Annotated in this window: 52 protein-coding genes and 1 tRNA gene (1 of these 53 cut by a window edge); 32 read left to right on the top strand and 21 right to left on the bottom strand. The window is 60.1% G+C overall.

The window, feature by feature from the left end:
• On the bottom strand, window positions 1–386 hold the 5' portion of the coding sequence (gene rbfA / locus LRK71_RS03790; RefSeq protein WP_232401208.1) for a 30S ribosome-binding factor RbfA. The gene continues 10 nt to the left of window position 1, outside the view; 386 of the gene's 396 nt are visible here — the first part of the coding sequence; the start codon lies at window positions 384–386; its stop codon lies off the left edge, out of view.
• Between the two features lie 103 nt (window positions 387–489).
• On the opposite strand from rbfA, the gene dapB reads away from it, so the two are divergent.
• Window positions 490–1299, top strand: a complete 810-nt coding sequence (gene dapB, locus LRK71_RS03785) for a 4-hydroxy-tetrahydrodipicolinate reductase (RefSeq protein ID WP_232401207.1) — start codon at window positions 490–492, stop codon at window positions 1297–1299.
• A 122-nt stretch (window positions 1300–1421) separates the two neighbouring features.
• Here the strand turns inward: dapB and LRK71_RS03780 are convergent, their stop codons facing one another.
• Window positions 1422–1649 carry a DUF1674 domain-containing protein gene (locus LRK71_RS03780; RefSeq protein ID WP_232401206.1) on the bottom strand — a complete coding sequence of 76 codons (228 nt, stop codon included), beginning with the start codon at window positions 1647–1649 and terminating at the stop codon, window positions 1422–1424.
• Between the two features lie 115 nt (window positions 1650–1764).
• Between LRK71_RS03780 and LRK71_RS03775 the strand changes: the two genes are divergently transcribed.
• The 7 genes from LRK71_RS03775 to LRK71_RS03745 all read left to right on the top strand — a co-directional run bounded on the left by LRK71_RS03775 (window position 1765) and on the right by LRK71_RS03745 (window position 10672).
• Entirely contained in the window at window positions 1765–3027 is a 1263-nt protein-coding gene (locus LRK71_RS03775) for an RsmB/NOP family class I SAM-dependent RNA methyltransferase (RefSeq protein WP_232401205.1), read from the top strand.
• 103 nt (window positions 3028–3130) lie between these two features.
• Window positions 3131–4885, top strand: a complete 1755-nt coding sequence (locus LRK71_RS03770) for a heparinase II/III family protein (protein WP_232401204.1) — start codon at window positions 3131–3133, stop codon at window positions 4883–4885.
• A gap of 34 nt (window positions 4886–4919) precedes the next feature.
• Entirely contained in the window at window positions 4920–6509 is a 1590-nt protein-coding gene (gene purH / locus LRK71_RS03765; protein WP_232401203.1) for a bifunctional phosphoribosylaminoimidazolecarboxamide formyltransferase/IMP cyclohydrolase, read from the top strand.
• An 18-nt stretch (window positions 6510–6527) separates the two neighbouring features.
• Window positions 6528–7013, top strand: coding sequence for a signal peptidase II (gene lspA / locus LRK71_RS03760; RefSeq protein ID WP_232401202.1), 486 nt, complete (start codon window positions 6528–6530; stop codon window positions 7011–7013).
• A gap of 55 nt (window positions 7014–7068) precedes the next feature.
• A complete protein-coding gene (locus tag LRK71_RS03755) occupies window positions 7069–7590 on the top strand; it encodes a DUF3035 domain-containing protein (protein ID WP_232401201.1) in 522 nt (173 codons plus the stop codon).
• Window positions 7591–7952: 362 nt separating this feature from the next.
• Window positions 7953–9341, top strand: coding sequence for a M16 family metallopeptidase (locus LRK71_RS03750; protein WP_232401200.1), 1389 nt, complete (start codon window positions 7953–7955; stop codon window positions 9339–9341).
• Window positions 9341–10672 (top strand): M16 family metallopeptidase, encoded by a 1332-nt coding sequence (locus tag LRK71_RS03745; protein ID WP_232401198.1) that lies wholly within the window; start codon window positions 9341–9343, stop codon window positions 10670–10672. The genes LRK71_RS03750 and LRK71_RS03745 overlap by 1 nt, the downstream gene beginning before the upstream one ends.
• 90 nt (window positions 10673–10762) lie before the next feature.
• On the opposite strand, the gene LRK71_RS03740 is transcribed toward LRK71_RS03745, so the two are convergent.
• The 3 genes from LRK71_RS03740 to deoC are packed head-to-tail and all read right to left on the bottom strand — an operon-like array spanning window position 10763 to window position 14350.
• Complete coding sequence (locus LRK71_RS03740; protein WP_232401197.1) at window positions 10763–13102, bottom strand: aldehyde dehydrogenase family protein; 2340 nt, start codon at window positions 13100–13102, stop codon at window positions 10763–10765.
• Window positions 13099–13356 (bottom strand): DUF1272 domain-containing protein, encoded by a 258-nt coding sequence (locus LRK71_RS03735; protein WP_232401196.1) that lies wholly within the window; start codon window positions 13354–13356, stop codon window positions 13099–13101. Before LRK71_RS03735 ends, LRK71_RS03740 begins: the two co-directional genes overlap by 4 nt.
• A 4-nt stretch (window positions 13357–13360) precedes the next feature.
• A complete protein-coding gene (gene deoC, locus LRK71_RS03730) occupies window positions 13361–14350 on the bottom strand; it encodes a deoxyribose-phosphate aldolase (RefSeq protein ID WP_232401195.1) in 990 nt (329 codons plus the stop codon).
• A 233-nt stretch (window positions 14351–14583) separates the two neighbouring features.
• On the opposite strand from deoC, the gene LRK71_RS03725 reads away from it, so the two are divergent.
• The 8 genes from LRK71_RS03725 to LRK71_RS03690 all read left to right on the top strand — a co-directional run bounded on the left by LRK71_RS03725 (window position 14584) and on the right by LRK71_RS03690 (window position 23450).
• Window positions 14584–15516, top strand: coding sequence for a metal ABC transporter solute-binding protein, Zn/Mn family (locus LRK71_RS03725; RefSeq protein ID WP_232401956.1), 933 nt, complete (start codon window positions 14584–14586; stop codon window positions 15514–15516).
• 1 nt (window position 15517) lies between these two features.
• Window positions 15518–16336, top strand: a complete 819-nt coding sequence (locus tag LRK71_RS03720; protein ID WP_232401194.1) for a metal ABC transporter ATP-binding protein — start codon at window positions 15518–15520, stop codon at window positions 16334–16336.
• A gap of 11 nt (window positions 16337–16347) precedes the next feature.
• Complete coding sequence (locus tag LRK71_RS03715; protein ID WP_232401193.1) at window positions 16348–17553, top strand: metal ABC transporter permease; 1206 nt, start codon at window positions 16348–16350, stop codon at window positions 17551–17553.
• On the top strand, window positions 17550–18479 hold the full coding sequence (locus LRK71_RS03710; RefSeq protein WP_232401192.1) for a metal ABC transporter permease: 930 nt from the start codon (window positions 17550–17552) through the stop codon (window positions 18477–18479). The genes LRK71_RS03715 and LRK71_RS03710 overlap by 4 nt, the downstream gene beginning before the upstream one ends.
• Window positions 18480–18600: 121 nt before the next feature.
• Window positions 18601–20523, top strand: a complete 1923-nt coding sequence (gene mutL / locus LRK71_RS03705; RefSeq protein ID WP_232401191.1) for a DNA mismatch repair endonuclease MutL — start codon at window positions 18601–18603, stop codon at window positions 20521–20523.
• On the top strand, window positions 20523–21737 hold the full coding sequence (locus LRK71_RS03700) for a DNA recombination protein RmuC (RefSeq protein ID WP_232401189.1): 1215 nt from the start codon (window positions 20523–20525) through the stop codon (window positions 21735–21737). The genes mutL and LRK71_RS03700 overlap by 1 nt, the downstream gene beginning before the upstream one ends.
• On the top strand, window positions 21734–23032 hold the full coding sequence (locus tag LRK71_RS03695) for an adenylate/guanylate cyclase domain-containing protein (protein WP_232401187.1): 1299 nt from the start codon (window positions 21734–21736) through the stop codon (window positions 23030–23032). Before LRK71_RS03700 ends, LRK71_RS03695 begins: the two co-directional genes overlap by 4 nt.
• Before the next feature lie 94 nt (window positions 23033–23126).
• Window positions 23127–23450 carry a DUF3775 domain-containing protein gene (locus tag LRK71_RS03690; RefSeq protein ID WP_232401185.1) on the top strand — a complete coding sequence of 108 codons (324 nt, stop codon included), beginning with the start codon at window positions 23127–23129 and terminating at the stop codon, window positions 23448–23450.
• A gap of 322 nt (window positions 23451–23772) precedes the next feature.
• On the opposite strand, the gene LRK71_RS03685 is transcribed toward LRK71_RS03690, so the two are convergent.
• The 5 genes from LRK71_RS03685 to LRK71_RS03665 are packed head-to-tail and all read right to left on the bottom strand — an operon-like array spanning window position 23773 to window position 27546.
• Window positions 23773–24915, bottom strand: a complete 1143-nt coding sequence (locus LRK71_RS03685) for a saccharopine dehydrogenase family protein (RefSeq protein WP_232401183.1) — start codon at window positions 24913–24915, stop codon at window positions 23773–23775.
• Between the two features lie 12 nt (window positions 24916–24927).
• Window positions 24928–25176, bottom strand: a complete 249-nt coding sequence (locus LRK71_RS03680) for a SemiSWEET family sugar transporter (protein WP_232401181.1) — start codon at window positions 25174–25176, stop codon at window positions 24928–24930.
• Entirely contained in the window at window positions 25176–26228 is a 1053-nt protein-coding gene (locus tag LRK71_RS03675) for a saccharopine dehydrogenase (protein ID WP_232401179.1), read from the bottom strand. The genes LRK71_RS03680 and LRK71_RS03675 overlap by 1 nt, the downstream gene beginning before the upstream one ends.
• Before the next feature lie 10 nt (window positions 26229–26238).
• A complete protein-coding gene (locus tag LRK71_RS03670; RefSeq protein WP_232401178.1) occupies window positions 26239–26853 on the bottom strand; it encodes a glutathione S-transferase family protein in 615 nt (204 codons plus the stop codon).
• A 42-nt stretch (window positions 26854–26895) separates the two neighbouring features.
• Complete coding sequence (locus tag LRK71_RS03665) at window positions 26896–27546, bottom strand: histidine phosphatase family protein (RefSeq protein ID WP_232401177.1); 651 nt, start codon at window positions 27544–27546, stop codon at window positions 26896–26898.
• Between the two features lie 292 nt (window positions 27547–27838).
• Between LRK71_RS03665 and LRK71_RS03660 the strand changes: the two genes are divergently transcribed.
• Window positions 27839–29032, top strand: coding sequence for a hydantoinase/carbamoylase family amidase (locus tag LRK71_RS03660; RefSeq protein WP_232401176.1), 1194 nt, complete (start codon window positions 27839–27841; stop codon window positions 29030–29032).
• Between the two features lie 39 nt (window positions 29033–29071).
• Here LRK71_RS03660 and LRK71_RS03655 read toward each other — a convergent pair whose 3' ends face one another.
• The 3 genes from LRK71_RS03655 to LRK71_RS03645 all read right to left on the bottom strand — a co-directional run bounded on the left by LRK71_RS03655 (window position 29072) and on the right by LRK71_RS03645 (window position 31990).
• Window positions 29072–29299, bottom strand: a complete 228-nt coding sequence (locus tag LRK71_RS03655) for a WGR domain-containing protein (protein WP_232401175.1) — start codon at window positions 29297–29299, stop codon at window positions 29072–29074.
• Between the two features lie 88 nt (window positions 29300–29387).
• Window positions 29388–30092 (bottom strand): response regulator transcription factor, encoded by a 705-nt coding sequence (locus LRK71_RS03650; protein WP_232401174.1) that lies wholly within the window; start codon window positions 30090–30092, stop codon window positions 29388–29390.
• Window positions 30089–31990 (bottom strand): hybrid sensor histidine kinase/response regulator, encoded by a 1902-nt coding sequence (locus LRK71_RS03645; protein ID WP_232401173.1) that lies wholly within the window; start codon window positions 31988–31990, stop codon window positions 30089–30091. The genes LRK71_RS03650 and LRK71_RS03645 overlap by 4 nt, the downstream gene beginning before the upstream one ends.
• A 230-nt stretch (window positions 31991–32220) precedes the next feature.
• Between LRK71_RS03645 and LRK71_RS03640 the strand changes: the two genes are divergently transcribed.
• Window positions 32221–34188, top strand: coding sequence for an AMP-binding protein (locus LRK71_RS03640; RefSeq protein ID WP_232401954.1), 1968 nt, complete (start codon window positions 32221–32223; stop codon window positions 34186–34188).
• A gap of 53 nt (window positions 34189–34241) precedes the next feature.
• Here LRK71_RS03640 and LRK71_RS03635 read toward each other — a convergent pair whose 3' ends face one another.
• Window positions 34242–34427: a hypothetical protein gene (locus LRK71_RS03635; protein WP_232401172.1), complete on the bottom strand. Its 186-nt coding sequence runs from the start codon at window positions 34425–34427 to the stop codon at window positions 34242–34244.
• A gap of 88 nt (window positions 34428–34515) precedes the next feature.
• Here LRK71_RS03635 and LRK71_RS03630 point away from each other — a divergent pair, with 88 nt between their 5' ends.
• From LRK71_RS03630 to LRK71_RS03595, 8 genes are all read left to right on the top strand, one after another.
• The gene (locus LRK71_RS03630; RefSeq protein ID WP_232401171.1) at window positions 34516–35334 is read left to right on the top strand and encodes an ABC transporter ATP-binding protein; all 819 of its coding nucleotides are present in this window, start codon (window positions 34516–34518) and stop codon (window positions 35332–35334) included.
• Window positions 35335–35363: 29 nt separating this feature from the next.
• Window positions 35364–36359 (top strand): branched-chain amino acid ABC transporter permease, encoded by a 996-nt coding sequence (locus LRK71_RS03625; protein WP_232401170.1) that lies wholly within the window; start codon window positions 35364–35366, stop codon window positions 36357–36359.
• A gap of 111 nt (window positions 36360–36470) precedes the next feature.
• Window positions 36471–36725: a hypothetical protein gene (locus tag LRK71_RS03620; RefSeq protein WP_232401169.1), complete on the top strand. Its 255-nt coding sequence runs from the start codon at window positions 36471–36473 to the stop codon at window positions 36723–36725.
• 3 nt (window positions 36726–36728) lie between these two features.
• Window positions 36729–37805 carry a branched-chain amino acid ABC transporter permease gene (locus LRK71_RS03615; RefSeq protein ID WP_232401167.1) on the top strand — a complete coding sequence of 359 codons (1077 nt, stop codon included), beginning with the start codon at window positions 36729–36731 and terminating at the stop codon, window positions 37803–37805.
• A 98-nt stretch (window positions 37806–37903) separates the two neighbouring features.
• Window positions 37904–39187 carry an ABC transporter substrate-binding protein gene (locus LRK71_RS03610; protein ID WP_232401166.1) on the top strand — a complete coding sequence of 428 codons (1284 nt, stop codon included), beginning with the start codon at window positions 37904–37906 and terminating at the stop codon, window positions 39185–39187.
• Between the two features lie 131 nt (window positions 39188–39318).
• The gene (locus LRK71_RS03605; RefSeq protein ID WP_232401165.1) at window positions 39319–40155 is read left to right on the top strand and encodes an ABC transporter ATP-binding protein; all 837 of its coding nucleotides are present in this window, start codon (window positions 39319–39321) and stop codon (window positions 40153–40155) included.
• Window positions 40156–40173: 18 nt separating this feature from the next.
• Window positions 40174–41391, top strand: coding sequence for a phenylacetate--CoA ligase family protein (locus LRK71_RS03600; RefSeq protein WP_232401164.1), 1218 nt, complete (start codon window positions 40174–40176; stop codon window positions 41389–41391).
• Window positions 41392–41574: 183 nt separating this feature from the next.
• A complete protein-coding gene (locus LRK71_RS03595) occupies window positions 41575–43254 on the top strand; it encodes an ABC transporter permease (RefSeq protein ID WP_232401163.1) in 1680 nt (559 codons plus the stop codon).
• 21 nt (window positions 43255–43275) lie between these two features.
• Here the strand turns inward: LRK71_RS03595 and LRK71_RS03590 are convergent, their stop codons facing one another.
• From LRK71_RS03590 to LRK71_RS03575, 4 genes are all read right to left on the bottom strand, one after another.
• A complete protein-coding gene (locus LRK71_RS03590; RefSeq protein ID WP_232401162.1) occupies window positions 43276–43818 on the bottom strand; it encodes a GNAT family N-acetyltransferase in 543 nt (180 codons plus the stop codon).
• 129 nt (window positions 43819–43947) lie between these two features.
• Window positions 43948–44964 (bottom strand): Fe(3+) ABC transporter substrate-binding protein, encoded by a 1017-nt coding sequence (locus tag LRK71_RS03585; protein ID WP_232401161.1) that lies wholly within the window; start codon window positions 44962–44964, stop codon window positions 43948–43950.
• Window positions 44965–45239: 275 nt separating this feature from the next.
• Window positions 45240–45365, bottom strand: coding sequence for a type B 50S ribosomal protein L36 (gene ykgO, locus LRK71_RS03580; protein WP_008205324.1), 126 nt, complete (start codon window positions 45363–45365; stop codon window positions 45240–45242).
• An 80-nt stretch (window positions 45366–45445) separates the two neighbouring features.
• Window positions 45446–45520, bottom strand: a tRNA-Val gene (locus tag LRK71_RS03575).
• A gap of 156 nt (window positions 45521–45676) precedes the next feature.
• Between LRK71_RS03575 and LRK71_RS03570 the strand changes: the two genes are divergently transcribed.
• Window positions 45677–46543: an N-formylglutamate amidohydrolase gene (locus LRK71_RS03570; RefSeq protein ID WP_232401160.1), complete on the top strand. Its 867-nt coding sequence runs from the start codon at window positions 45677–45679 to the stop codon at window positions 46541–46543.
• A gap of 107 nt (window positions 46544–46650) precedes the next feature.
• Here the strand turns inward: LRK71_RS03570 and LRK71_RS03565 are convergent, their stop codons facing one another.
• The gene (locus tag LRK71_RS03565) at window positions 46651–47904 is read right to left on the bottom strand and encodes a DNA polymerase IV (protein ID WP_232401159.1); all 1254 of its coding nucleotides are present in this window, start codon (window positions 47902–47904) and stop codon (window positions 46651–46653) included.
• A gap of 97 nt (window positions 47905–48001) precedes the next feature.
• Between LRK71_RS03565 and LRK71_RS03560 the strand changes: the two genes are divergently transcribed.
• Window positions 48002–48409, top strand: coding sequence for an NUDIX hydrolase (locus LRK71_RS03560; RefSeq protein ID WP_232401158.1), 408 nt, complete (start codon window positions 48002–48004; stop codon window positions 48407–48409).
• A gap of 415 nt (window positions 48410–48824) precedes the next feature.
• Here the strand turns inward: LRK71_RS03560 and pyrF are convergent, their stop codons facing one another.
• On the bottom strand, window positions 48825–49532 hold the full coding sequence (gene pyrF, locus LRK71_RS03555) for an orotidine-5'-phosphate decarboxylase (RefSeq protein WP_232401157.1): 708 nt from the start codon (window positions 49530–49532) through the stop codon (window positions 48825–48827).
• 250 nt (window positions 49533–49782) lie between these two features.
• Here pyrF and clpB point away from each other — a divergent pair, with 250 nt between their 5' ends.
• The gene (gene clpB / locus LRK71_RS03550; RefSeq protein ID WP_232401156.1) at window positions 49783–52401 is read left to right on the top strand and encodes an ATP-dependent chaperone ClpB; all 2619 of its coding nucleotides are present in this window, start codon (window positions 49783–49785) and stop codon (window positions 52399–52401) included.
• A gap of 228 nt (window positions 52402–52629) precedes the next feature.
• Here the strand turns inward: clpB and LRK71_RS03545 are convergent, their stop codons facing one another.
• Window positions 52630–53076: a DUF302 domain-containing protein gene (locus tag LRK71_RS03545; RefSeq protein ID WP_232401155.1), complete on the bottom strand. Its 447-nt coding sequence runs from the start codon at window positions 53074–53076 to the stop codon at window positions 52630–52632.
• Between the two features lie 119 nt (window positions 53077–53195).
• On the opposite strand from LRK71_RS03545, the gene LRK71_RS03540 reads away from it, so the two are divergent.
• The 3 genes from LRK71_RS03540 to msrQ all read left to right on the top strand — a co-directional run bounded on the left by LRK71_RS03540 (window position 53196) and on the right by msrQ (window position 56320).
• On the top strand, window positions 53196–54686 hold the full coding sequence (locus LRK71_RS03540; protein ID WP_232401154.1) for an FMN-binding glutamate synthase family protein: 1491 nt from the start codon (window positions 53196–53198) through the stop codon (window positions 54684–54686).
• A 73-nt stretch (window positions 54687–54759) separates the two neighbouring features.
• Window positions 54760–55671: a protein-methionine-sulfoxide reductase catalytic subunit MsrP gene (gene msrP, locus LRK71_RS03535; protein ID WP_232401153.1), complete on the top strand. Its 912-nt coding sequence runs from the start codon at window positions 54760–54762 to the stop codon at window positions 55669–55671.
• A 49-nt stretch (window positions 55672–55720) separates the two neighbouring features.
• Complete coding sequence (msrQ, locus tag LRK71_RS03530; RefSeq protein WP_232401151.1) at window positions 55721–56320, top strand: protein-methionine-sulfoxide reductase heme-binding subunit MsrQ; 600 nt, start codon at window positions 55721–55723, stop codon at window positions 56318–56320.
• Window positions 56321–56629: the final 309 nt, after the last annotated feature.

Genomic DNA, 56629 nt, shown 5'->3' with positions numbered 1-56629 from the left:
AGATCGCGGCGCACCGCGTCCTGTTCCAGCATCTTGCGGGTGGCATCCATCTGATCATAGGTCAGATCCAGCTGAAAGCGCAGGTCGGGGGTGTATTTCATCCCCAGCTTCTTACCTGCCAGGGTGCGTAGCTCCCACTTGTTGCGGGCCAGCAGTTTTAGCAGGTCCTCTTGCCCCTTGCCGCCCAGCGGCAGCACATAGGCCGTCGCGATGCGCAGATCGGGGGTGACGCGGACCTCACCGACGGTCACGGACATGCGGTTCAGCTCGGGGTCGTGCAGTTCCCCACGCATCAGCACTTCGGACAGGGTCCGGCGGATCAGCTCGCCGACGCGCAGCTGCCGTTGGGAGGGGGCGCGCCCCTCAGGAGATTTGTTCTTTGCCATATCTTCGATCTAAGCCGAAACCAGCCCTTTGCCAAGTCATCGCCAAGCAGGTAGGAGAAAACCAGCAAAAACATCGACCCATTCAGCAATGAGGACCACAGCAATGACCAAAACACCGGGGATCGTGATCACGGGGGCCTCTGGCCGCATGGGGCAGATGTTGATCAAGACGGTGCTGGACAGCGACAAGGCGCGGCTGGTCGGCGTGGTGGAACGCAGCGGTCATCCCTGGGTCGGACAGGATCTTGGCCTGGCGATGGGTGGCAGTGCAATCGGCGTGATGGTCAGCGATGATCCGCAGGCGGTGTTTGCGCAGGCGCAGGCGGTGATTGATTTCACTTCCCCCGAGGCCACATTGGCCTTTTCCAAAATGGCGGCCAAGGCGGGCGTGGTGCATGTGATTGGCACCACGGGCATGTCCGAGGCGCAGATCGCGGCGTTGAAAACTGCTGCGGCTGAGACGGTTCTGGTTCGGGCCGGCAATATGAGCCTGGGCGTCAACTTGCTGGTGCAGTTGACCAAAAAGGTTGCCGCCGCGCTGGATGAAGATTTCGATATCGAGGTGATCGAGGCGCATCACCATCACAAGGTGGATGCTCCCTCAGGCACCGCGCTGATGCTGGGTGAAGCCGCCGCCGAGGGGCGCGGTGTTGTGCTGGCGGATGTGTCTGATTCGGGGCGTGATGGCATCACCGGGGCACGTAAACGTGGTGACATCGGCTTTAGCGCGATTCGCGGCGGCGATATCGTGGGGGAGCATGACGTGCTTTTTGCTGCCGCCGGGGAACGCATCGTGCTGCGCCATATGGCGACGGATCGGGCAATTTTTGCCCGCGGCGCGCTGAAGGCGGCGCTCTGGGGGCAGGGGCAGGCGCCGGGGGAATATGACATGCTGGCCGTGCTTGGGCTGTAAGCCGCATCAGTCGGCCATCCAAGGGCCTGTCGCGATCATTGGCATTGGCGCGACTGGCTCTCACTTCCTGTTTAACAAGTTCCAGGCGCGCAAAGCCGGTCCCGACATTTGCGCCGCATGCGCTAAAAATCGATAGCGATGCCTTTTTTCTCCCAGTCGCCATAGCGGGCGGGGTCTAGCCCGTCACGTCCGCCCAGTTCAACGGGCGGTTTTGCCTTGGCCTCGGCTTCCTTGCGGCGCTGTGCGGCTTCGGCCAGGGCGCGCTGGGCGGCAGGGGGTAGGGTTGGCTGTGTGCTCGCTGGATCCTGTGGGGCAGGGCTTTGTTGCGGGGGCTGGGTCTCGTCGCTCATCGCGGGTTCCTTTATGCTGCGGCCATGGTATACGCCCCTCCTTGGTGGGGACAAGCCACCCGGCGTGCTGATGCTATGGCCAGCAGTGCGCGCCCCCATGCGAAGGAGAGCAGCAATGTCCGATGGAACCCAGGCCCGCCGTACGGTGATCTACCTTCTGGATCAGGTTCTGGGCGAGGGCCGGTTGTTGGCGGAATGCTATGCCGCTGGCGCGCTGGAGCGGCTGACGCCGGAAGATCGCGCCCGCACCCAGCGCCTGACCCTGCAGACCCTGCGCAGCCTGGAGCGCGCCGATCGCGTGCTGCAAAAGCATTTGAAAAAATCGACGCCGCTGACCGTGCATAATGCGCTGCGGCTGGGCACGGTTGAACTGTGCCACGGGGCGGCCGCGCATGGGGTGGTCAATGACATGGTGGCGATCATCTCCAAGCACCGCCGCCATGGCCAGCTGAAAGGGCTGGTCAATGCGGTGCTGCGCAAAGTGGCAGATCAGGGCCCGGCAGAATGGGCCAAACTGCGGGTGCCGCGCCTGCCGAAATGGCTGCGCAGCCCGCTGGCGCAGGCCTGGGGTAGTGCTGCCATGCTTGAAATTGAAGCGGCCCACTATGCCGGCGCGCCGTTGGATATCACCGGCAAACCGGGTGCGGATCTGTCGCCGCTGGGCGGAGAGCGTCTGGCGACGGGGTCGCAGCGTCTGGCCGAGGCCGGGCGGGTTTCGGCGCTGCCGGGGTATGAGGCCGGGGATTGGTGGGTGCAGGATGCCGCTGCCGCGTTGCCCGCCCAGATCCTGCAGGCACAAAAGGGCGAGCGGGTGCTTGATCTTTGTGCGGCGCCGGGCGGCAAGACCATGCAGATGGCCGCCAGCGGTGCTCAGGTGACGGCGGTGGATAGCTCTGCCGTGCGGATGGAGCGCCTGCGTGAAAACCTTGCCCGTACCGGGCTGGCTGCCGATCTGGTGGTTGGCGACGCCTTGGAACAGGCGGGGCAGTTTGACGCGGTATTGCTGGATGCGCCCTGTTCTGCTACCGGCACTATTCGCCGCCACCCCGATCTGCCACATGCCAAGGATGGCGCGGCCTTTGGTGCCCTGATAGAGCTGCAGGCGCAGATGCTCGCCCATGCCTGGAGCCTGGTCAAACCCGGTGGGCGTCTGGTCTTTTGCACCTGTTCGCTGCTGCCGGATGAAGGCGAATGTCAGGTCGAAGAGGCGTTGGAGATCTTTCCGGATATGTCCGTTGACAGCAGCGTGCTGGCGCCGCTGGGGATTGATCCGGCCTGGATCACTGAAGAAGGCGGCCTGCGTCTGCGCCCGGATTACTGGCGGGATCAGGGTGGCATGGATGGATTTTACATGGCGCTTTTGCGCAAATCTGCCTGATCGATACCCCACCTGCGCATTCTTCGGTGACTTGAGACAGCAACACCGCTAGTCTTTTGCCAAAACGCCAGCACTTCAAAGCAAAAGGCGTGAGGCAGAGAGCATGTCCAGATACGATAGAGTGGCGGGTCGTGGGACCCGGATCATGAATAGGTTATATGCCTGGCGCGCCCGCAAGCAGCCAGCCGCCAGCGGGTTTGTGTCACACCCCGAGCCGCGCACCATTGGCAGCTTTGCCCGCGGGCGGCAGCTGGTGGCGGGCAACCTGCTCTTTGCCGGGTTTCTGGTCGAATCGGACACCACTGGACTCTGGGATGTGACGGCCCCCGATGCCGCCTTCGAGGCGGAGCGTCAGGGCTTTTCCTGGCTTGATGATCTGGCAGCGGTGGGGGATATCCGGGCGCGGCAGAAGGCCCAGAAATGGGTCTGGGGCTGGATCGAAACCCATGGCGCAGCGGCGGGGTTAGGCGGGGCCCTGTCCTGGTCTCCAGATCTGACCGGGCGGCGGGTGATTCGCTGGATCAACCACGCTTTATTTTTGCTCAGCAGTAAGGACCGGGCCGAGAGCGAGGCATTTTATCAGTCTCTGTCACAGCAGACCTGGTTCCTGTCGCGGCGCTGGCAGGGGGCCTCTCCGGGGTTGCCCCGATTTGAGGCGCTCACCGGGCTGATCTATGCCGGGCTGGCGCTGCAGGGGCGCGAAGAGCTGGCCGATCCGGCCATCCGTGCCCTGGCGCAGGAATGTGAAAGCCAGATCGACGCGGAAGGCGGTGTGCCAACCCGCAACCCCGAAGAGCTGCTGGAGGTCTTCACCCTGCTGACCTGGGCTGCCGCCGCCTTGCATGAGGCTGGGCGCACGGTGCCTGCGGCGCAGATCAAGGCGATAGAACGGATTGCCCCGGCGCTGCGTACCCTGCGCCATGCAGATGGCGGGCTGGCGCGGTTTCACGGCGGCGGTCGCGGGATAGAGGGCTGGCTGGATCACGCGCTGGCTGCCGCCCATGTTTCTGGTAAGCACCTTGATGGGCTGGCGATGGGCTATGCCCGGCTTGCGGCTCGGCGCACATCGGTGGTGATCGACGCGGCTGTTCCGCCCCAGGGGGCGGCTTCCGGCAATGGCCATGCCTCTACCCTGGCGTTTGAGCTGACCTCGGGGCGGCGCCCCCTTGTGGTGAACTGCGGCTCGGGAGAGACCTTTGGCCTGGAATGGCGTCGCGCCGGGCGGGCCACCCCGTCGCATTCCACCCTTTGCCTGGCGGGGCATTCCAGTGCGCGTCTGGCCCCGGCTGACCGCACCACTGGGCAAGAGCTTTTGGTCGAGGGGCCAACCGAGGTTCAGATCGCGCTGGAGGAAGACACCGCAGCCAACCGCTTTCAGGGCGGCCATGACGGTTATCTGCGTGACTTTGGCCTGACCCATGCGCGCACCCTGGAATTGTCGGATGATGGCCGCAGCCTGTCGGGCGAAGATCTCTTGGTGGCCATCGAAGAGCCTGCCAAACGGGTTTTCTCCAAAATGCTGGATCGCTCTGGCACCCAGGGTATTGGCTTTGAGTTGCGCCTACACCTGCACCCAGATGTGGATTCGGCGCTTGATCTGGGGGGGGCTGCGGTTTCTATGGCGCTGAAAAGCGGTGAGATCTGGGTCTTCCGCCATGATGGAAACTGTGAATTGACGCTGGAACCCAGTGTTTATCTGGAAAAAACACGATTAAAGCCGCGTGCAGCCAAGCAGATCGTTTTATCTGGCCGCGCAATCGAGTATGCGACACGCGTCCGGTGGACGCTGAGCAAGGCGCAAGAGACCGCTATTGCTGTGCGTGACCTGAATCGGGATGAGCCCGAGATTTTTGACTGAGCCTAGACTTGAGCCTGAAAAGGACCGCCCTGCCATGACCGACCAGACCCCTATTCGCCGCGCCCTGCTTTCCGTATCCGATAAGACGGGTCTTATCGACCTGGGCAAGGCGCTGAGCGCACGCGGCGTTGAGCTTTTGTCCACCGGCGGTTCCGCCAAAACCCTGCGTGAGGCCGGGCTAGAGGTCAAGGATGTGGCTGATATCACAGGCTTTCCTGAAATGATGGATGGTCGGGTGAAGACACTTCACCCGATGGTACACGGCGGTCTTTTGGCGCTGCGTGACAATGCCGATCACATCAAGGCGATGGAAGAGCATGGTATTGGCCCAATCGACCTTTTGGTGGTGAACCTTTACCCGTTTGAGGAAACCGTGGCCAAGGGTGCCGATTATGACACCTGCATCGAAAACATCGACATTGGCGGCCCGGCGATGATTCGCGCCGCCGCCAAGAATCACGGTGATGTCACCGTGGTTGTGGATGTCGCCGATTATGAGGCGCTGTTGGCCAATATGGATCAGAACGGTGGCGCCACCGCGCCTGATTTCCGCCGCAAGCTGGCCCAGATCGCCTATGCCCGCACCGCCGCCTATGATGCTGCCGTGTCCACCTGGCTGGCTGGCGCGCTGGAGCTGGAAGCGCCGCGCCGCCGCGCCTTTGCCGGCGAGCTGAAGCAGACCCTGCGCTATGGCGAGAACAGCCACCAGAAAGCGGCCTTTTACACCGATGGCACCGATCGCCCCGGTGTTGCCACGGCGCAGCAACTGCAGGGCAAGGAACTGTCCTACAACAATATCAACGACACTGATGCCGCCTATGAACTGGTGGCGGAATTCGATCCGGCTGAAACAGCTGCGGTGGCGATCATCAAGCACGCCAACCCCTGTGGCGTTGCCAAGGGGGCGAGCTTGGTTGAAGCCTATCAAAAGGCCTTTGATTGTGACCGCACCTCTGCCTTTGGTGGTATTGTGGCGCTGAACCAGCCGTTGGATGCGGAAACAGCCACCAAGATTGTCGAGATCTTCACTGAGGTGGTGATTGCGCCCGGCGCCTCGGATGAGGCCAAGGCGATCTTTGCCGCCAAGAAAAACCTGCGCCTGCTGCTGACCGATGGTCTGCCAGACACCCGCGCGGCCCAAACCGCCTACAAACAGGTTGGCGGCGGTGTTCTGGTGCAGGACAAAGACGTGGGCTACGTTGGCATGGATGATCTGAAAGTGGTGACTGAAAAAGCCCCCACCGAAGAGCAAATGCAGGACCTTCTCTTTGCCTGGAAGGTTGCCAAACACGTGAAATCCAACGCTATTGTCTATGTCAAAGGCAATGCCACCGTTGGTGTTGGCGCCGGCCAGATGAGCCGCCTGGATAGTGCCAATGTGGCGGCCTCCAAGGCGCAGCGCATGGCCGATGAACTGGGGCTTGATGCGAGCCTGGCCAAGGGATCGGCCGTGGCATCTGATGCGTTCTTCCCCTTTGCCGATGGTCTGCTGGAAGCCGCAGCAGCAGGTGCAACCTGCGTGATCCAACCGGGTGGTTCCATGCGTGACGACGAGGTGATCGCCGCTGCTAACGCGCAGGGCATCGCCATGGTCTTTACCGGCATGCGCCACTTCCGCCACTAATCAAAACACGAGAAAAAAATGGCAGCAGCACGTTTGATTTTTTGGGGCGCCTTTTGGGCCTTTCTGGTGGACCAGGCCAGTAAATATCTGGTCATCCACTGGATGGGCCTGTCCCGACGTCTGAGCATAGATGTGCTGCCGCCGCTGCTGAATTTTCGCTATGGCGAAAACACTGGCATCAATTTTGGCCTGTTTGATAGCGATGTCGATACGGCCCGCTGGGTGTTGATTGGCTTGTCGCTGGTGATTTGTCTGGCGCTTGTGCTCTGGGTTGGGCGGGGCCGCGACAAGGGCGCGCTGATGCAGGTTTCAGCCGGGCTGGTGATTGGCGGGGCCCTTGGCAATGTCGCGGATCGCCTGCTCTATGGCTATGTGCTCGATTTTCTCAATATGTCCTGCTGTGGGGTCAATAACCCCTATGTGTTCAATCTGGCAGACGTGTTCATTTTTGCCGGGGCGGCTGGTTTGATCCTGTTTGAGGGGCGCAGCAAAAAGCCTGCGTGACCTCCCCTGGGAAATAGGCTAAAACCGCGTTGAAACTGGCGGGAGTATTGGGGAAATGCGAATTCCTCTGGCAATTATCGGTCTGATCTGTGCCGTGGCTGTAACGGGCTGCGGACAAAAATCGTTGCGCGATATTCGCAGCACCGGCCCCGGACCAGATGAATTTCTGGTGCTGCCGCCCAAACCGCTGAGCGCGCCGACTGACTATGCTGCGTTGCCGCAGCCAACGCCGGGTGGCACCAATCGCACGGATACCAACCCGCAGGCCGATGCCGTGGCGGCCCTGGGAGGCAAGCCCTCGGCGCTGGTGCCGGGATCGGGGATTCCAGCCAGCGATGCCGGCCTTGTCACCGCGTCTAGCCGGTATGGCGTGTCGCCGAATGTGCGTCAGGCCCTGGCCGCAGAAGATGCCGCTTTCCTCAAACGCAGACGGCGCGGCGGGCGCATCAAGATCGCGCCGGTTGATCGCTACGAACAGATCTATGCCAAAGAGACGCTTGATCCCTTTGCCGCCAATGAGGCCTTTCGCCGGGCCGGGGCTGCGACCCCCTCTGCGCCACCTGTGAGTGAAGAATAACAGCCTCAGCCCGGTCGCTGGTCTTGCTGCCTGCCGCCGCTTTTGGCTGGTACGATCGGTTGCGGTGGCTGTACTGCCAGCGATCACCTTTACGATAGTGATACTTGCGCTTACGCCTCAAGGGGGTAGGTTAAGCGCGGATGAGCGGGTTGCTTTATTCCAACCATGATACCCGTCAGATGGCAGGCCAGATCCAGCTCTGCTAGATCGAAGCCTGATCCGGGACCACAGGCAGTTTGCCCGGTTCATCTGACTGGCACCATGGTTGCAGCGATCCATTTGCCCCACTGTTTACATCAACGCCCGATATAAGCCCGCGCTGCGGTCTGCAGCCCTGGCTTCGATAATGAGGAGAATGCCAAATGATCCCAAGGATTACCTTGGCGGTGACCATGCTGAGCATCAGCCTTACAGGCAGCATGATCGGGGCCGGCAGCGGCGCTCTGGCTGAAACGCCCGCGACGGTTACAGAGGTCGAAGACCCTATCACAAGTTTTACGTTGGACAATGGCATGCAGGTTGTCGTGGTCGAAGACCACCGGGTGCCGGTGGTGCAGCACATGGTCTGGTACCGGGCGGGCTCTGCCGATGAACCTATTGGCCAGTCCGGGGTTGCGCATTTTCTGGAACATTTGCTGTTCAAGGGCACAGATACCCTTGCCGCCGGCGAACTTTCGGCGACAGTAGCGGCCAATGGTGGGCGCGACAATGCCTTTACCAGCTATGATTATACCGCCTATTATCAGCGGGTTGCTTCGGATCGGCTGGAGCTGATGATGCAGATGGAAAGCGACCGGATGGTCAATCTGCGCCTTGCCGAAGAGGATATCGTCACCGAACGCGAAGTGATCCTGGAAGAGCGCAACCAGCGCACGGACAACAGCCCCCGCGCTTTGTTTGGTGAACAGCTGAAGGCCGCACAATATCTGAACCATCGCTACGGGCAGCCAGTGATCGGCTGGCGTCACGAGATGGAAGAGCTGGACATGGCCGATGCGCTATCCTTTTACGGCACCTATTATGCGCCCAATAATGCCATTCTGGTGGTGTCGGGCGATGTGGACCCGGAAGAGGTGAAATCCTTGGCCGAGACCTATTATGGCGTGATCCCGGCAAATCCGGATCTGCCGCAGGTTCGGGCGCGCAGCAAAGAGCCGCCGCAAAATGCGGAGCGGCGCCTGATCTACCGTGACCCACGCGTCGCCCAGCCCTATGTCCAGCGCTCTTATCTGGCGCCGGAACGCGATGCGGCTGCGCAGGAAAAGGCCGCCGCGCTGTATCTTCTGGCAGAGCTGTTGGGCGGGGGGACTACATCATATCTGGCCAATGCGCTGCAGTTTGATCAGCAGGTTGCTGTCTACACGGGTGCGTTTTACTCAGGCGTTTCTCTGGATGCGACCAGCTTTGATTTTCTGGTGGTGCCAGCCGAAGGCGTCGCCCTGCAAGAGGCCGAGGATGCATTGGATGCCACCCTGGCTGAATTCATGGCCAAGGGCGTGGACCTGGAACAGCTAGAGCGGATCAAGCTGCAACTGCGGGCCTCGGAAATCTATGCGCGCGACAATGTCGATGGCATCGCCACTCGCTATGGCCGGGCGCTGACCTCGGGGCTGACGATTGAGGATGTGCAGGATTGGCCGAAGATTTTGCAATCGATAACCGCGGATGAAATCATCGCCGCTGCGCAGGATTTGCTGCGTCCCGAGGCCTCGGTGACGGGGTGGATGATGCGGCAGGAGGAGGGCAAGTGATGCGCCTTACAGTGATAAAGACGGCTCTGTTTTTCTGGGCCGGGATCGCGGCGCTGGCGCTACCGGCGCAGGCGGAAATCAAGATCGAAGAAGTCACATCACCCGGTGGCATCACTGCCTGGCTGGTCGAGGACCATTCGATCCCCTTTACCGCGCTAGAGTTGCGCTTTCGCGGCGGCACCTCGCTGGATGCACCGGGCAAACGGGGGGCGACCTATCTGATGGCCGGCCTTCTGGAGGAAGGCTCTGGTGAGATGCGGGCGCAGGACTATACCCGCGCGGTTGAAAATCTGGCGGCCAGTTTCGGCTATGATGCCGACCGTGACAGCCTGTCGATCTCGGCCCGCTTTCTGAGCGAAAATCGCGATGCGGCAATTACCCTGCTGCAGCAAACCCTACAGCAGCCCCGCTTTGATCAGGATGCCTTGGACCGGGTTCGGGCACAGGTGCTGGCCGGGCTTCGATCGGATCTGAAGGATCCCAATAAGATTGCCAGCCAGGCCTTTGCCGCCCTGGCCTATGGCGACCACCCCTATGGCAGTTCCGGCAAGGGCAGTATCGAGAGCGTCTCGGAATTGACGCGGCAGGATATCTTTGCTGCGCATGATGCGATCTTTGCCAAAGACCGGCTCTATGTCAGTGCGGTGGGGGACATCACCCCAGAGGATCTGGGGCTGCTGCTGGACCAGCTGTTGGGCGATCTGCCCGCCGCCGGGGCGGCGCTGCCGGGGCCAGCAGAGGTGACCATTCCGGGGGGTGTCAGCATCGTTGATTACGACACACCGCAATCGGTGGCGCTGTTTGGCCATCAGGGGATTGAACGCGATGATCCCAGGTTCTTTGCCGCCTATATCATGAACCAAATTCTGGGTGGCGGGTCGTTTGACAGCCGCCTGATGAAAGAGGTGCGGGCAAAACGTGGGCTGACCTATGGCGTCTATTCCTATCTGGTGCCGCAGGATCTGGCGGCGACCTACATGGGGCAGCTGGGATCGGCCAACAGCAAGATGGCCGAAGCGGTCGAGGTGATTCAGGCTGAATGGCAGGGCCTTGCCAGCGACGGGGTCACCGAGAAAGAGCTGCAAGACGCCAAGACCTATCTGACCGGGGCCTATCCGCTGCGCTTTGATGGCAATGGCCAGATTGCATCGATCCTGGTGGGGATGCAAATGGATGACCTGCCGATCGACTACGTGCAGACCCGCAATGACAAGATCAACGCGGTGACACTAGAGGAAATCAACCGCGTTGCCGCAGAGGTTCTGCGCCCGCAAGAGCTGCATTTCGTCGTGGTGGGCCGCCCAGTGGGGTTGGCCGAGACAATCAACTGATCCCGTCTGGCGCAGATTTTTTCTGGCGGATGCAACAAGAAAGGCCGGGGAATTCCCCCGGCCTTTTTCTGTGTCCTGACCTGTCTGGCCTTATTCGCCGTAGGGCACCCAGATGTTTTTTACCTCAGTGGATTCCCGCAGCATGGTGCGACTGTGGTCCTGGCTCCAGTCAATCGCGCTTTGCGGTATCCAGGTCCGTTTCAGGTTCAGCGCCGAGGCCTGCTCAATCGTGCTGTCCAGATCTGCCGAGGCAAAGCTCCAGACCGCATCGACATTCATATGCGCAGCCAGTGGTTCGGCCAGCGCTTCGGCGTCGCCGGTCAGGATATTGACCACCCCTGCTGGTACATCGGAGGTTTCCAGCACCTGAAAGAAATCGGTCGCAGCCAGTGGAAACGGGGCTGAAGCGGCCAGCACCACCCGGTTGCCCATGGCCAGCGCCGGTGCCATCAGCGACACCAGCCCCAGCAGCGGTGCCTCATCCGGGCAGAGCGCGCCGATCACGCCAACCGGTTCTTTCATCGCCAGGGCCACGGCGCGCATTGGCACGCCGTGTACCTGGCCATCATACTTGTCGGCCCAGGCGGCGGCGGTGAACAGGCGTTCGACCGTGGTTTCGACCTCTTTCACGCCGGTCTTCTTGCCGGTCATGGCGTCAATGCGATTGGCAAATTCGGTGGCGCGTGCGGACAGATTTTCGCCGATATAGTACAGGATCTGCGCCCGAAGATGGCCGGTGGTCTTGGACCAGGCCTTGGCAGAGGCCGCGGCTTCGACGGCATTGCGGATGTCTTTGCGCCCGGCCTGTCCCACATGGCCGATCAGCTTGCCATTGGGGGCGTAGATGGCTTTGGAATAGCCGCTGTCAGGACGGGCCTGTTTGCCGCCGATATACATCTTGGCGGTGCGGTCCACCGGATCGGTGTTGCCGCCTGGCTGTTTACCTTCAAAGGCGGCAAGGGATTTGCGCGCCTTGGGTTTGTCCTTGGGGCGGGTATAGGCGCTCAGACCTTCCCAGCCGCCTTCCCGGCCAAAGCCGCTTTCGCGGACCCCGCCAAAGCCGGCGGCGGCGTCAAACATATTGGTGCCATTGATCCAGACCACCCCGGCGACCAGCTTGGGGGCAAGATCCAGCGCCAGATTGATGTTTTCGCTCCAGACGGTGGCGGCTAGCCCATAGCGGCTGTTGTTGGCCAGTTCTACTGCCTCGGCCGGGGTGCGAAAGGTACAAGAAACCAGCACTGGGCCAAAGATTTCTTCCTGCATCAGGGGATCCGATGGCGCGAGCCCCTGGATCAGCGTTGGCGGGAAAAAGCAGCCCTCGCTTGGCAGGGGCAGGGCGGGTTGATAGGTCTCGCCGGCCTGATTGGCCGCGACCAGGGCGGTGATGGTTTGCAGTTGTACCGGGTCAACCACAGCACCGATGTCGATGGATTTATCCAGCGGGCTGCCCAGGCGTAGCTTGTCCATACGTGCCTTGAGCCGGGTGTAGAACTGATCGGCAATGCCTTCCTGCACCAAGAGGCGCGATCCGGCACAGCAGACCTGGCCCTGGTTGAACCAGATGGCATCCACCAGCCCTTCGACCGCAGAGTCCAGATCGGCATCGTCAAACACGATGTAGGGTGATTTTCCGCCCAGTTCGAGCGTCAGCGCCTTGCCAGTGCCGGCGGTGGCTTCGCGGATGCGCCGCCCAACCGAGGTCGACCCGGTAAAGGCGATCTTGTCCACATCCGCAGCCACGATCATTTCGCCCACAGCTCCATCGCCGGTGACGATGTTGACCACGCCTTTGGGCAGCCCGGCCTGCTGGCAGATATCGGCAAACAGCAGCGCGGTAAGCGAGGTATATTCCGCCGGTTTCAGCACCACGGTATTCCCCATAGCGAGCGCCGGCGCGACCTTCCAGGCCAGCATCAACAGTGGGAAATTCCAGGGGATGATCTGGCCACAGACCCCAAGCGCCTGGGCTCCCGGCAGCTCCGCTTCCATCAGTTGGGCCATGCCCGCGTGATAGTAGAAGTGGCGCTGCGCCAGCGGGATGTCGATATCGCGGCTTTCGCGGATCGGCTTGCCGTTGTCCATGGTTTCCAGCACCGCAAACAGGCGCGCGTGTTTCTGCAAAAGCCGGGCAATGGCATAAAGAAACCGCGCCCGTCCCGGCCCGCCAAGTTTTTCCCAACCGGGCTGGGCGCTGCGCGCCGCAGAGGTGGCGGCATCGACATCGGCCTGGCTGGCCTGGCTGAGGGTCGCCAGAACCTCGCTGGTGGCGGGGTTGCGGCTGTCAAAGCCATCGCCGGGCGCGGTAAAGCTGCCATTGATGAAATGGCCAAAGCGGTCGCCTTGGTCAACCAGCCAGGCCAAGGCCTCGGCGGCGCTTTCGGGGGCAGGGCCATAATCCATGGTCTCAAAAATCTCTTTGATGCTCATTGTATCGGTTCCTTGGCCGTGCAGCCTTGGGGTTTCAGCACCCGTTGGGTGGAGGCAGGATGGCGCAGCAGTGCCGCTGCGGGACGAAGGGGGCGCGGCACCAGATTGCCACCGCAGTTGGGGCAGATGCCTTTGAGGGTGTTGTCGGCACAATCGGCGCAGAAGGTGCATTCAAAGGTACAGATTCGGGCCTCTGGGCTGTGCGGTGGCAGATCGCGATCGCAACATTCACAATTTGGTCTCAACTCAAGCATCTGATCAGGCCAGCGCATGGCGGTAGTCGGCCGAATAGGCACCGGTGACATGGTGTTCCAATTGGCGCTCGATGTCGTTCAACAGCGATGACGCGCCAAAGCGGAACAGCCCTGGCTGCAGCCAGTGATTCCCCAGCTCTTCCTTGATCAGGGACAGATAGACCAGCGCGTCCTTTGCCTTGGAGATACCGCCGGCCGGCTTATAGCCAACCCGGAAACCGGTGCGGTGGTAATAGTCGCGGATGGCGCGGATCATCACCAGGCTGACGGGCAGGGTGGCGTTGACGCTTTCCTTGCCGGTCGAGGTCTTGATGAAATCGGCCCCCGCCATCATGCAGATCAGCGAGGCCCGTGCCACGTTGCGCAGCGACCCCAGCTCTCCGGTGGCCAGGATCGCCTTCACATGGGCCTCGCCGCAGGCCATGCGAAAGGCCTGCATTTCATCATAGAGCGCCTGCCAGTTCCCCGACAAAACGTGGCGGCGTGAAATCACGATGTCGATTTCGCGGGCACCTGCCTTGACGCTTTCGCTGATCTCGGCAAGGCGCAAGTGAAAGGGCGATAGCCCGGCGGGAAACCCGGTGGACACGGCGGCGACGGGAATGCCACTGCCCTCCAGCGCGGTCACTGCGGCCGGGATCATGTCATGGTAGACGCAGATCGCGCCGGTGGTGATCGGCCCCATGTTCAGCGCCTGCAACAGATCGGGACGCAGCGGTTGGCGGGCCTTGGCGCAGAGACGGCGCACCCGGTCGTCGGTGTCATCCCCGGACAGGGTGGTCAGGTCGATGCAGGTGATCGCTTTCAGTAACCAGGCAGCCTGATAGTCCTTTTTCACGCTGCGTCGTGCGGGCAACGTGGCGCAGCGGCGTTCAATTGCAGATGTATTGGCCTGCAAGCTGGTGACCCAATCAAGGTCAAGCGCCATACCGGGGTTGCGCGGTTCCTGGGCCAGGGCCAGCGGGTTCGTGTGTTCCAAGGTTTGGCTTTCCATTCCGGGGATCCTCAACAGAGTTCCGCGCAAAAGTCGCACGGGTGCGGCATCTTGGCAAGCAAACCGGGATTTGGCTGGTGGTATTTTGGCCTTTTGAACAAGATCGACATCTTTTTTTGAGAATAAGTCGCAATTGCGTTGACTGTATTGAGAATCATTCGCATATTCACATCAAATCTATCTAGAGGAGGCGAGAGCCCGTGCGTTTGAGAAATTTTGCCCTGTTGGGCCTGATGATGCTTCTTGCTCTGCCACTGGTGACTGGTCGGGCCCTGGCGGAAGCGCCACTGAAAGTTGTGGCGACGACCGGTATGATTGCCGATGCGGCACGCCAGATTGGCGGCGCCGAGGTGGAGGTCAAGGCGCTAATGGGGCCGGGTGTTGACCCCCATGCCTATCGCCAGACCCGTAGCGATATTGTTGCCATGACTCGCGCCGATCTGGTGCTCTGGCACGGGCTGTATCTTGAGGCGCAGATGCAGGAGTTCTTTCACGACCTGACCCGCAAGCGCCCGGTGGTGGCGGTGGCCGAGGGGCTGCCCAAGGATCTTTTGCGCAGCCATGACGACTATGCCGACAAATATGACCCGCATGTCTGGATGTCTCCGGCCCTGTGGAAGCTGGTGGTGGAAGAGGTGCGCGCGGCCCTGACAACGGCCCGTCCACAATCGGCCGAGCTGTTTGCCGCCAATGCCCAGGCGCATCTGGCTGAACTGGATCGCCTGATCGCCTATGGCACCGAAGCGCTGGCCAGGGTGCCGGAAAACAAGCGTATCTTGCTGACGGCCCATGATGCCTTTGGTTATTTTGGCCGTGACTACGGGTTTGAGGTTCAGGGCATTCAGGGCATTTCCACCCAGTCAGAGGCCGGGCTGAACCGTATTGGCGAACTGGTTGATCTGCTGGTTGCCCGCGACATCAAGGCGGTCTTTGTCGAAAGTTCGGTCTCGGACCGGTCTGTGCGCGCCCTGATCGAAGGCGCGGCGGCCCAAGGCCACGCGGTCAGCATTGGCGGCGAGCTGTTCTCGGATGCGATGGGGGCAGATGGCAGCTATGAAGGGACCTATCTAGGAATGCTTGATCACAATATCACCACCATCGCCACTGCCTTGGGGGCCGAGATCCCGGCGCGCGGCATGGCTGGCAAACTGTCGGCGGGGCTGTAATATGTCATTGGATGCAGCAAATAGCCCAGTTGAAAATCGCGTGGTTGCCGGGCTGGACCAGGACGCCAAAATCGCCCAAAGCCCACTGGCTGTGCGGGGACTCACCGTCAGCTATGGTGAAAAGCCAGCGGTGTTTTCTGTTGATATGACGGTAGAGCCAGGGCAGATGACCGCCATCATTGGCCCCAATGGGGCGGGGAAATCCACCCTGTTGAAAGCCGCGCTTGGCATTGTGGCACCGATTTCGGGCCGTGTGACGATCTTTGGCCGACCATTGGCCGAACAGCGTGCCCGCATCGCCTATGTGCCGCAGCGCGCCAGCGTGGACTGGGACTTCCCGACACGGGTGATTGATGTGGTTCTGATGGGGCTCTATCGTGAGCTGGGCCTGTTGGGCTGGATAAAGGGCAATCATCGGGCCAGAGCGCTGGATTGTCTGTCCCGTGTTGGCATGGCGGATTTTGCAACCCGCCAGATTGGCCAGCTGTCCGGCGGCCAGCAACAGCGGGTGTTTCTGGCGCGCGCCCTGGCGCAGGGCGCTGATCTTTACCTGTTGGATGAACCCTTTGCTGGGGTAGATGCAGCAACGGAAAAGGCTATTATTTCCGTGCTGAAATCCCTGCGGGCCGCTGGCAAGACCGTGGTTGTGGTACACCACGATCTAGCCACGGTGGCGGAGTATTTTGACAATGTCTTCTTGATCAATACCCGCCGCGTCGCCGAAGGCCCGGTTGCTGAGGCCTTCAGCGAAGAAAGCTTGCAGGTGGCCTATGGCGGCCGTCTGGCGGCGACGCAGATTGACCAGCTGGCGCGGGCCTAAAGGAACAGATCATGCTATTGGACGCATTTACCCTGCAGCTTGGCTATAACGCCACGTTGGTGGCCATCGGGGCGGCCCTCTTGGGGACGGCAGCCGGGATCACCGGCACTTTCTTGTTTCTGCGCAAACGGGCGCTGGTTTCCGACGCGGTGAGCCATGCCACCCTGCCCGGAGTCTGCATTGCCTTTTTGCTGATGGCCTTGGCGGGCGGCGATGGGCGCAATCTGGCGGGGCTGTTGCTGGGGTCCGCCGTTTCTGCCGGTATCGGCCTATGGTGCATGAACTGGCTGACCCGCAATACCCGCCTGGCAGAAGATGCGGCCATTGGTGCCGTTCTCTCGGTGTTTTTTGGTTTTGGCATTGTTCTGCTGACCGTGATCCAGACGCTGGGGGTGGGCCAAAAGGCCGGACTGGAAGGCTTCCTGCTCGGCTCTACCGCTGGGATGCTTTATAGTGACGCGCTGGTGATCGCCGCAGGGGGGGCGGTGACGCTGCTCTTGGTGCTGCTGACCCGTCGGCCCATGACGCTGGTGGCTTTTGACCCGGAATATGCCGCCGCTCGTGGCCTGCCGGTAGAGCGAATCGACCTGCTGATGATGGGGCTAGTTATGGCGGTGACCGTTGTCGGGCTAAAGATCGTCGGGCTAATCTTGATCGTGGCGCTGTTGATCATTCCTGCCGTCACCGCGCGGTTCTGGTCCGAGCGATCCGATCACGTGGTGCTGCTGGCGGGGCTGTTTGGCGGTATTGCGGCCTATATCGGCGCGGCGCTTTCGGCCTCGGCCCCGAATTTGCCAACTGGCCCGATCATCGTTTTGGTGAGCTTTGCACTCTTTGCGCTCTCATTGTTTTTGGCACCCAACCGCGGCGTGCTGGCGGCGGTGCTGCGCCATATGCGGTTCCAGCGCCGGGTGCATCTGCGCCAGGGCCTGCTGGCGTTGGCCCAGGGGCAGGCCATTTACGAGAGCCTGACCCTGCGGTTGCTGCGCCGGGCTGGGCTGCTGCGGGCGGATGGGGTGGCCACGGCCAAGGGCCAGGCCCGCGCGGCCAAGGCGCTGCGCGACGAGAGACGCTGGGAAGTGGTGCGCGGTGACGTCACGCAAGAGGCCGCAGCGGCGCTCTATGATGGGCTGCGCGATATTGAAACCGTGCTGACCGTGGATCAAATTCAAGAAATCGACCGCCGAATTGGTGGCCCACGCGAGGTGCTGTCATGAGCGGCGAAGAATTTGTCCCCCTGTCCCTGACGCCGATGCTGATTGGTGTGTTTGCCGCCGTGGCCTGCGCGCTGCCGGGGAATTTCCTGTTGCTGCGCCGTCAGGCCCTGATTGGCGATGCCATCAGCCATGTGGTGCTGCCTGGCATCGTGGTCGCCTTTCTACTGACCGGCATGATCTCTGCCTGGCCGATGATGCTGGGCGCGGCGGGTGCTGCGGTGGTTGCAGTGGTGCTGATCGAAGCCATTCGCCGTCTGGGCCGGATTGAACCGGGTGCCGCCATGGGAGTTGTCTTTACCACCATGTTTGCCCTTGGGGTTTTGTTGCTGGAACAGAGTGATACCTCGGCGGTGCATCTGGATGTGGAACATGCGCTTTATGGCAACCTGGAAAGCCTGATTTGGCTGGACGCCACGGGCTGGGGGTCGCTGCTGGATCCGCAGGCGCTGCGCTATCTTCCGATAGAGCTGCCACGGATGGCGCTTACCCTGGTTGGTGTCTGCCTGTTCATCGCACTGTTCTGGCGGGCGCTGAAGATTTCCACCTTTGATGAAGGCTTTGCCCGTACCATGGGCATTCGCACCAATCTGTTGGGACTGGGCCTGGTGATCACCGCAGCAGTTGCGGCGGTTGCGGCCTTTGATGCGGTGGGGTCTATCATTGTCATTGCCATGTTTATCTGTCCGGCGGCCTCGGCACGGATGATGACCAATCGGCTAGAAGCCCAGATCGGCTGGAGCGTGGGGTTTGCGGTGCTGGCGGCGGTGCTCGGTTATGTTCTGGCGGGCTATGGCCCGCTGTGGCTGGGCGGACAGGACGCGGTCAGCGCCGCCGGAATGATCGCCACAGTCTCGGGGGGGGGCCTTGCAGTGGCCGCTAAATGTGGCCCCTGTCGCAGCCGCGCAGGGGCCCCAGCCGGGGTGTGAATGATGCCGTAGGCAGGGGAAAAATCCCCGCAGCCTGCGGCGGGAAATTTTGTTCCCCTCTTGTTCGAAATTTACTACACAAGCGGTGGCAGAATCGCGTGAAGCTGCTAAATTTAGCGGTATGAGCACGCAGAACCCCCATATCAGCGATCCCCAACGCCCCACCATTCGCCAGCTGGACGACAGCGCAATCAACCGTATTGCTGCCGGCGAGGTGGTGGAACGTCCTGCCTCGGCGGTGAAGGAACTGGTTGAAAATGCCATTGATGCCGGGGCGCGGCGGATCACCATAGATATTGCCGATGGCGGCAAGACCCTGATCCGGGTGACGGATGATGGCTGCGGCATGACGCCCGAGGATTTGCCGCTGGCGCTGTCGCGCCATGCCACCTCGAAAATCGATGGATCAGATCTACTGAATATCCACACCTTTGGCTTTCGCGGCGAGGCGCTGCCCAGTTTGGGCGCGGTGGGGCGATTGACCATCACCAGCCGGGCGGCAGGGCATGAGGCGGCGCAGATCAAGGTCTCTGGTGGCAAGATGGAACCGGTGCGCCCGGCGGCGCTGCGCGCGGGCACCATCGTCGAGCTGGCCGATCTGTTTTATGCCACGCCGGCGCGGCTGAAGTTCATGCGCACCGATCGCGCCGAATCTCAGGCGATCAGCGATGTGATCAAGCGCCTGGCCATGGCGGAACCCTCGGTGGGCTTTACCCTGCGCGATGTCTCGGGCGGCGGTACAGGCCGCGTTACCTTTCGCGCCGACCCCCTGACAGGGGATCTGTTTGATGCGCTGCACGGGCGGCTGACCTCGGTGCTGGGGCGTGAATTTGGCGAAAATGCGCTGCGTATTGATGCCACCCGTGATGGCATCCGCCTGTTTGGCTATGCGGCGCTGCCGACCTATTCGCGCGGTGCTGCGGTGGCACAGTTTCTGTTTGTGAACAGCCGACCGGTGAAGGACAAGATGCTGACGGGCGCGCTGCGGGGGGCCTATTTTGATTTCCTCAGCCGGGATCGCCACCCGGCGGCGGCCCTGTTCATTGATTGCGATCCGACCCTGGTGGATGTGAACGTCCACCCCGCCAAATCCGAGGTGCGGTTTCGCGACCCCGGTCTGGCGCGCGGGTTGATCGTATCTGCCCTGCGGCATGCCCTGGCAGAGGCGGGGCATCGGGCCTCGACCACTGTGGCCGGTGCGACCCTGGGGGCGATGCGCCCAGAAGCGCCAACCGCCACAGGTGCGGCGCGGATCTATCAGATGGACCGGCCTTCCATGGGGGCGCGCGGCGCGTCCTATGCGGGGCAGAGCCCAGATTTCAGCGCTGCGTTTCCCCCGGCGCCACCGCCGCCCGCCGCCCAGGGCTTTGCCGAGCTGCAGGGAGATTACAGCGGCCGCGTGACCGAGGAGGCCCCGGGGCCGATGTCGGATGCGCCCGAGGGCAGCGCGCCCGGCGCCGTGCATCTGCCGCTGGGGGCGGCACGCGGGCAGGTGCATGAGAACTACATCATCGCCCAGACCGAGGACGGTATGGTCATCGTCGATCAGCACGCCGCCCATGAGCGGCTGGTCTATGAAAAGCTCAAGAAACAGATGGCGCAAAACGGGGTTGCGGTGCAGGCGCTGCTGATCCCGGAAATTGTCGAACTTGGCAGCAATGACTGCGCTCGCATCCTGGCCCATTCCGAGTCGCTGCAACAGTTCGGCCTGACCATCGAAGCCTTTGGCGGATCGGCGCTTGCGGTGCGCGAAACTCCGGCCATCCTGGGTGAGGTCAATGCCGAGGCTATGGTCAAGGATATCCTGGATGAACTGGACGATCAGGGCGAAAGCCAACTGGTGCAGGCGCGTCTGGAGGCCATCCTGAGCCGGGTTGCTTGTCACGGCTCTATCCGGTCGGGGCGGCGGATGCGCGGCGAAGAAATGAACGCCCTGTTGCGCGAGATGGAGGCCACGCCGCATTCCGGCCAGTGCAATCACGGCCGCCCCACCTATGTCGAGCTGAAGCTGGCCGATATCGAACGGCTGTTCGGGCGCAGTTGATGGAGGGTATGGAACAGGCAGTTCAGGCGATGAACGAAGTCGGGCTGCTGATCCTGCTGGGGCTGGGCTTTGCCACGGTGTTGCTGCTGTTGCTGGTCCTGTCTCTGCGCAGTTCTGCGCGGGCGGCGCGGGCCGTTGCCCCGCTGGCGCAGCATATGAACCAGTTGGGCCAATCGGTGCAGCAGCTGCGCGGCGGGTTGCAGCATGTGTCTGACAGCCAAGCCACCGCGCAGCTGCAGATGGTGCAAACCGTCGAGGCGCGCCTGAATGATGTGCAGCAGCATATGAACGACCGACTGGCCGAAAATGCACTGCGGCAGGCCCAGGCCATGGCTGAAATGCAAGAGCGTATGCAAGAAAGCCTGCATGGCAGCAGCAAGCGCACCGTGACCTCGCTGACCCAGCTGCAGGAACGGCTGGCGGTGATCGACAAGGCGCAGGACAATATCACCAAATTGTCGGGTGATGTGCTGTCGCTGCAGGATATCCTGTCAAACAAGCAGACCCGCGGCGCCTTTGGGGAAATCCAGCTCAATGACATCGTATCCAAGGCGCTGCCAGCGGGCAGCTATACGATGCAGGCCACCCTGGGGAATGGCAAACGCGCCGATTGTCTTGTGCATCTGCCCAATCCCCCAGGCCCGATTGTGATCGATTCCAAATTTCCACTTGAGCCCTATGAAGCGCTGTATCGGGCCGAGAGCCGCGATGAAAAAGCCTATGCCATCCGGCAGATGAAGGCAGCGTTTCGGGCGCATATCACGGCGATTTCGCAGAAATATATCATCGAGGGGGAAACCGCCGAAGGGGCGCTGATGTTTCTGCCCTCAGAGGCGGTTTATGCCGAACTGCACGCAAATTTCTCTGGGCTGGTGCGCGAGGGATTTGCCGCGCGGGTCTGGATTGTGTCCCCCACCACCTGCATGGCGACGCTAAATACCATGCGCGCCATTCTAAAGGATGCCCGCATGCGCGAACAGGCGGGAGCCATCCGTGCCGAGCTGGGGCATCTGCACCGGGATGTCGAACGGCTGGGGGATCGCGTCGGCAATCTGGACCGCCATTTTGGCCAGGCAGCCAAGGATATTGCCGAGATCAAGATCAGCGCTGAGAAAGCCGGGCGGCGGGCACAGCGGCTGGACAATTTCGATTTTGAAGACATCCCGGCAGAGCCGACAATCAATGTTGTACCCCTGGGGGCAAAAGAGACGTGACGTACGAAACACTTGATGGGGCTCTTCTGCGCAAAGCCGAGGTGGAAGTCGAACGGTTGGTGGCCCTGCTGCGGATCGGCGTGGCGTTCTGTCTGCTGCTTGCCTTTGTTTTTGCTGTGCAAGGAGATGCAGGCTACACGCAGCCCTATCTGCGGATGCAGTGGATCTTGGCCTTCTGCACCCTGATTTTCTATTTCCTGCTGGGCGCAGTGGCCTTTTGGCTGGCGACCTCGGGGCGGTTTCGCAGTTGGATGGTCTGGCCGGCCGTCACGCTGGACTGTGCCTTTATGCTGGTGAACACCTGGGCCGGGTTGATCAATGCCGGTCTACCCGGAGAGCTGACCTTTCTGCTTCCCCCGACCTGGCTGGTACCGGTTATTCTGGCCTTTTCAGTACTGCGCTTTAACCCCTACCTGCAGACCTATTGCGTTACCTTGACGGTTGCCGGGCTTGCCTATCTGACTCTGTGGCAACCAGAGGCGATCACCCCCTATGTGGCCAGCCGGGTGAAAGATCTTGTCATGCTGCCACCAAATGTGGTGCGGATCACCATGATCGCCTTGGGGGGCGTTGTGCTGATTGCGGTGGCCTACCGGACGCGCAAGCTGCTGCATAGCTCAATTATAGATGCTCAGGCCCGCGCCAATCTGACCCGCTATCTGCCCGCGCAGTTGGCGGATCGGCTGGCCGATGGCGGGCTGAGCGAGCTGCGCCGTGGCAAGCAGCATGAGATGGCGGTGATGTTTGTGGATATTCGCGGTTTCACTCATTGGTCTGAAGGGCGCGCTCCGGAAGAGGTTGGTGCCTATATCAGCGAATTTCGCAGGCGGGTGCATCTGGCGGTTGGCGATCACGGCGGGATGATTGACAAGTTTATCGGCGACGCGGCGATGATCCTGTTTGACGGTGAAAATGCCGGGCGCGAAGCGCTGAATTGCGTTGAGGCCCTGCTCCGAGAGCTTCGGGACTGGGGCGCTGAGCGACGCGCCAGTGGTCGAAATGAAGTGCGGATAGGAATTGGCCTTCACCTTGGCGATGTCTTTTCGGGAGTTGTCGGTTCTGCCGAGCGTTTGGAGTATTCCGTTTTTGGCGATACAGTGAATACGGCAGCACGACTGGAAGAGCTGACCAAAACAGCGGGTGTTGGGGTTATTGCCTCGGCTGCGGTGCTTGAGGCTGCTGCAGCAGAGCCCGCGCGCGAGGGGTGGATTGCCCTGCCTGCGGTGCATCTGCGCGGGCGCAGCAAGGGGCTCGAAATCTTCGGACGGGAGTCGGTGAGCCCAGGCGCAGATTGAGGGGGCAAGGGGCCTTGTTCTTGCCCCAGATCAAAGACCCTTATCCTGCGCTCCTGTTTTATGGGGGTAAGCGGCGAACAGAAGGAGGTAGGCGATGCTGGAAATCTCAACACGCAAGGTGGCACAGGTGGCACTGATGGCGCGGGAACTGGGGCGTGCAGAAGGTGAATTGCGGGCTTTTATTGAGCGACTTGGTGAGGATGAGCAGGCCGAGCTGACTGCGATCATGTGGATTGGCCGAGGGAGCTTTGAAGCCGAAGAGCTACAAGAGGCCATAGAGACGGCACGGATTGAGGCAACCACCCCGACAGTGGAATACCTGATTGGCACCCCCCACTTGGCGGACAATCTGGAAGCGGGCCTGGACGCGCTGGGGATTGCGGTGGGCGACGTCGAAGGCGATGTCATCGGACGTTAAAGCAGGGTGCGCAAAAGAGGTGACCGGTTTTGAGCATCTAAAACATGCGATATCAAATCGGGAGAGCCAGTTGCGTGACTGCAAATGAAGGCGACAAGATCTAGGCGCTGCAGCAAGGCAATAGAACTCGCCAGGGGCCTTGGCTTGCTGTCACAGGGCAAGCGCTGGCGTCTTTACCCGATGGACCTGACCCCGATATATCCTGGCCCTGACAGGGGAACGCGGCCGCATGGGGCGCCTTGCAAGCTGGAATCATGGTGATCGGGCAAGAAAAAGGGCCCGCTTGTGCGGGCCCTCGGTGTTGGCATGGCCACGGCCGCTATCAGGCGAGGCGGTTTTTGACTTCAAGATGTTGCGCCAGTTGGGCGATCTTGCCCATCCAATCCTCGACCAAGGCGGGGTCGCTGGGAGCGGCGTGAACGCCGGGGGCGATTTTGCCGTTCATCACTGCCTCGATGGCATAGGATACCGGGAAAGATACGAGGCGCGCCATGGCGGTGCCGCGGGCATCGCCCCAGGCATCCATCACATAGGTCTTGTGCCAGACTGTCTTACCCGCCTGTTCGGCCTTGAGTTCGACACACATCACCACCCGGTCAGGTTCGCCTTCGTCATAGGCGTTTTCATCCCAGAATTGATCCGACATTTCCTTGAGCCGGGCATCGCCTGCTGTGCCTTCCAGCGTTTCGACTTCCTTGAAGACATCTGCCCAGGCTGCGCTCCAGCCGTTCAGGCGCAGGGTTCCGCGCACGAATTCCTTGACCTGCCAATCACTGCCGAAGTGGTACTGACCAACAAAGGGCAGCGAGTCGCGGTTGGGGTAGACTTCGAAGCTCTCGGCCTCTGGTAGGGGCGCGTGGTAGGTAGAGATTGCATCCCAGGGGCGCGCGACCTCCAGTTCCTTGAAATCGCGGATGGATTTGGATGGTGAGCGCAGTGCTTTCAACACACCCAAGGGCGACCAGCTGAATTTATAGCGGAAGGGGTTGGGGATCTTGGGGATCCCGCCGCAATAGGACAGAAAGCTGATCTCATTGCTGGCGTCAAAGGCGGCAGAGGCTTTGTAATCATCCACCAGCGCATGGGCCATCAGATGGTCGATGCCTGGGTCCAGGCCGACCTCGTTGACCAGGGCAACGCCGGCCGCGCGGGCCTTGTCATCCAGGGCGCGCATCTCGGGGGCGATATAGGACGAAGAAACAAAATGCGCCCCCTTGGAAATCGCCAGTTCGGCCAGCGGCACATGAAAATCGCCGGGCAGCATCGAAATGACAACATCCGCCGGGCTGAGCAATGCGCCCAGGGCGTCCATGTCAAAGGCATGGATATTGGAGGTGAGGTCGCCCACAGCTTCGCGGGCTTTGTCGGTTGTTCGGTTCCAAACGGCAACATCGTGGCCCGCTTCCAGCAGGCGACGCAGGCCGGGAATGGCCGAAAGGCCGGTGCCACACCAGTGAATAGTCATGTGAGTTCTCCGTTATTTATAGCGCAGTTTGGCCAGAACGATGCTGACCACAATCAGAATGGCGCAGAAATTGGCAATGATGATCGGCCAGTCCCCTACCATGATGCCGTAGCAGAACCACAGGCCCACTGTGAGCAAAAACATCAGGTTGGCAGATAGCGACAGGCCAGAGGTATCGCGGCTGGCCCAGGCTTTCCAGGCCTGCGGCAGCCAGCAGACAGTGCCCATTAAGGCGGCAGTATATCCGAGATAAAGTTCCATCAGACTGGGACAAATTCGCGGAAGGTTGCTTCGGCCCGCCCCCAGACACCGGCCTTCAGATCGCCCAGCGTCAGCAGCGAGGGCAGCAGTTGGGCCGCATAGTCCTGCGAGCTTTCAACCGGCAGCATCGAGGGCAGATTGTCGATCGCCATCACATCCATCACCGGATCAGTGGCCACCCGCAGCGCCGGGGCGTCCCAGCTGGTGGCCTGGCTGTAAACAGGGACCGGGTTGTAATCGCTGTCGGGGTCGCAGGCGACATCACCAATCGCGCTGAGCTTGCGATCCGCTGTCAGTGCTTCTTGCGGTACAAAGACCGGGGTGCCGGGGCGCGCAAAAATGCAGTTGAGAAACAGATCATGGTTCAGGATTTCGGGGAAAGGTCCGCCGCTTGCGGTTTCCGCCATGTCCCATTTGGTGACCGAGATGCCCATGGCCTCGCAGAGGTCGGCAGCCCCGGTGCCAACCCGCCCCATGGCACCAATGACAATGGCCGAGGGGATGTCTGCCTGCGTGGCCTTGAGCTCTGCTTTCAGTTCAGCCAGCAGCGCATCCTTGCCGGGGTAGACGCCGACGGGGCCGCAGATCTCGCCATGTTGCTGGGCGCACCAGGCTTTCAGTGTCACCGCGGCGCCGGCATAGCCCGCCCAATATCCAAAGGCAGCCACCCGGCGACCGGCTTCGTCCACCAGATATTCCAGATCATACAGCGTGCCACCGCCCGCCGCAAAACGGTCCAGCAGGGCCTTGCCGGAATGCTGGCCCTTGAAGGCATGGCCAAACATGATGTGGCGATGTGGCAGCGGGGTGCCGTCTTCGGGCAGTTCTTTCAGGCCAAAGATGATTGCATCCGCCGGGGCGGTGGGCCAGGAATTTTCAGCCGCGATGGCGCAGCCTGCATCACGATAACCCTGCAGCGGAATGGCACGTACCGAGCTTTCTTCGACGGTGACCTTGATGCCTGCGTCTAGCAGCGCCTTGGCGCCTCCCGGGGTTAGCCCGGTGCGGTCTTCATTGGGGCGCTGTTCAGCCCGAACCCAGAGATGTGTCATTGCGTGTCCTTTACAGCATTCCCTTGGCCTGCACCGCGCGTACCGAGGTGCGCTGCTGCATGGCCGACATGAAGGATTGGATTTTGGCGAAATTTGTCAGATCTACGCCGTCGCCTTCAAGCCAAGTGCAGACCACATAGAGGTAGCAATCTGCAAGGCTGACTGTGTCGCCCAGCACAAAGGGGCTGCGCAGGCCAAACTGGCAGATATAGGCACAAGAGGCCGCCATGGTTTCGGGCACCTTGGCCTGCATGTCCTTGTAGCTGGAGGTCTTGCTGGCCCAGCGGCTGCCGCGCAGTTTGTGGGCGTGGTTCACATGCATGGTAGAGGCAATGTAATACATCACCTCGCGCATGCGGGCGGTCAGCAACGGGTCACTGGGGCGCAGGCCAGCCTGGGGTGCCAGATCGGCGATATAATCCAGCAGCGTCCCGGTTTCGGTCAGGATGCCGCCCTCAACAGCCAGCGCGGGCACGCGGGCCTTCGGGTTGATCTGGGCATAGCCTGGGGTCTGCTGTTCTTTGCTGGAAAAGTCGATCTTGATCGCCTCATAGTCAAGGCGGGCCTCTTCCAGGGCGATGGCGACGGCGATCGAGATGGTGCCTGGGGCGTAGTAAAGCTGCATGTCTGATCTCCTGGCAGGGTCTTGGTTGGGACAGGCGTGGGGCTACAGATGGGTCTGGGCGTATTGGCGTTCAGTGCTGTCCAGATGTGGCACCGCGTTGAATAAGACGGGGCTAAGATGGCCGCCGATGGGAAACAGCCGGTGCATCGAGGTATTCATGATTGCCAGCGCGACACGGGCCATGCCGGTGGTATCCAGTCCCATGGCCTGTCGCATCGCCATCGAGATGAAGCCCCCCGAGGTCACCACCAGCGCCGGGCCGTCGCCCTCGGCAATGTCGCTCAGAACCTGTTGGGTGCGCTGTTCAAAGGCCTGCCAGCTTTCGGGCGGGGTGTCGATTTTATTGGCGGCCCAGGCTTGGAACACCTTTGGTAGATGCTCGATAAAGCCTTCGCGCTCCTGCGGGATCGGCAGGTCAAATTGCTGCTCCATCGCCTGGGCCATGGTGAAGTATTCCATCTCGTTGAGACGGGGATCCTGGATGACCTCTTGGCAGCCCATCGCGGTGGCGGTTTCAATGTGGCGGGTTAGGGTGCCGCAATAGATCCTTGGATGATGGCTGCCAGTTTCGGCAAGGTGGTCGCCCAGCCAGGCCGCCTGCTGGTGGCCTAGCGCGCTCAGCCGGTCATAGCTTGCCTCATCGCGGGCCTCGGTATTGGCCTGCCCGTGGCGGATCAGGGTGATATGTGTCATGCGGCGCGTCCCAATTCTGTTCCTGAATTTCATATTGGAGCAAGCCGCGACATGGAAGAGAGGGTTTGGCACGGGCGGAACTTTTTGAAACCGTGGCAATTTTCAGGGGCCGATTGGCCGGATTTTGCAAAAAAATGTTCGATTTAGTAATATTGTCGCATTTAGGGGTAAATGGCTTTTCTCCTGCCCTTGGCCATTGCACTGTGACAAAGCCCATGAGAGTGAAAGGGATAGCGCAGAATGCGCGAAGACCGGCGCCATTCCGGAAACAGTTCAAGATAGAGAGAATCCTATGAGCCTTAATTGCGACCGCTTTCTTGATGATCTGCACCGCCTGCGGTCTTTTGGTGCCTCGGGTCAGGGAAAAGGTGTTGTGCGCCCAGCCTTTAGCGCTGTGGACATTGCGGCCCGGCGCTGGTTGGCCGGACGGATGGAAGAGGCCGGGTTAAAGGTTCATCTGGACCCTATTGGCAATTGCTTTGGACTGGCGGGCGAAAAATCCCTGCTGATCGGATCGCATAGCGATAGCCAACCGGAAGGCGGCTGGCTGGATGGTGCCCTGGGCGTGGTGGCCGGGCTTGAAATCGCTCGTGCCGCCAAGGAAGCGGGTGGGCCGCCAATTTCAGTCGTGAACTTCCAGGATGAAGAGGGACGCTTTGGCATTTTGACCGGGTCCGATGTTTGGACCGGAAACGTGTCTCTGGCAGAGGCAGACCAGCTGACCGATACCGATGGGGTGTTGTTGAGCACGGCCCGCGCCCGCATGTCTGGGCGCGCCAAGGATTTTCTGCCCCATGACATGTTCACCGGCTTTATCGAGATGCATATCGAGCAGGGGCCGGGCATGGATGTCTCGGGCGATCAGGTTGGCGTGGTCAGCGACATTGTCGGCATCCGCGAGTTACGTATCGTGATCAATGGGCGGCAGAACCATGCCGGCACCACGCCAATGGCACTGCGTCAGGATGCCTTTCAGGCGCTGTGCGATTTCAACCATCGGATCAACCAGCGCTTTGCCGAGGTGGCCACATCGACAACGGTCTGGACTCTTGGTCATGCGGAACTCAGCCCCAATGCCTCTTCGGTGGTGCCGGGCGCTGCGCGTTTTGCGTTGCAGTGGCGCGACGGCAACCCGGCGCTGCTGCTGGCGCTGGAAGAAATCATGCGCGCGGTGGCAGCAGAGATCGCCCAGGATCGCGGCGTCACGGTAGAGTTGGGCACGGTGGGCGGCATCGAGCCGGCCGCCATGGACCCCGATCTGAAGGCGGCGCTGCGTCAGGCGGCCGAAGCCCAGGCACCGGGAAAATGGCGCGATCTGCCCTCAGGTGCCCTGCATGATGCGGCCAATATCGCGCGGGTCATGCCGACGGCGATGCTGTTTGTGCCCTCGATCGGCGGCATCAGCCACGCCTTTGATGAAGACACCAAAGAGGAAGATCTGGTCAAGGGGCTAGAGGTTTTGCACCAGGCAGCACTGTCGCTGTAGCGCGGTCCTGACGGATCCGGGGTAGCTGTGGCGCGGGGATCAACTGCGGGCGTAGCCGCGTTTCAACATCCGATTGCGGTGCCTGTCTGCGGCCAGAGAGGCCTCGCGCAGGTTTTCATAGTTGTTGATGGTACATTGGCCATTGCTGCCGGCAAAGCCCCATTCCCTGAGTACCGAAACTTCTGAAAACAGATTCAACGCCAATTCGATCCGGTAAAACCGGGACCGACGGTTTTGAGTTTGAGTATAGAGCAGACAGGTGGCCATGCACCGATTCTATACCAGAGCGAATCGCGCGGGCAAGAGGGGGCGGGCAGTATCTTTGCCCCCGCTATCTATCCTCGGTTTGCTGGGATCAGGCCCAGCTGACATCACCCAGAAAAATATAGCCCGCGCCATATATCGTCTTGATCAGGCGGGGATTTTTCGGATCTTCACGTAGTTTGGTGCGCAGTCGGGACACCCGAACATCCATGGCCCGGTCAAAACTGTCCCCAGCGCCACCACCCAGGCTCTCTTGCATCTGGGCGCGTGAAATCAGCCGTTTGGGACTATCGAGAAACAGCCGCAGTACCTCGCCTTCGGCATGGGAAAACGGCACCTCGGTGCCGACGTCATCCTCTAGCATGTAGCGGTCGAAATGCGCGGTCCAGCCCGCAAAGCTGGCGGTATTGCCGCTTGTCGGTTGGCTACGCGGCCCAGAGCGTAGCCGGGCGCGAATGCGGGCCACCACTTCTGTGGGATCAAAGGGTTTGGTGATATAGTCATCGGCCCCCAGTTCCAGCCCGGTGACGCGATCCTGCACCTGTGCCCGGCCTGAGATGATGATCACCGCCGCCCCCTGTTCCAGCGCCAGTCGATGCACCAACGTCAGCCCGTCCACATCGGGCAGCGACAGATCCACCAGGCAAACATCCGGCGTCACCCGCTTCAGCGAGGCTTCAAATTCGCGGGCACGGGAAAAACTTTGGGTGCGAAACCCCGCCTCTTGCAGGCAATCGGTAAGGATCTGGCGGATCTCGGGCTCATCGTCCAGAATCGTGACAAGAGGCGCGGTCATGCTGGGGTCTCCGGGGTGATAAGGGCGGACAGTTGCTGTGTGGTAAAGGGTTTTTGCAGCACGGGTCCAGTCTTTAGCGCGATACGGAACTGCGGATCACTGGGCGGCAGCGAGGTCATCAACACAATTGGCAGGCCGGTGCCTTTCAGGCGCTGCGCCAGATCAATGCCTGTGGCCTCTCCCTCTAGTCTGACGTCGGACAGGACCAGCGCGATATCGGGCAGGTCTGCCGCCAGGGCACAGGCTTCGTCTACGCTGGTGGCTTCGATCACCGAATAGCCAAGATCAATCAGCATGTCGCGAAAGGCAGAGCGCAGCTCTTCGCTGTCTTCGACCAAGAGCGCCAGGCCGCCCCGGCAATCCGGGGCAAGCCGGTAGGGCAGGCGCAGGGTGACATTGGCGCCTGACACGGTATTGCCAACGCGCATATCGCCGCCGGCGGATTTGGCCATGTCATAGACCATTGGCAGCCCCAGCCCCGACCCTTCGCTGCCTTTTGTGGTGAAAAACGGGTTGAGCGCCTCTTTCAACGCCGTATTCGAAAAGCCGGGACCGGTGTCGGTGACGCTGATTTCAAGCCAGATCTGCCCAATGCTATGGGCGCTGACGGTGATCTGGCCGTTGACACCGCAGGCATCGCGGGCGTTCAGGATCAGGTTCAACAAGGCATCCTGTAGCTTTCCTGCGTCCAGCAGGAATAGCACATCGGGGGTATTGTCCAGCACGCTTAACCCCATGCCCTGCGGCAGCGATGGGGTGGCGAGGATCTTCAGCTCGGCCAAGAGCGCGTGCAAATTGGTCGCCTGCGGGCGCAGGCTGCGCTGGCCGGTCATCTCGGCAATCCGGTTCAGCAACCGCCCGCCGCGCCGCGCCGCCGCAAGCGTGCCACGCACCATCTCTTGTGCCTGTGGTGGCAGATCCATTTTGCCCAGCTTGCCCTGCATCCCCAGAATGATGGTCAAGAGGTTGGAAAAGTCATGCGCCAGCCCTGATGTCATCTGCGCCGCCATTTCGCGGCGCCGCGCCTGTTGCAGGGCAACGCGGGCCTGGGTTTCTTCGGTTACATCCATCGACAGGATATAGACACCGCCAGCCTGATCGGGGGTAAAGGCCACTCGGATGCGGCGGCTGTCATGGGCTTCGGTGAATTCAAACACCGGGCTGCCGCCCCGATAGGCGGCGCGCAGGTGGGGTTCTATCTTGGCAAAGGCCTGGGCCCCCAGCGCATCCGAGATGTGCATTTCAAGAATATCAGAGGGTCGGCTGGGAAAAACCGAGCTCAGTCGCCGGTTGGTATAGGTGTAGTAGCCATCGGCATCGACATGGGCGATATGGGCGGGCATCATTTCGGTGGTCAGCCGGGTGCGGCCCTCTATTTCCGTCAGTTGTCGCTTGGCCTCTTCCAGCGCATTATTGGTGGCTGCCAGTTCGCGGTTGGTCGCCGAGAGTTCCTCTGTATGGGCGATCAGCCGGTCTGACATTTCCTCGGATCGGGCGCGCAGCAGCTGTTCGACCCGTTTGGCGCGGCTGATATCGGTGTAGACCGCCACCCAGCCCCCCTGCGGCAACGGCGCCCCCTCGATCGAGATGACCTGCCCGTTGGCGCGGGTGCGCTCCAGGTAATGTGGTTCAAAATCAAGTGCTTGATTAACGCGTATCGCCACAAGTTCTTCAATGTCATCCACCGGCCCATATTCGCCACTGGAGGCGATATGACGAATGGTATCTTCAAAACGGGCACCGGGGGTGACCAGGGCGTCGGGCAGGTTGAACATTTCTTGAAAGCGGCTGTTGCACACGGCCAGGCACAACGCGCTGTCATAGATCGAAATCGCTTGGGCAATCAGGTTCAGCCCGGCGCTAGTCATTGCGGCGTAGGTCTTGTCTGCTCGGTTCATGGCACTCTCCCGCGCTATGGCTATCATTGTAGGCGGCATTGGCAAAGGGGGGCGGCAAAGGCTGCGATCCGGGCCCGCCTTGGAGGCTGTTACAATTCGTAAGATTTGTGAAAACATCACGAAAAACTTGACCGGCTAGCATGAGCCAGTCCCTAACTGGGAATAGAATCGTGTGACAGCGATCGCCGGCCGGGGGAGGCTGGAATGGGAGGAGAAAGACATTGGCTCAGATGCAGTCGGGCGCTGCAGGGAAACTCTCCCTGCCGGCGCTGCTTGAACGCAACGTTTCGGAATTCGGTGATAAACCGGCCTACCGGGAAAAAGAATTTGGCATTTGGCAGTGCTGGACCTGGGCGGAAACCGCCAAGGAGATCGAGTCACTGGCGCTGGGTTTGATCAATCTTGGTGTGAATGAGGGTGATTTCATCGCCATCATCGGGGGTAATCGCCCCTATCTGTATTGGTCCATGGTGGCGGCGCAGTCTGTTGGTGCCATTCCGGTGCCGCTGTATCAGGACGCCAATGCAGAAGAGATGGCCTATGTGCTGGATCACTGCGGTGCCCGCTTTGTGATTGCGGCCGATCAGGAACAGGTCGACAAGGTGATTGAGGTGCAGGACCAGTTGCACCAGTTTGAACACTTGATCTACCTAGATCCGCGTGGCCTGCGCAAATACGATCACCGCACCCTGCATGAATATGCTCATGTGCAGGAACAGGGCCGTGCCGCCCATGATGAATGGATCGACGAGCTGAAGGCGCGCCGCGCCAAGCTGACCTATGACAGCACCTGCGTGATGCTTTATACTTCGGGCACCACTGGCAAGCCCAAGGGCGTTGTTCTGTCCAACCGCAACATTATCGAAAGCGCCAAAAACGCTTGCGAATTTGACAAACTGAAGCAGACGGATGAGATCCTCGCCTATCTGCCGATGGCCTGGGTTGGGGATTTTATCTTCTCGATTGGTCAGGCCTATTGGTCAGGTTTCTGCGTCAATTGCCCGGAAAGCCCGGAAACAATGATGACCGATCTGCGCGAGATCGGCCCTAGCTACTACTTTGCGCCGCCGCGGGTGTTTGAAACCCAGCTGACCAATGTGATGATCCGTATGGAAGATGCGGGCAATTTCAAGCGCAAAATGTTCCACTACTTTATGGCCCATGCCAAAAGGGTTGGCCCCAACATTCTGGATGGCAAGCCTGTCGGCTTGATGGACCGGCTGAAATATGCGCTGGGCAATGTGATGGTCTATGGCCCGCTGAAAGATACGCTGGGCTTTGGCAATGTGCGCGTCGGTTATACGGCGGGCGAGGCAATCGGCCCCGAGATTTTTGACTTCTACCGCTCGCTGGGGATCAACCTCAAACAGCTGTACGGTCAGACCGAAGCCACCGTTTTCATCACCGTGCAGCCCGATGGCGAAGTGCGCGCAGATACGGTTGGGGTGCCGGCGCCGGACGTGGAGATCCGAATCGCTGACAATGGCGAAATTTTTTACCGTTCACCGGGGACCTTTGTGGAATACTACAAAAACCCCGAAAGTACCGCTGACACCAAAGACCCAGAAGGCTGGGTTGCCACTGGGGATGCGGGCTTTTTTGAAGACGAAACCGGCCATTTGCGCATCATCGACCGGGCCAAGGATGTGGGTAAGATGGCTGATGGCGGCATGTTTGCCCCCAAGTTTGTCGAGAACAAGCTCAAGTTCTATCCCGATATTCTAGAGGCGGTTCTATTTGGCAATGGCAAGGACCGCTGCGTTGCCTTTATCAACATCGACCTTTCGGCGGTGGGCAACTGGGCAGAGCGCAACAATATTGCCTATGCCTCCTATCAGGAACTGGCAGGCCACCCCAAGGTGCTGGCCTCTATTCAGGAACATGTCGCCGAGGTTAACAAATCGGTTGCCGCAGATCCGATGCTGTCGGGCTGTCAGGTGCACCGCTTTGTGGTGCTGCATAAGGAACTGGATGCGGATGATGGGGAAATGACCCGGACCCGCAAGGTGCGCCGCCGCATCGTCGAAGAGAAGTTCGACGATATCATTGCCGCGCTTTATGATGGATCGAGCGAGATTTCGACCACCACAGAAGTCACTTATGAAGATGGACGCAAAGGTGCGATCAGCGCGACGCTTTCGATCATTGATGCCACGCTTGCGCCGACGGCGCAGAATAACAGGGTGGCGGCAGAATGATCCGCGTGCATTCACCCCGGCACATCGCCTGTTTCGAACCCTTTGACCGGGTCTTAGACCAAGTCGGGACAACGTTCAGGATGGAAGGCGGTATGCACCACCTGGCGGATCATGAAGGCTGCACTGAAATCGCCGGTGCGCGACTTGATCACGGCGCGGCTTTCAGATTGAGACAGGCCGTCGCGTCGACACTCAAGCGCCATTTTCAACAGGCAGGTGTGCTCGAACTCGCTAAACATTGCAGGGATCTCCTTGCTACTCATCTTTCTCAACTGTCCCCTAAAATGGTTAACAATTTGGGCTGGCAGATCACTGGAGGCGTCGCACATGCTTGACCAATCCGATAGCTATGTCACCGAAGATGGTCGCACCATTGGCGGCGTGGTGATGGAAATGAAAAACATCACCCTGCGCTTTGGCGGTGTGGTGGCGATCAAGGATATTTCGTTTGATATCCGCGAAGGCGAAATTCGCGCGATCATCGGCCCTAACGGGGCTGGCAAGTCCTCGATGCTGAACGTGATCTCGGGCTTTTATGTACCGCAAGAGGGCACGGTTGAATTCCATGGCAAGCCACGCCCGCAGATGCGCCCCTATGAGGTGGCACGGCAGGGTATTGCGCGTACCTTCCAGAACATTGCCCTGTTTGAGGGCATGACCGTGCTGGACAACGTGATGACCGGGCGGCTCAATTATATGAAATCGGGGCTGCTGCGGCAGGCCTTCTGGAAAGGTCAGGCCGAGCGGGAAGAAACTGCCAACCGCGAAGTGGTGGAGAAGGTCATCGACTTTCTTGAAATCCAGCACATCCGCAAAACCCCGGTGGCGCGTCTGCCCTATGGTTTGAAAAAGCGGGTCGAACTGGCCCGCGCCCTCGCGGCAGAGCCAAAGCTGTTGCTGTTGGATGAACCCATGGCGGGCATGAACGTCGAGGAAAAAGAGGACATGTCCCGCTTTATTCTGGATGTGAACGACGAATTTGGCACCACTATCGCCCTGATCGAACACGACATGGGCGTGGTCATGGATCTGTCCGACCGCGTGGTGGTGATGGATTACGGAAAAAAGATCGGTGACGGCACCCCGGATGAAGTGCGCAACAACCAGGATGTGATCGACGCCTATCTAGGGGTGGCACATGACTAAAGTTCTGACAGATATGAGGAGAGCGACTGATGTCTGACCAGTTTCTTTTTACAACCGAAGTCTTCTTTAACGGGCTGATGGCCGGGGTGTTGTATGCGCTCGTGGCGCTGGGCTTTGTCCTGATCTACAAGGCCTCTGGCATTTTCAATTATGCCCAAGGTGTTATGGCGCTGTTTGCGGCGATGACCCTGGTGGGCATCATGGAAGGGCAGGTGCCCTTCAGCCATATCATCAATGCGATGTTTGGCACCGATGTGCACCACTTTGGTTGGCATGTGCCGGCGCTGCTGGCGATCTTGCTGACTGTTGGGGTGATGGTGATCTTTGCCTGGCTGGTGCAACGCGTCGTGATGCGCCATCTGGTGGGGCAGGAGCCGATCATCCTGTTCATGGCGACCATTGGCCTAGCCTATTTCCTTGAAGGGTTTTCCGACCTGATGTGGGGATCTGAGATCAAGAAACTGGACGTGGGCCTGCCGCAGGGTGGATCATTCTGGATCGAAGATATGACGGCGGGCCTTGGCTCGGATAACTTCTACGGCTTCTTTATCGACCGGCTGGATATCGTGGCCACCGTGATTGCGGTGCTCTTGGTGGCGGGGTTGGTGCTGTTTGCTCAATACACCAAACAGGGCCGCGCCATGCGGGCTGTTGCGGATGATCACCAGGCGGCCCTGTCGGTTGGCATATCGCTGAACTTCATCTGGGTCCTGGTCTGGTCGGTTGCGGGGTTTGTCGCGCTGGTGGCCGGGATCGTCTGGGGAACCAAATCGGGCGTGCAGTTCTCGCTGTCGCTGATCGCGCTCAAGGCCTTGCCAGTGCTGATGCTGGGCGGCTTTACCTCGATCCCCGGTGCCATCGTGGGTGGCCTGATCATCGGGGTCGGCGAGAAGCTCTTTGAATTTGCCATTGGCCCCATGGTGGGCGGTGCCACCGAGAACTGGTTTGCCTATGTTCTGGCGCTGTTGTTCCTGGTGTTTCGTCCGCAGGGTCTGTTTGGCGAAAAGATTATCGAACGGGTCTGACCCAGATGCAAATAACGCGCCCCACCCAACAGGGGATGGGGCGTGACAAGAGCCTTCGCAAACTGCCGCAGCCCGCGCCGATCTGGCGCCTATAAAAGGAACAGATGACAGATGAAGCTTATCGCCATCATCAACGTTATATCCTGGTCCGGGTTCTGGGCCTTTGGTTTCCTGGCGCTTAGCGCTGATGGATTTACCGAAGCCCAGATCGTGACATCGGCGCTACTGGCGGCTGCTGGGCTCTTTACCGGCCTCATTGCCTATCTGAGCCTGGCCCAATCAGCCGAGCAGAGCGGATATGCCAAAGAATCCAATCAAATAAGCGCAGTGGATCGTAACCGCGCGCAACAACAGGGGAGCATCTAACCCATGTTCTATCGCGAAGCCGGAGACTTCAAAGTCTCTTATGAACAGGACAGCCAGACCTTCCCGATCAAGTTTGATCGCTACCGGTATTACTTTGTGCTGCTCATTGCCTTTCTGGTCATTCCCTTCACCATCAATGACTATTGGGCCAGCGCCATTCTGCTGCCATTTCTGATCTATTCGATCGCAGCAATCGGGCTCAACATTCTGGTGGGCTATTGCGGTCAGGTCAGTCTGGGGACCGGTGGGTTCATGGCGGTGGGTGCCTATGCCTGCTACAAGCTGATGACTGCCTTTCCCGAGGTGAGCATGTTCATTCATGTGCTGCTGGCGGGTGGGGTCACCGGGGTGGTCTGCGTGTTGTTTGGTCTGCCAAGTCTGCGGATCAAGGGCTTTTACCTGGCGGTGGCAACACTGGCGGCGCAGTTTTTCCTGGTCTGGTTGTTCAACCGGGTGCCGTGGTTCTACAACTACTCTGCTTCTGGTCAGATCAACGCACCCGAGCGGGAAGCCTTTGGCATCCTGATCACCGGCCCCAATGCACCGGCCTGGGCGACCTATCTGTTCTGCCTGATTTTCCTGGCGTTCTGTGCCCTTGTGGCCCGCAACCTGACCCGCGGCATGGTCGGCCGTAGCTGGATGGCAATCCGGGACATGGATATTGCGGCGGAAATCATCGGGGTAAACCCGCTGAAAGCCAAGCTGACGGCTTTTGCCGTCTCAGGCTTCTTTATCGGGATCTCCGGCGCGCTGTTCTTTGCGCTGTACCTCGGCGCGGTTGAAGTGGGTGAGGCCTTTGGCATCACCAAGTCGTTTCAGGTGTTGTTCATGGTGATCATTGGTGGTCTTGGCTCGATCTTTGGTTCCTTTGCTGGCGCGGCCTTTCTGGTCCTGCTGCCGGTGATCCTGAAAGTGGTCGGCGTTGATGTGCTGGGCTGGCCCACGGATATCGTGGCGCATTTCCAGCTGGTGATCGTCGGGGCGCTGATCGTGTTTTTCCTGATCGTGGAACCGCATGGGCTGGCGCAGCTCTGGCGGGTTGCCAAGGAAAAATTGAGACTGTGGCCCTTCCCGCACTAAGCGGTAAGGTTCGAGAAGAGCGGCGGGGACAAGATCAATGTTACAGCCCCGCCTACCCAAGACGACTATCGGATGAGACCAAGGGAGGATGAATACCGATGAAAATGAAACTTACCACTCTGGCGCTGGGCGCCATGATGGCTGCGGGTCCGGCTATGGCGGACCTGGTGTTCCCATCGCTGAGCTATCGTACCGGCCCCTATGCTGCGGGCGGTATCCCGTTTGCAGATGGCTATGCTGACTATTTTACCCTTGTCAACGAACGCGACGGTGGCATTGGTGGTGTGAAAACACGGCTGATCGAATGTGAGACCGGCTATAACACCGAAAAAGGTGTGGAATGCTACGAATCCACCAAAGGCGAAGGCGCCCTGGTCTATCAACCCTTGTCGACCGGGATCACCTATCAGTTGATTCCCAAAACCGCCGCTGACGGCATCCCGCTTCATACCATGGGCTATGGTCGGACTTCGGCCGCCAATGGCGAAGTCTTTGGCAATGTCTTCAACTATCCTGCCAACTACTGGGATGGTGCATCCGGCATTATCAACTACCTGCTGGATGAAAACGGTGGTGACCTCAAAGGCAAGAAGATCGCCCTGGTGTTCCACAACTCTGCCTACGGTAAAGAGCCAATCCGCACCCTGGAAGAGCTGTCGGCCAAGCATGGTTTTGAACTGACCACCCTGCCTGTTGACCACCCCGGTCAGGAGCAGAAATCCCAGTGGCTGCAGATCCGCCGTGAGCGTCCTGACTTTGTCTTGATGTGGGGCTGGGGCGTGATGAACCAGGTTGCCGTTCAAGAAGCCGCAAATATCCGTTTCCCAATGGAAAATTTCATTGGCGTCTGGTGGTCTGGTGCCGAGCATGACGTGCTGTCGGCGGGCGCTGCTGCAGATGGCTACAAGGCTGTGACCTTCCACAATGTTGGTCGTGATTTCCCGGTGTTTGACGACATTCAGAAATACGTCGTCGATAAGGGCCTGGCTGCAGGTGCGGGCGATCAGATCGGCAACGTTCTGTATAACCGCGGTCTCTACGCGGCGATGCTGGCGGTTGAGGCTGCCAAGACTGCGCAGGAAATGCACGGTACTGCCGACATCACGCCTGCGATGATGCGCGATGGTATGGAAGCCCTGGAAATGCCCGAGGCTCGCATGTCTGCGCTTGGCATGCGCTACTTTGGTCCAGCCTTCAACGTGAGCTGCGAAAACCACGGCGGTCCCGGCCTTGTTGGCGTGACCCAGTGGGATGCTGAGTCCAAAACCTGGAGCTTGATTGCCGATTTCCAGAAGACGGACAGCGATGTGATCAAGCCGCTGATCGATGCAGATTCGGCTTCCTATGCGTCTGAAAACGGTATCGAGCCTCGGTGCCAGTAAACCTATCTCCGATCCCACATTCCCGTGGGGTCGGGCCTTAATCCGGTGCGGCGGCTGGGCTGCCGCACCACCCCGAACAGACCCGGATGCGCCAAATACACAGCGCCCTGGACCGCATGAGGACAACTTTGATGCTGGATGCAGCCAACACCACTGATGTGCAGGCCGAGACCCTGCTAGAGATCAACAATGTCGAGGTGATCTACAATCACGTGATCCTGGTTCTGAAAGGCGTCAGCCTCAATGTGCCAAAGGGCGGTATCACCGCGCTTTTGGGGGGCAACGGGGCTGGTAAGACCACGACGCTTAAGGCGATCTCCAACCTGCTGCGCTCGGAGCGCGGCGAGGTGACAAAGGGATCGGTGAAATACCGTGGCAAAACCGTTCATAATGCAGACCCTGCCGATCTGGTGCGCAATGGCGTGATCCAGGTGATGGAAGGGCGCCATTGTTTTGAACACCTGACAGTCGAAGAAAACCTGCTGACCGGCGCCTATACCCGCTCTGATAGCGGGGCCACAATTCAGCAAGACCTTGAGATGGTGTATAACTATTTCCCGCGTCTGAAAGAGCGCCGCAAAAGCCAGGCGGGCTATACCTCTGGTGGGGAACAACAGATGGTGGCCATGGGCCGCGCCCTGATGAGCCGCCCTGAAACTATCCTGCTGGACGAACCATCGATGGGGCTGGCACCGCAGCTGGTGGAACAGATCTTTGAAATCGTCAAGACAATCAACGAACAAGAGGGCGTGACCTTCCTCTTGGCTGAACAGAACACCAATGTGGCGCTGCGCTATGCCCATTATGGCTATATTCTGGAATCCGGTCGGGTGGTGATGGATGGCCCGGCGGCTGAATTGCGCGAAAACCCCGATGTAAAGGAATTCTACCTTGGCATGTCGGACGAAGGTCGCAAGAGCTTCCGTGATGTGCGGTCTTACCGCCGCCGCAAGCGGTGGCTGAGCTAAGGGAGAGATGGTGAGACTATGACCAATTATGATAGCTTGGAAACGCGTTCCGACGACCAGCGCGCCAGCAACCTTGCCACCGCCCTGCCAAGGCAGATTGCCCTGGCCCAAACGGCAGCTGGCTATGCGGGCAGCCTGAAAGATATTGACGCGCGCGCCATTACCTCGGCTGCCGATCTGGCCGCCCTGCCAGTGCTGCGCAAATCCGACCTTAGCAAAGCGCAGGGAGCCAATGCACCCTTTGGCGGCTTTACCGTGAAACCAGCCACGGGGTTTGCCCATATCTTTCAGTCGCCTGGCCCGATCTATGAACCGGGTGGGGTGGATCACGACTGGTGGCGCATGGGGCGTTTCCTGCATGCGGTTGGCATTGGTCCGGGGGATGTGGTGCAAAACTGCTTTGGCTACCATCTGACGCCTGCGGGCATGATCTTTGAAAGTGGTGCCCGCGCCGTTGGGGCAACCGTGCTGCCTGCGGGCACCGGCCAGACCGAACTTCAGGTGACTGCCGCACGTGATGTGGGGGCGACGGCCTATGCCGGCACCCCGGATTATCTGAAGGTTATTCTGGATAAGGCTGATGCCATGGGCGTGACGCTTGGCTTTACCAAAGCCGCTGTTGGTGGCGGCGCGTTGTTCCCGTCGCTGCGCCAGGAATACGCTGATCGCGGTATCACCTGCCTACAAAGCTATGCCACGGCGGATTTGGGCAATATCGCCTATGAGAGCGCCGCAATGGAGGGCATGATTGTCGATGAAATGGTCATTGTCGAAATCGTCACCCCTGGCACCGGGACACCCGTTGCCCCCGGCGAAGTGGGCGAAGTCGTCGTGACAACGCTGAACCCGGATTATCCACTGATCCGTTTTGCTACGGGTGATCTTTCCGCTGTCATGCCTGGGGTCTCTCCCTGTGGGCGGACCAATATGCGGATCAAGGGCTGGATGGGCCGCGCAGATCAGACCACCAAGATCAAGGGCATGTTTGTGCGGCCCGAACAGGTCGCCGCACTGGTGGATAAACATGACGAGATCGTCAAGGCACGTGTCATTGCCGCCCGCGATGGCGAAATGGACACCATGACGGTGCAGATTGAGGCCAGCGCTGGCGATGAAATCAGCTTTGGAAAATCGGTGATTGAGGTTCTGAAACTCAAGGGTCGTATCGAAGTTGTCCCGCCCGGTGCCCTGCCCAAGGATGGCGTGGTGATCGAGGACCAGCGCAGCTACGACTAGGCAGCGCGTGCAGCTTGCTCTGTTTGTCCCTCCAGGTGGTCTGCCGACCCTTGGGGGGATTTTTTCGTTCCCCGCCGCCTGAAGGCCAGTTCCAACTGGCAGAACACTGGTTTCCGGCTGGAGTTTCTGACCAAAATAATCGCATAAGAGGGGACGCGCAAAAACAGACCAAGAGCGGACCGCATGACTGCCGTAAAAGAGACCAAAGATTACGCCCCTCAGGGCAATCGCCGTGGGCGACACGCCGGAACCAGAGTGTTCTCTACTCTGGCCTGGTGCGTTGCATTGGCCTGTATCCTGCCCATGGTTGCGGTGGCGCTGGCGGCGCTGACTGGTGGCACAGAGACCATCCAGCATCTGTTAGACACGGTGCTGCCGCGCTATGCGCTGACCACTATCGGGTTGGTGTTTCTGGTCTCTGTGGGCACCCTGGCCATCGGGGTGGGGGCGGCCTGGCTGGTGACCATGACACGGTTTCCCGGCGTGCGGATATTTGAGATCGCGCTGATTCTGCCTCTGGCCTTTCCGGCCTATGTGCTGGCCTATGCCTATACTTTCATTCTGGATCATCCCGGCATCGTGCAGACGTCGCTGCGCGCGGTGACGGGATGGGGGCCGCGCGATTACTGGTTCCCGGAAATCCGATCCCTTGGCGGGGCGGCAGCGATGCTTGTGCTGGTGCTTTACCCCTATGTCTATCTGCTGGCGCGGGCCGCATTTCTTCAACAAAGCGGCGGTGCCTTTCTGGCCGCCAGGGCACTTGGTAAAAGTGCCTTTCAGGCCTTTTGGCTGGTCAGTCTGCCGATGGCGCGTCCGGCAATTGCCACGGGGGTTTTGCTGACGGTGATGGAGACCATCGCGGATTTTGGCACCGTATCCTATTTTGGCGTCCAGACCTTTGCCACCGGGATCTACACCAGCTGGTTTTCCATGGGGGATCGGGCCGGGGCGGCGCAGCTGGCGCTGTGCCTGCTCTGTCTTGCCCTGGTGCTGGCGGTGATCGAACGGTCCACCCGCGGCAAGGCGCGGTATCATCAGGCGGGTAGGCAACATGCGCCGATGCCACCAGCTGATCTGAAGGGCGGACAGGCCTTTTTTGCCTGGATCCTCTGTGCTCTGCCGGTTTGTTTTGGCTTTTTGCTGCCGCTGATCATCCTGTTCAACATGGGGCTGCAGTCAGAGCAGAACCTGTTCAGCAGCCGTTATATCGGTTTCCTGCAAAATTCCCTGTTGCTGGCGACGCTGGCGGCGCTGTTGACGGTCATGGCGGCAATCTGTCTTGGTTTTTATCAACGGCTGCGTCCGGGGCGCAGCTCGGCGCTGGCGGCCTATATGTCGCGCTTGGGCTATGCGGTGCCAGGCGGGGTGATCGCGGTGGGGTTGATGGTCCCTTTTGCTGCATTTGACAATGCTTTGGACGCCTGGATGCGGGCCAACTTTGAGATCCGCACCGGGCTGCTGATTTCGGGGTCAATCTGGTTGCTGGTCGGGGCCTATATGGTGCGCTTTCTGGCGGCGGCGCTTGGCGCTTATGAAAGCGGGCAATCCACTGTGCATGCCAATATGGATTCGGCGGCGCGCTCTCTGGGGCAGGGGCCGCTGGGCATGTTGCGCCGGGTGCATCTGCCGCTGCTCACCCCGAGCCTGCTGACAGCGCTGCTGATCGTGTTTGTCGATGTGATGAAAGAGCTGCCCGCCACCTTGATCATGCGACCTTTCAATTATGACACGCTGGCGGTGCAGGCCTACCGGCTCGCCTCGGATGAGCGACTGGAGGGGGCGGCGGTGCCCTCGCTGGTGATCATGGCAGTGGGGCTGCTGCCAGTGATTCTGATCTGTCGCCAAGTGGGTCGACGCCGCTAGCGCATGGTGCCGGTCGAGGCGCTACGTGAGCGCTTTGTACAGGTAGGTCGTGGCCTCATAGATCTCGGCGTTGGGGTGGCGGCAAAATCCTGGCACCGAACCGGCCACGCGGTAGCCCAGGCTTTCATAGAGCTGCTGTGACGGATCGCCCGAACGGGTATCAAGCACCAGTAATGTCTTGCCCAACTGGCATGCCTCGGCTTCGAGCGCCAGCATCAGGCTGCGCCCCAATCCGGCGCGGCGTGCCCTTGGATGCACCAGCAGCTTGGCCACATCGGCGCGATGGGGCTGGTTGGCAGGCATCGCCAGCGAGAGCTGCACGGTCCCCAGCAAGACGTCATCTTGCACAAAGGCACCAAACAGCCGGACGTCGCCGCGTTGAACCGCCGGAAAGACACGGCCGTCCCAAAAGGCAGCCGCATCTTCTGTTGTAAAGGGCAGGATGAAGCCGACGCTGGCACCGGCTTCGACGCTGGTCACCAGAATATCACTGAGAGCGGCGCAGTGTTGCGCCAGCTCGGGCGCGGTCAGCTGGCGGATCGTCGGCACGGGGTGGGATGTCATCTGGAGCTCCGGTTGCGGATGCGGACAGAGTGGCAAACCGATGCTGGCAAGGAAATGCCAGACACAGAAAAGGCGCAGGTTTCCCCGCGCCTTTGCCTAATTTTTCAGCAGATCAGAGGGGTGACAGGATTATTCCCAGCCCACCGCATCAAAGATTTTTTGCGCTTCGGGGATGTTCTTGGCCACCTCCGACAGGTTCACATCATCAGGCTTGAAATGCCCCAGTGCGGCGATGCTTGGCGCCAGGCCAATACCGGGCACGGCAGGGAATTCATCGTTGCCAGCCGAGAAATACTGCTGCGCCTTTTCAGAGGCGAGATATTCCAGGAATTTGACCGCGTTGTCGCGATTTGGCGCATGGGCAGCAACGCCGCCACCGGACAGGTTCATATGCGCGCCTTCGGCGTCCTGCGAGGGGAAGATCCAGCCGATCATGTCGCGGTCAGCAGACAGGCCCTTGACCTCTTTGCGGATGGAACGGGCAAAGTAGTAGCTGTTGGCGACCGAAATTTCGCACTCGCCCGAGACAATGCCGCGCAGCTGATCGGTATCGCCGCCCTGTGGCGCGCGCGCCATATTGGCGACCATGCCTTCAGCCCAGTCCTTGGCAACCTCGGCACCGTGGTGGGTGATGATCGAGGCGAGCAGCGTCTGGTTATAGGTGTTCGAGGAAGACCGGATGCAGACCAGGCCTTTGTAGGCAGGGTCGGCCAGATCCAGATAGGTGCGCGGCGGGTTTGCCACATCTGCCTTGTCGTAGAAAATGATGCGGGCACGCTGGGAAAAACCAAACCACTGGTTGTCGGCGTCCTGCAGGTAACCGGGAACGCTGGTTTCCAGAACATCGCTGTCGATGCTTTGCAAAACGCCTGCGTTTTTGGCCCGGGCCAGGCGCGATGTATCGACGGTCAGCAGGATATCAGCCGGAGAGTTGGCACCTTCAGCGGTCATGCGGGCGATCAGCTCGTCTGCCTTGCCTTCGATCCGGTTGATGGTGATGCCGGTGGCCTCTTCGAAATCTGAATAGAGGCGCTCGTCGGTGTCGTAGTGACGCGACGAATACAGGTTTACTTCGCCTTCGGCAGCAGCCGAGGTCGCAAGAGTTGCAGCAAGGGTCCCTGCGAGGATGGTGGTGGCTTTCAACATAGCGATTGTGATCTCCAGAGTGACGTTATTTTCTGACTTATTTAGTCGAATATAGAAAAAACCACTGAAGGGAAATAGAAACCTACTAAAACCATCGGAAAAATTTCACCCCTATTTCCGCGCCAGTCCAGACGGGCCCGAGGCTGGGTCCCTCAGGGCAGAGCGGCGCGCCAGAGCACCCAAAACCCAGCGGGCAGTTGCACTGGCACGGGTGTACAAACGCAAAAAAACCGCACCCGAAGATGCGGTCTTTTTAACAAAGCGAGATCTTAGTCTCAGCCTTGGCGTGCTTTGAAGCGCGGCTGTGTCTTGTTGATCACATATACGCGGCCCTTGCGACGCACAATGCGGCAATCACGGTGCCGGTTCTTGAGCGAGCGGAGCGAGTTCTTGACTTTCATAGTCATTCTCCTGTTCTGCGGCGCGAACCAGCGCCTGGGTTTGCGGGCGTTCCGACCGAATGGCCAAAACAATGAATTCATGGTGGGCACTACAAGGTTCGAACTTGTGACCCCTTCGATGTCAACGAAGTGCTCTACCGCTGAGCTAAGCGCCCATGAAACCCTTGCGACTGCCCTACACCAAGTGATTGGAGCGTGGTAGCCGCGCCGGTGAAGGGGTCTATAATCAGAGTCGCGCAGGGGCGCAAGAGCTTTTGGTCGTAGAATTTTCGCTCTATGGTGATTTCGAGGAACCAAGGGCAGAAGCACCTATGTCAAAGCGCGCATTTTCCGTTATTTCACCCACTGAACTGACGTCATCGGTGGTTTTTGCCTCGCCGCATAGCGGGTCATACTATGAGCCGAGCTTCGTGCAGGGCACGATTCTGAACCAACAGCAGATTCGCAGCTCAGAGGATGCCTTTGTCGACCAGCTTTTTGCCGATGTGCCTGGATTCGGGGCGCCGCTGCTGCTGGCGACCCAGCCGCGGGCCTATATCGATCTCAATCGCGCCCCGGGAGAACTGGACCCGGCCTTGATCGAAGGCGTACCGCGCCGGGGGCAGAACCCGCGGGTGGCCTCGGGCTTAGGGGTGATTCCGCGGGTGGTGGCCAATGGCCGGGCGATCTACCATGGCAAGATGCCCCGGCAAGAGGCGCTGCAGCGAATCGACCAGATTTGGTACCCCTATCACGCGGCCCTGCAGGGGTTGCTGCGCCAGGCGCATGACCGTTTCGGCCAGGCGGTGCTGATTGATTGCCACTCCATGCCGCATGAAGCAGTGGCAAACCTCCCGACCCATCGGGCGGCGCTGCCCGAGGTGGTTCTGGGGGATCGGTTTGGATCTTCAGCTGCAACCGAGGTGATGGACCTGGTTGAGGCGGCCTTTGTGCAGGCCGGGCTGCGCGTGGCCCGCAACGCGCCCTTTGCCGGTGCCTATATCACCCAGGCCTATGGTCGTCCCTCGCGGCGGCAGCATGCAGTGCAGGTGGAAATCGACCGCTCTTTATATATGGACGAGGCACAGGTGCGGCCCAATGCGCGTTTCGCCGAGGTAAAGGCGCTGCTGGGGCAGGTTGCCGGGCAGATCGTCAAAATAGGTATCGACCAGGACAGGCGGCGGCTGGCGGCTGAATAGCCGGCAGCAGGACGCTTGTGGTGGTGCGGTTGCTAGAGCCAGTCGCGTTCATTTGCATTCAGGCGACTGGCTCTCCTGGTTTGATTTGGCATATTGCGCAACATGCTCTAGCGCAGGGCACGGCCCTTGCGGATGGCGTCCTCGCCAAAACGTTTGCGAATGGCATCGGTGGCACGTTCTGCCTGGGCACGTTTTTCGGCCAGCGGGTCCAGAAGGTCACCACTGGTATCGGCCTGCGATTCGGGCACCAGATCCGAGATGCCACAGCCGAGCAGGCGATAGGGCCCCTGATTGCCGACCTGATCCAGCAAGGCCCGCGATTGGCGATAGATCACATCGGCCAGCTGGGTTGGGCTGTGCAGGGACAGGCGCCGGGTCAGGGCGGAATGATTGGCGCGCTTCAGCTTCAGGGTGACAACCCGGCCTGCCTTGGCCTTGGCCTTGGCGCGATCCGCCACCTGTACCGCCAGCCGCCACAGATGACCGTCAAGCACCTCCAGGCTGGCGGTGTCTTCCATGAATGTGGTCTCTTTCGAGATCGACTTGACCGGCGCATTGGCGGAAACCCGGCGGCGGTCCTGGCCGCGCGCCAGATGCCAGAGCCGATCACCGGTGCCACCAAAGCGCGCGTTCAGGTCTTGCCGTTCCCAGCGCAGCAGATCGGCAAAGGTGCGAATGCCGGCCTTTTCCAACGCGGCCTGCGTGGCCGGACCAATGCCCCAGATCAGTCGTACAGGCTTGTCGCGCAGAAAGCTGGCGGTTTCCGCCTTGCCAATCACCGAATAGCCGCGCGGCTTGTCCAGATCCGAGGCCACCTTGGCCAGGAATTTGTTATGCGACAGCCCGATTGACCCGGTGATGCCCAGTTCATCCTTCATCCGTTTGACCAGCCGCGCCAGCATGACCGCCGGCGGGCGCCCATGCAGTTTCTGGGTGCCAGAGAGATCCATGAAGGCCTCGTCCAGGGACAGGGGCTCAATATCCGGGGTTAACTCGTCCATCATCGCGCGTACCATCTGGCTGACTTCGACATAGGCGGACATGCGCGGTTTGATCACCACGGCATCGGGGCAGAGTTTCAGCGCCTGAAACATCGGCATCGCCGAGCGCACGCCAGAGATGCGCGCCACATAGCAGGCGGTCGATACCACGCCGCGTTTGCCGCCGCCGATGATCACAGGTTTGCCAGCCAGTGCCGGGTTATCGCGTTTTTCAACGCTGGCGTAAAAGGCATCGCAGTCCATATGCGCGATGGTCAGGGAAAACAGCTCTGCATGCTGGATGCTGCGCGGGCTGCCGCAGTCTGGGCAGCGCCGCGCTGGGGCAATCTGGTGAAGGCAATCACGGCAAAGGGCTTGCATGGTGGGATGGGGGCTTTATCTGTGTCAGAGGCTGTGCTGCATTTTATCGGCCATTCGGGGATTCGTCTGTAGGGCTTCGCGTTTGCAAAGGGTGGATATGTCTTTTTCCGGTGCCAAACTGGCGCTTTTTCTTGGGGCGGATCTGCTGGTCATCAAGCGTGATGATCGCCCGGATATTCCCTATCCGGGCTATTGGGATCTGCCGGGCGGTGGCCGCGAAGGCGATGAGACGCCGCAGGCCTGTGCCCTGCGCGAAACCTATGAGGAAGTCCGCCTGTCCCTTGTCGCCAGCGATCTGACCTGGTCCAATAGCTATCGCCGCCCGCGCGGCCTGGTTTGGTTCTTTGTCAGTCATCAGCCCGCCGAATTGCAGCAGCAGGTGCGCCTGGGCGATGAGGGGCAATGCTGGCAGCTGATGCGCCCGCAGGCCTACTGTGATCACCCGCTGGCGGTGCCGCATTTTGCCGGGCAGTTGCGCGACTACCTCGGACGGCTGTCGGGCTGACGGTCGGTTGCCACCGGTGGTTGAGTTCACGTCAATCTGTCAGGGGATCTGCGCGCGGGCAAAAAATTCCCCCGCGCGATGGCGGGGGCCAGGCAGACGAACCTCAGGAAGAGGAGCTCGTCAGGGGAGTGTCTCACCTCTAGAATCACCGATATTGTCGGGTTTCGCAAATCCCATCGTTTGCCTGCAGCGGTGTGGCATCTGGTTCTGTGGCTTTCCCGTCACGAGACAATTTGGCACAGCAGTGCAGGGTGGAGAGGATTTCCACATCAATACAGCAGCTTGACCCTACGTAAAGCGGTCGGGCCCCGGCGGTGGCGCGATCAGCAGCAACGCCGGGATAAAGTTTATTTTTGATGCTTTTTTAGGCGATGGCCGGATCTGACCGGTAGTCTCGCTTTTTTGGTGGGCCGTTTCAGGCGGTTTTCAACTCGTCCAGGATGGCAAGAGCGGCGGCGCGCGGGTTGCTGGCCTGCCAGATGGGGCGGCCGACAACGATGTGATCTGCACCATCGGCAATGGCTGTTGCTGGGGTGGCGACGCGTTTCTGATCGCCCAGGGCCGCGCCAGCCGGGCGCACGCCGGGGGTGACGATCAATTTGCCTGCGGCTTCAGGCAGGGCGCGGATCAGGCCGGCTTCTTGCGGGCTGGCGATGACGCCATCCGCCCCCGCTGCAAAGGCATTGCCCGCACGTTCCTGCACCAGGTCACGGATATCGCCGGGCTTGACCAGTGCACCGTCCAGATCACTTCGATCCAGCGAGGTCAGAATGGTCACCGCCAGAATTTTCATGTCTTTGCCAGCGGCACCTTCCTTGGCAGCGCGCACCACATTGGGGTCGCCGTGCACGGTGAGGAAATCCAGATCGAACTGCGCCAGCCCGCGCACCGCGCTCTCAACCGTGGCGCCGATGTCAAAGAGCTTCATGTCGAGAAAGATCTTCTTGCCAAGCTCGTGCTTCATTTCATTTGCCAGCGCCAGGCCGCCGCCAGTCAACATGCCCAGGCCGATCTTGTAAAAGGACACAGTATCGCCCAGCTGTTCGGCCAGCTTCAACCCGGCAAGGGCATCGGGCACGTCCATGGCAACAATCAGGCGGTCGTCGGCTGTGGTCTGGGACATGGGGCTCTCCGGGGCTTGGGCTGTGGGAATTGCGCTTTCCTACTGCGCTGCCCAATGCGAGGAAAGCCCAAAAAACACCGATCAAGGCCCCGGGTTTGACATGTATCAGTGATTTTTCAGTAATATTGCATCACTGTGATCTTGAAGAGGCGGCAAGACCTCCCAAATCTATCTGAGAGGCCCGAACCGGGGCGTGCCGCAAAGCGGGCGCTGCCATATGTATTCGGGCGCTTGTATTAAGGAGAACGACATGGACTTGAACAAGTTCACCGAGCGGGCACGGGGTTTCGTGCAGGCGGCGCAGACAATTGCTATGCGCGAAGAGCATCAGCGAATGGTGCCAGAACATCTTCTCAAAGCATTGATGGATGACGATCAGGGGCTTGCCAGCAATTTGATTGGCAAATCCGGTGGGAACGCCGCCCGAGTGGTTGAGGCTGTTAATATCGCCGTTGGCAAACTGCCCAAAGTGAGCGGTGATGCCGCACAGGTTTACTTGGATGGTCAAACAGCCAAGGTTCTGGATGAGGCAAGCAAGATTGCCGAGAAGGCCGGCGATAGCTTTGTGCCTGTCGAGCGGGTACTGATGGCGCTTTGCATGGTGAAATCCAAAGCCAAGGACGCGCTGGAAGCTGGCGACGTCACCGCACAAAAGCTGAATGAAGCAATCAACGATATTCGCAAAGGCCGCACTGCGGACAGTGCCACTGCCGAAGAGGGCTATGACGCGCTGAAGAAATACGCCCGCGACCTGACCGAGGCGGCGCGTGAAGGCAAGATTGACCCTATCATCGGCCGGGATGAGGAAATTCGTCGCGCCATGCAGGTGCTGTCGCGCCGTACCAAGAACAATCCGGTGCTCATCGGTGAGCCTGGCGTGGGTAAAACCGCCATCGCCGAAGGCATGGCCCTGCGCATCGTCAACGGTGATGTGCCCGAATCCCTGCGGGATAAGCAGCTTTTGTCGCTGGATATGGGCTCGCTGATTGCCGGGGCGAAATATCGTGGTGAATTCGAAGAGCGCCTGAAAGCGGTTTTGACCGAAGTCACCGAGGCCGCGGGTGAGATCATTCTGTTTATTGATGAGATGCACACCCTTGTCGGGGCGGGTAAGTCGGATGGCGCCATGGATGCCGCCAACCTGATCAAACCTGCGCTGGCGCGGGGGGAGCTGCACTGCATCGGTGCCACCACTTTGAATGAATACCGCAAATATGTGGAAAAAGACGCGGCCCTGGCCCGTCGCTTCCAGCCTGTCATGATTCAGGAGCCGACGGTTGAAGACACCATTTCGATCCTGCGTGGCATTAAGGAAAAGTATGAGCTGCATCACGGGGTGCGGATTGCGGATGCGGCCTTGGTCGCGGCGGCAACCCTGTCGAACCGCTATATAACTGATCGCTTCCTGCCAGACAAAGCCATCGACCTGATGGACGAGGCCGCCAGTCGGTTGCGTATGCAGGTGGACAGCAAACCAGAAGAGCTGGATGCGCTGGACCGTCAGATCCTGCAGATGCAGATCGAAGAGCAGGCCCTGAAGGTTGAGGATGACATGGCCTCCAAGGACCGTCTTGAGGTCTTGCAAAAGGAGCTGTCGGATCTGCAGGAAGAATCCGCTGAAATGACTGCAAAATGGCAGGCAGAGCGGGATAAGCTTGCTGGTGCGCGAGACCTGAAAGAGCAGCTGGACCGGGCGCGCGCTGATCTGGAAATCGCCAAGCGCGAGGCAAATCTGGCCCGGGCCGGTGAGCTGTCCTACGGCGTCATTCCAAACCTGGAGAAGCAACTCTCCGAGGCGGAAAGCCGCGAAGAGCAGGGTGTGATGGTCGAAGAGGCCGTGCGTCCTGAACAGATTGCCGGGGTGGTGGAGCGCTGGACCGGTATTCCAACCTCCAAAATGCTGGAGGGCGAGCGCGACAAGCTGCTGCGCATGGAAGACGCGCTGCATTCCCGTGTCATTGGCCAGAATGCGCCGGTGACAGCGGTGGCCAATGCGGTGCGCCGTGCACGGGCCGGGCTGAACGATGAAAACCGGCCGCTGGGCTCTTTCCTCTTCCTTGGACCAACCGGGGTGGGCAAGACAGAGCTGACCAAGGCGGTGGCGAACTTTCTGTTCGATGATGACAACGCCATGGTGCGGATAGACATGTCGGAATACATGGAGAAACACAGCGTCGCCCGTCTGATTGGCGCGCCTCCCGGCTATGTCGGCTATGACGAAGGCGGGGCGCTGACCGAAGCGGTGCGTCGTCGGCCCTATCAGGTGGTGCTGTTTGACGAGGTGGAAAAAGCGCACCCGGATGTCTTTAACGTGCTGTTGCAGGTTCTGGACGACGGTATGCTCACCGATGGCCAGGGGCGCACGGTTGATTTCAAGCAGACGCTGATCATCCTGACCTCGAACCTTGGTGCCCAGGCGCTGAGCCAGCTGCCCGAAGGGGCGGATGCCTCGGATGCCAAACGGGACGTCATGGATGCGGTACGGGCGCATTTCCGGCCCGAGTTCCTCAACCGTCTGGATGAGACCATCATCTTTGACCGTCTGGCGCGTGCCGATATGGACGGTATCGTCGATATTCAAATGGCTCGCTTGGCCAAACGCCTGGCCGCGCGCAAGATCACTCTGGCGCTGGACGACAGTGCCAAGACCTGGCTGGCGAATGAAGGCTATGATCCGGTGTTTGGCGCGCGTCCGCTCAAGCGGGTGATCCAGCGTGCCTTGCAGAACGCCCTGGCGGAGCTGCTGTTGAGCGGCGAGGTCAAGGACGGTGATACCATCCCCGTTTCGGCAGGTGGCGACGGGTTGATCATCGGCGATCGCCTTGGCTCCACCGACCGCCCAAAACCTGATGATGCGGTGGTGCACTGATCTAAAGCGTTCTGCCATAAACTTGACTGACGGTTTGTGGCAGAACGCGCTCACATTGAGAGGTCATGCCGCGCCGCGCCGCGCCTTTCCCCTGCTTCAGGTTAAAGACGGGCCGCTTTAGCTGATCAGAGTGCAGAACAAACAAAGCCCGCCAGTTCTGGCGGGCTTTGTGTTGATGGGGCCAACCCCGCCCGGTTGCGGCGGTTGGTCATGCCGCGGAGTTGGGGCTTATTCTTCGATGGCTTCCTGTACGATTTCGTCCAGCAGGGTCTGGATGATCTGCATTTCGCCCTCTGGGAAGGCGCGAAAACCGATGGTGACGGCTTCCTCGCCGGGGCGCTGGGCGACAAAGATGTCATAGGGACAGAAGGTGATGTTCATCGGATTGGCCTCCATCACCTGACGCGATAGCTTGGCCGAGCAGAAGGAATAGACATCTGCCTGCTGGAACAGCACGACATCAGACCCGACAGCGCTGCGGGTGCGCTCCAGCATTTCACCGACATGGCTGACATGATCAACCACCAGCCCATGGTTGGTGATGGCATTTTCCAACCCAAAGGTGACATCGTCATAGGCCAGCCCGCTGCGATAGCTGACCATATCCTGCGCCGAGGCGGGCACCATCAGCGTGGCACTGATGCTAAAGGCGGCGACTGCGGTGAAATATTTCATCTGGCATCTCCCAATGTGAACGACGGTGGCTTGCCCATTGCGGGTATCCTCCTCACGTTAGGAGGATAGGAACAGGCAGCGTCTGGCCACCTGTCTCATCGATATATAGGAGTTTCTGCATGGGTTTCGCGGCAAAGGCTATAGAATTTCTCGCCATTGGCTTTGTTTTCGCATTGGGGGCCTTGGTGCTTGTGACGCTGCTGCTGTTTGTGGTGGACCGAATGCAGACCGGGGATGCGATCCGGCGGAACTATCCGGTGATTGGCCGCTTCCGGCATCTGTTCAGCACCATGGGGGAGTTCTTTCGCCAGTATTTCTTTGCCATGGACCGTGAAGAGCTGCCTTTTAACCGTGCACAGCGCGACTGGGTAGACCGGGCCGCCAAGGGAGAGGGCAATACAGTTGCCTTTGGTTCTACCCGCAACACCGAGGTGCCGGGCACGCCGATTTTTGTCAACGCACCGTTCCCACCGCTGGATGACCAATATGCCAGTACCGAACCCATGGTGATTGGTGCGGGCGCGCGGGTGCCTTATCGGGCGCCTTCTTTCTTTAATGTCTCGGGTATGAGCTATGGCGCGCTGTCAAAACCGGCAGTGCGCGCGCTTAGCCGGGGGGCGCGTGAAGCTGGGGTCTGGCTCAATACCGGCGAAGGCGGCATGAGCCCCTATCACCTGGAGGGGGGCTGTGATCTGGTGTTTCAGATCGGCACCGCCAAATATGGCGTACGCAATGCCGAAGGCGGGCTGAACGATGAGAGGCTGCGCGCGGTGGCGGAAAATCCGACGGTTCGGATGTTTGAGCTGAAGCTGGCGCAGGGGGCCAAGCCGGGCAAGGGTGGCATCCTGCCTGCCGCCAAAGTAAGCGCAGAGATCGCCGAAATTCGTGGCATTCCCGAAGGCGAGGCCAGCATTTCCCCCAATCGGCATCCGGAGATGACCAATTTTGACGAATTGCTGGATATGGTTGCCCACCTACGCGAGGTGACAGGCAAACCGGTGGGCATCAAGACCGTGGCTGGCTCTGAGGTGGTGATGCGCGAGATGTTCCTGCATATGGCGGCCCGCCCGGCAGATGTGCCAGATTTCATCACCATTGACGGCGGCGAGGGGGGGACCGGCGCGGCGCCGATGCCCTTGATCGATCTGGTGGGCATGTCGGTGCGCGAAGCCCTGCCACTGGTCTGTGATTTGCGCGATGAATACGGCTTTCGCGACCGTATCCGGCTGATCGCCAGTGGTAAGCTGATCAACCCAAGCGATGTTGCCTGGGCCCTGGCTGCGGGGGCGGATTTTGTCACCTCGGCGCGTGGCTTCATGTTTTCGCTGGGCTGCATCCAGGCGTTGAAGTGCAACAAGAACACCTGCCCGACCGGCATCACCACCCATGACCCGCGATTTCAAAAGGGATTGGTGGTCGAAGACAAATACAAACGTGTCGCCCGCTATGCGACTGAGCTAATCCACGAGGTCGAAACCATTGCCCATTCAGTTGGGGTAACAGAACCACGCAGGCTGCGCCGCCGCCATGTGCGGATTATGCAGGACAATGGCGGTTCGCGACCGATGAACGAAATTCAGCCAAGTTACAGTAACATCGCGCAGACGTGACAGGATATGTTTTGGCCTAGGCTCTGCCCTGCGTTAGGTCTCCCATGAGAGCAATTTTCGAGGAGACGCCGCCATGGCCCACCGCTGGACCAATACCCTGAGTGCCGCTGATGTGACGCCGAAGCAGGCCTATTTGAATCGCCGCCAGATCATGGCGGGACTTGGCGGCATGGCTGGGCTGGCAGGGCTTGGTGCGCTGCCAGGGGCGGCACAGGCCGAAACACTAGAGCCAAACTCCTGGGAGGATGTGACCACCTATTGCAACTACTATGAATTTGGAACCGGCAAGGGGGATCCTGCGAAAAACGCTGGCCAGCTGACCACCAAACCCTGGAGCGTCAAGATCGACGGTTTGGTGGATCGCCCCGGCGACTATGATTTCCAGCAGATCCTGGGGGAAATGACCCTAGAAGAGCGCATCTATCGGTTCCGCTGCGTCGAAGCCTGGTCGATGGTGGTGCCCTGGATGGGGTTTGAACTGGCGGATCTTCTGGCGCTGGCCGGGGTACAGGAGGGGGCAAAATACGTCAGCTTTGAAACCCTGTACCGCCCGTCTGAAATGCCCGGCACCGCTTATCCGGTGCTGGACTGGCCCTACCGCGAGGGCCTGCGCCTGGACGAGGCGATGCATCCGCTGACGCTGATGGCGACCGGGATCTTTGGGAAGGAGCTGCCCAATCAGAACGGCGCGCCGCTGCGCTTGGTGGTGCCATGGAAATACGGCTTCAAATCGATCAAATCCATCGTCCGCATCAGCCTGACCGATACGCAGCCGCAGACCAGTTGGAACATGGCCAATGCCCGCGAATACGGCTTTTACAGCAATGTGAACCCAGAGGTGTCGCATCCCCGCTGGAGCCAGGCGACCGAGCGCCGCCTTGGGGGCGGGCTGTTTGCCGGGCGCGACGACACGCTGATGTTCAACGGCTACGAGGACGAGGTCGCCAGTCTTTATGAGGGTATGGATTTGGCCAAACATTTTTGATCCACAGTGACACCGCAGCCCAAGACCACAGGACAAGAGGTTTGCCAGAATGATCGACCGTTGTAATCAGATGTTGCGCCGCCTGCCGCCCTGGGGGCTCTATCTGCTGGGCGCCCTTTATCCGGGCTGGCTGTTGTATCTGGGGCTGACTGGCGGATCGGGGCCGGATCCGGTCAAGGCGCTGGAACATGGCCTGGGCGAAGCGGCGCTGCAATTGGTGATCCTGGGGCTATTCGTGACACCGTTGCGCCGCTTTACCGGTCTGAACCTGTTGCGGTTTCGGCGTGCAATCGGGGTTTTGGCCTTCTCCTATGTTGCGCTGCATCTCTTGGTCTGGCTGGTTCTGGATGTTCAGGTCCTGTCGCACATCCTGCGCGACATCGCAAAGCGCCCCTATATAACCATCGGTATGGCGGGCTTTGTACTGATGCTGCCACTGGCGCTGACCTCCAATAATCGCGCCACGCGCTGGCTTGGCCCGCGCTGGCGCAAGCTGCATCTCCTGACCTATCCGGTCGCCCTGCTGGGGGGGCTGCACTACGTGATGCTGGCAAAGGGCTTCCAGATGGAGCCATTGATCTATCTGGCAGTCATTGTGACCCTGCTCCTCTTGCGGCTGCCCCGGCAGACAAAACGCCGTCTCGCTTGACGGGCGGGACGGGGCAGGATCCCGGTCGGCGGGGCTCTGAGCTTGCTCTGGCTAATTTGGGCGGATCTTGGGTGATATCTTGAACGAATGCCTCGGTAATTATTTGATTATAAGTAAAAAACAGGGGTTTTCGAAAAAAGATGTGATTTTGTGAAATTATGGGTTGCGGGATGTTTGAGTTAACACTAGAACCCCCTCTACCGGCAGCGGCGACGCGGTCTGGTGGGTTGCTTCGGCGGCCGGACGGGCCGGAGAGACGGTTGAGACGCTCGGGAGAGACCGGGGCACTTATTGGCAGAATGAGGCGGG

This window comes from Pseudophaeobacter flagellatus, assembly GCF_021228235.1.
Taxonomy (GTDB): Bacteria; Pseudomonadota; Alphaproteobacteria; order Rhodobacterales; family Rhodobacteraceae; genus Pseudophaeobacter; species Pseudophaeobacter flagellatus.
This window is presented reverse-complemented; position numbering and strand designations above follow the sequence as displayed.

Coding starts and splice junctions, on each gene's coding strand:
- dapB (WP_232401207.1), top strand. CDS start 490: ATGACCAAAACACCGGGGATCGTGATCACGGGGGCCTCTGGCCGCATG.
- LRK71_RS03780 (WP_232401206.1), bottom strand. CDS start 1,649: ATGAGCGACGAGACCCAGCCCCCGCAACAAAGCCCTGCCCCACAGGAT.
- LRK71_RS03775 (WP_232401205.1), top strand. CDS start 1,765: ATGTCCGATGGAACCCAGGCCCGCCGTACGGTGATCTACCTTCTGGAT.
- LRK71_RS03770 (WP_232401204.1), top strand. CDS start 3,131: ATGTCCAGATACGATAGAGTGGCGGGTCGTGGGACCCGGATCATGAAT.
- purH (WP_232401203.1), top strand. CDS start 4,920: ATGACCGACCAGACCCCTATTCGCCGCGCCCTGCTTTCCGTATCCGAT.
- lspA (WP_232401202.1), top strand. CDS start 6,528: ATGGCAGCAGCACGTTTGATTTTTTGGGGCGCCTTTTGGGCCTTTCTG.
- LRK71_RS03755 (WP_232401201.1), top strand. CDS start 7,069: ATGCGAATTCCTCTGGCAATTATCGGTCTGATCTGTGCCGTGGCTGTA.
- LRK71_RS03750 (WP_232401200.1), top strand. CDS start 7,953: ATGATCCCAAGGATTACCTTGGCGGTGACCATGCTGAGCATCAGCCTT.
- LRK71_RS03745 (WP_232401198.1), top strand. CDS start 9,341: ATGCGCCTTACAGTGATAAAGACGGCTCTGTTTTTCTGGGCCGGGATC.
- LRK71_RS03740 (WP_232401197.1), bottom strand. CDS start 13,102: ATGAGCATCAAAGAGATTTTTGAGACCATGGATTATGGCCCTGCCCCC.
- LRK71_RS03735 (WP_232401196.1), bottom strand. CDS start 13,356: ATGCTTGAGTTGAGACCAAATTGTGAATGTTGCGATCGCGATCTGCCA.
- deoC (WP_232401195.1), bottom strand. CDS start 14,350: ATGGAAAGCCAAACCTTGGAACACACGAACCCGCTGGCCCTGGCCCAG.
- LRK71_RS03725 (WP_232401956.1), top strand. CDS start 14,584: ATGATGCTTCTTGCTCTGCCACTGGTGACTGGTCGGGCCCTGGCGGAA.
- LRK71_RS03720 (WP_232401194.1), top strand. CDS start 15,518: ATGTCATTGGATGCAGCAAATAGCCCAGTTGAAAATCGCGTGGTTGCC.
- LRK71_RS03715 (WP_232401193.1), top strand. CDS start 16,348: ATGCTATTGGACGCATTTACCCTGCAGCTTGGCTATAACGCCACGTTG.
- LRK71_RS03710 (WP_232401192.1), top strand. CDS start 17,550: ATGAGCGGCGAAGAATTTGTCCCCCTGTCCCTGACGCCGATGCTGATT.
- mutL (WP_232401191.1), top strand. CDS start 18,601: ATGAGCACGCAGAACCCCCATATCAGCGATCCCCAACGCCCCACCATT.
- LRK71_RS03700 (WP_232401189.1), top strand. CDS start 20,523: ATGGAGGGTATGGAACAGGCAGTTCAGGCGATGAACGAAGTCGGGCTG.
- LRK71_RS03690 (WP_232401185.1), top strand. CDS start 23,127: ATGCTGGAAATCTCAACACGCAAGGTGGCACAGGTGGCACTGATGGCG.
- LRK71_RS03685 (WP_232401183.1), bottom strand. CDS start 24,915: ATGACTATTCACTGGTGTGGCACCGGCCTTTCGGCCATTCCCGGCCTG.
- LRK71_RS03680 (WP_232401181.1), bottom strand. CDS start 25,176: ATGGAACTTTATCTCGGATATACTGCCGCCTTAATGGGCACTGTCTGC.
- LRK71_RS03675 (WP_232401179.1), bottom strand. CDS start 26,228: ATGACACATCTCTGGGTTCGGGCTGAACAGCGCCCCAATGAAGACCGC.
- LRK71_RS03670 (WP_232401178.1), bottom strand. CDS start 26,853: ATGCAGCTTTACTACGCCCCAGGCACCATCTCGATCGCCGTCGCCATC.
- LRK71_RS03665 (WP_232401177.1), bottom strand. CDS start 27,546: ATGACACATATCACCCTGATCCGCCACGGGCAGGCCAATACCGAGGCC.
- LRK71_RS03660 (WP_232401176.1), top strand. CDS start 27,839: ATGAGCCTTAATTGCGACCGCTTTCTTGATGATCTGCACCGCCTGCGG.
- LRK71_RS03655 (WP_232401175.1), bottom strand. CDS start 29,299: ATGGCCACCTGTCTGCTCTATACTCAAACTCAAAACCGTCGGTCCCGG.
- LRK71_RS03650 (WP_232401174.1), bottom strand. CDS start 30,092: ATGACCGCGCCTCTTGTCACGATTCTGGACGATGAGCCCGAGATCCGC.
- LRK71_RS03645 (WP_232401173.1), bottom strand. CDS start 31,990: ATGAACCGAGCAGACAAGACCTACGCCGCAATGACTAGCGCCGGGCTG.
- LRK71_RS03640 (WP_232401954.1), top strand. CDS start 32,221: ATGCAGTCGGGCGCTGCAGGGAAACTCTCCCTGCCGGCGCTGCTTGAA.
- LRK71_RS03635 (WP_232401172.1), bottom strand. CDS start 34,427: ATGTTTAGCGAGTTCGAGCACACCTGCCTGTTGAAAATGGCGCTTGAG.
- LRK71_RS03630 (WP_232401171.1), top strand. CDS start 34,516: ATGCTTGACCAATCCGATAGCTATGTCACCGAAGATGGTCGCACCATT.
- LRK71_RS03625 (WP_232401170.1), top strand. CDS start 35,364: ATGTCTGACCAGTTTCTTTTTACAACCGAAGTCTTCTTTAACGGGCTG.
- LRK71_RS03620 (WP_232401169.1), top strand. CDS start 36,471: ATGAAGCTTATCGCCATCATCAACGTTATATCCTGGTCCGGGTTCTGG.
- LRK71_RS03615 (WP_232401167.1), top strand. CDS start 36,729: ATGTTCTATCGCGAAGCCGGAGACTTCAAAGTCTCTTATGAACAGGAC.
- LRK71_RS03610 (WP_232401166.1), top strand. CDS start 37,904: ATGAAAATGAAACTTACCACTCTGGCGCTGGGCGCCATGATGGCTGCG.
- LRK71_RS03605 (WP_232401165.1), top strand. CDS start 39,319: ATGCTGGATGCAGCCAACACCACTGATGTGCAGGCCGAGACCCTGCTA.
- LRK71_RS03600 (WP_232401164.1), top strand. CDS start 40,174: ATGACCAATTATGATAGCTTGGAAACGCGTTCCGACGACCAGCGCGCC.
- LRK71_RS03595 (WP_232401163.1), top strand. CDS start 41,575: ATGACTGCCGTAAAAGAGACCAAAGATTACGCCCCTCAGGGCAATCGC.
- LRK71_RS03590 (WP_232401162.1), bottom strand. CDS start 43,818: ATGACATCCCACCCCGTGCCGACGATCCGCCAGCTGACCGCGCCCGAG.
- LRK71_RS03585 (WP_232401161.1), bottom strand. CDS start 44,964: ATGTTGAAAGCCACCACCATCCTCGCAGGGACCCTTGCTGCAACTCTT.
- ykgO (WP_008205324.1), bottom strand. CDS start 45,365: ATGAAAGTCAAGAACTCGCTCCGCTCGCTCAAGAACCGGCACCGTGAT.
- LRK71_RS03570 (WP_232401160.1), top strand. CDS start 45,677: ATGTCAAAGCGCGCATTTTCCGTTATTTCACCCACTGAACTGACGTCA.
- LRK71_RS03565 (WP_232401159.1), bottom strand. CDS start 47,904: ATGCAAGCCCTTTGCCGTGATTGCCTTCACCAGATTGCCCCAGCGCGG.
- LRK71_RS03560 (WP_232401158.1), top strand. CDS start 48,002: ATGTCTTTTTCCGGTGCCAAACTGGCGCTTTTTCTTGGGGCGGATCTG.
- pyrF (WP_232401157.1), bottom strand. CDS start 49,532: ATGTCCCAGACCACAGCCGACGACCGCCTGATTGTTGCCATGGACGTG.
- clpB (WP_232401156.1), top strand. CDS start 49,783: ATGGACTTGAACAAGTTCACCGAGCGGGCACGGGGTTTCGTGCAGGCG.
- LRK71_RS03545 (WP_232401155.1), bottom strand. CDS start 53,076: ATGAAATATTTCACCGCAGTCGCCGCCTTTAGCATCAGTGCCACGCTG.
- LRK71_RS03540 (WP_232401154.1), top strand. CDS start 53,196: ATGGGTTTCGCGGCAAAGGCTATAGAATTTCTCGCCATTGGCTTTGTT.
- msrP (WP_232401153.1), top strand. CDS start 54,760: ATGGCCCACCGCTGGACCAATACCCTGAGTGCCGCTGATGTGACGCCG.
- msrQ (WP_232401151.1), top strand. CDS start 55,721: ATGATCGACCGTTGTAATCAGATGTTGCGCCGCCTGCCGCCCTGGGGG.